This is a genomic window from Devosia sp. LjRoot3 (assembly GCF_964252865.1).
Lineage (GTDB): Bacteria > Pseudomonadota > Alphaproteobacteria > Rhizobiales > Devosiaceae > Devosia.
This window is the reverse complement of record NZ_CAXUPK020000004.1, coordinates 497,371-540,116: the sequence shown is the minus strand read 5'-3', so window position 1 is coordinate 540,116 and position 42,746 is coordinate 497,371. Positions and strand designations below refer to the sequence as shown.

Below are 42,746 nucleotides of genomic sequence, written 5' to 3'. Positions count from 1 at the left end.
ACATCCCACAGCGGGAGAACGTCGTCGAGGCAACCGCCTCATATTTCCAAACCCAACCAGAAGCAGTCCTTACCCGGCCTAAACCGGCGTCCTACCCGCCTTGTCAGATTTTGGCGCCAAGCAGTGGGAACAACTAATGTCGTTCGCGTCGTCAGCGCCGCGGTATCTAAGTGAACCAGAGTTCCTTGTCAACACCGCTTTTCAGAATTTCGGTAGAACCGAATTTCTAGGTCACTTAATTGTCGAATTTTTCGTTCGTTTTCAGTGACTTGCTTCCGTGCCCGCCGCCGTTTGGCGCCGCGCTCTTCAGCGATGAGCGGGTTATAGGGGCGACCCGTTTTCCTGTAAACCCCCCTCCATGACAAAAACGACATTTTCCGATTTTGGCGCCTGCCGCTTTGTGGAAAACACGACTGGATCACCAGAGATTTCAGGCGCCTCCGGCCATTTGCGTTTTCGGCAGATTTTTCAGCGCCTTCTCCCCTTTATGGGGACAAGCATGACCCCGAATGAGCCGACCTCCCAAAACTCCGCGCTTTCGCCGCATTTGCGGAAGATATGACGGCCATTGAAATCATTGGCCTCTCTCCTTAGGCTGCGCCCACGCTAAGCCTATATATAGAGAAGAGGCCGGTCGCTTCGGCCCTTAGGGGGAAGACCCATTCAATATCGAAGGACGGCGCGTTGAACGCTGCGCAACGAAATCGCCACGCTTCCCTGCTGCGCGCCAGCGGGTTTGAAGATGGCCCGGCTCTGACAGTTCAGTCGACCGACGGTGAAATCCCGCAGGGTCGCGAGCTGAGCTTTGCCTGGTTGAGCGGCACGGTGATGACCGGCCTGACCTCCGTGCTGCTGATGGGCGCCGCTCTTTATGTCTCCTTCCAGGGACAGGACACCTTTTCGACAGCCTATAGGGCACTGCAGCTCGCCGCCCCGCGGCTCGAGCAACCGTTCGCCACCGACATCACGGCAAAATCCTCGCGCATCCGTCCGGTTGCCGCGACCCGCTCGGATCTCGAAACCATCGAGGCCTCCATCCGCCAGGTGGTCGATGGCCGCGAGATTCTGCGCAACCAGCCCTTCACCCGCCTTCGCGCGACGCTTGCGACCACGGCCACCTCGCTCTCGGCCGATGCGCCCGCCTATGATCCCGTAGCCATTCTCAATGCGACCCAGCCCCTGCAGGCCGTGTCGCTCGATCTCAATGCCGACGTCTATGGCACCGATGTCGATGGCGAAGTCGCGGTGCGCCAGGCCGAGATGCCGGCAAGCTTTATTCCCGCGCGCGCCATCAGCGATGAAGTTGCCGCCGATTTCGTCCGCGGTTCGGCCGAAGCCACCTTTTATACGGAAGACGCGCCCCCGACCCTTGCTTACGCTGCACTCGGCCCCAGCCTTGATGCGCTCGCCAGGGAAAGCACACCCACTTCTCCCAATGGTATTGCCGAAAATGTGACGGTCGTTCCCAAGACGACGCTTGCCGCCAATAACGGCCCTGGCCGCACCGAGCGCTTTCTGACCGTTCGCGAGATCGGCCCGCTATCGGCGACCCTCGTGCGCAATGGCTTTACTGTGGCCCAGGTCTCCATGGTGGAAAGCACCCTGGCCAATCTCATGCCTTCGGGCGGCCTGCCGGCCGGCATTCGCCTGCGCATTCTTTATGGTCCGCTGACCAGCGATACCAACAGCCTCGTGCCCTATCGCATGTCGATCTATCGCCCCGAAGGCATGCAGGGCGATCCGCATATCGCCACCGTCGCCCTCAGCGACAACGGCCAATATGTCGTCGGCCTGCAGCCCGACTGGGTCGACTTCCCAGAGGAAGACATCGAGCAGATCAATGTGGGCAACCTGCCCACCGTCTATCGCTCGATCTGGGAAACCGGTCGCAAGCACGATCTCGACGACGAGACCATCCAGCGCATCGTCGGCATGTTCGCCTATGATGTCGACATGACCAAGCGCATCTCGGCCGGCGACACCATCGAAATTCTCGAGACCCAGGACACGCCGGACGCCAAGCCCGAACTGCTCTATGTCTCGCTCAATCTTTCGGGCACCAAGCGCCAACTCTACCGTTTCGCTACTGAAGACGGCACCGTCGATTTCTATGACCCCGATGGCGAAACCGGTAAGCGCTTCCTCAATCGCCGTCCGCTCGAAGGCGGCGGCACCCTGCGCTCGCGCTTCGGCTACCGCATCCACCCCATCTTCAAGACGCGAAAACTGCATACCGGCGTCGATCTCGCCGCCCGCTCCGGCACCCCGATCTATGCTGCCGGTGACGGCACGATCCAGTATTATCGCTGGCAGTCCGGCTACGGCAACAAGATCGAGATCCAGCACGTCAACGGCTACGAGACTGCCTATGGCCACCTCTCTCGTTTCGTCGACGGGCTCGGCGTCGGCTCAAAAGTCCGCCAGGGCCAGCTCATCGGCTATGTCGGCTCCACCGGCCAGTCGACCGGCCCGCACCTTCACTTCGAAATCCTCATCAACGGCAATCTCGTCGATCCCCTGAGCGTGAAACTGCCCAAGGACAATGTGCTGGCCCCGCAATATCGCGACGCCTTTGCCCAGGCCATGACCCAGATCGACGACCTGCTCGCACGCGAAGGCGCCCCGACCCAGGTCGCCGCCGCCACGACTCCGTAAGAGCTATTCCGCGCGAGAAACCCAGACGGCAAGCTCATTGCCGCCGGGCTCGCGGAAATGGAAACGCCGCCCGCCGGGAAAATCGAACTGTTCGCGGGTGATCACCCCACCAGCGGCGATCACGCGCTTTTCCGCACCATCGAGGTCTTGTGTCCGCACGATCGCCATGGTCGCCGCAACGCGGCCTTCCGCCTGATCGACGCCGCCGTCAATCCCTGCATTTTCGAGTCCGTCGTAGTCCGGCCCATAGCTGGTGCGGCTCCAGCCAAACGCCGCTTCGAAAAAGGCGCTGCTCTTCGCCCGGTCCGTCGAGGGAAACTCGATGTAGTCGATCTTGTCAGCCATTTTCTCGCGCCTTTCGTTCTTGTTATGTTCTAGTTCGGTCTGGCCAAAAATGCAAGGACCTCACGTCGCCAGATCGGCGCTGATCACAAAACCCGGCAACCCGGCCAGATGCTCGACCAGCACCGCGCGAAAGGCGCGCACATTGGGTGTGTCCTTCAGATGCGCGCGATGCGCGAAGTAAAGCGGCTTTAGCGCCGGCGCGTATCCTGGAAGCACCTCCTCCACCGTACCGGCCTCCAGCCGCTCGCGCATATGAAACAGCGGCGCCTTGGCAAAGCCGATGCCGCTCAGCACCGCATGCAGGGTGAGATCGGGATGCTGGGCGGAAAAGGCCACCGAAACGGGTGCGGATAAAGCTGCCCCGCCATGGACGAGCGCCAAATTATGCTCCTCCGGATCGTCGCGATATTGAATATAGCTCAGGCGCTGCAAATCCTCCGGCCCAGCCGGCCGCCCCACAGAATCGAGATAGGCAGGCGAGGCGACCAGCACGCCCTCCATGGCTCCGATGCGCCGCACGAGCCCCGGCCCATCTCCAGGCCGGCCGCCGCGCACGGCAATATCGACGCCCTCGGCTTCAAGATCGATCACCACGTCGCTGGTGATGACATCGACGCGCAAGCCGGGATGACGCGCCCGCAGCAGGGCAAGCACGGGCCCCATCACAGCCTGCCCGAACAGCATGTTGACGGTGACGCGCAGCTTGCCGGCAACCTGCCCGCGCAGATCCTCCAAGCCCGATTGCATCTCGGCAAGCGAGGCCAGCACACGCAATCCATGCGTATTTACCAGCAGCCCCGCCTCGGTCGGCTGCACGCCATGGCGCGAGCGCACCAACAATTGCTGGCCGAGATCGGCCTCGAGGCCGGCGATTTTCTGGCTGACCGCCGGCTGGCTCACGCCCAGCCGCCGCGCCGCCCCTGTCAGCGATCCGGTTTCAATGGCAAGCGCCAGGCAGCGAAAGGTGAGATCATCCATAATGAACCCTTATGGCAGCTCTAACAGGAGGCCGACTGAATACGCCATTCGCTTATACCCACCTGATGCCCCGTTGTCATCGACACTGGAGGTTCATCATGACGCAACCCGCTCTCTCCCGCCGCAGCCTGCTCGCTTCACTGGCCGCCGCCCCGGTCCTGCTTGCCTTGCCAAGCCTCATCCGCTCGACCGGCGCCGAAGCCGCCGAAGGCGCGCCGGCCAACAAGCAAAGCGCCGTGATCCGCCGCCGTGTCGGCGATATCGAGATTTTTGCCCTGGCCGATGGTTTTGCCACCCTGCCGAGCCAGATCCTGCTCGGCCTTGAGGACGAGGCCGCCCAGGAGGCCGCCCGCATCGCCCACAAGCCACACGACCCGGCGGCGCTCACCATCTCCATCAACACCTATCTGATCCGCTCCGGCGATCGCCTCATCGCCGTTGATACCGGCGCGACATCCGCCATGGCCCCAACCCTCGGCGCCTGGCGCGACAGTCTCGCCGAGGCGGGCATCGCCCCTCAAGAGGTGGACACGCTCTTTCTCACCCATGCCCATGCCGACCATGTCGGCGGCATGACCGATGCGTCGGGCGCGCGCCTATTGCCCAATGCCCAATTGGTGCTCGCCGATGCCGAATGGGCCTTTACCCATGACGACGCGCTCTTTGCTTCGCTCCCGACCGACATTCAGGGCAATTGCCGCTTCTCGCGCGCCCAGCTTGCCCCCTATGCCGAGGGCCGAAAGGAACTGGCCATGGCAAGGGAAACCGAAATCGCCCCCGGCGTCACGGCCCTGCCCATGCCCGGACACACGCCGGGCCATATGGGCCTCCGCCTCGACAGCCAGGGCGAGGTCCTGCTGATCTGGGGCGACGTCGTCCATGCGCCGGCCTATCAGTTCACCCGCCCCGATTGGTCGATCGCCTTCGACGCCGATATCCCCGCCGCCATCGCCACCCGCCAGCGCCTCCTCGATGTGGCAGCGACTGACGATATGATGGTGGCCGGCATGCATCTCGATTTCCCCGCCCTCGGCTTTGTCGAGCGCCACGGCAGTGCCTATCGCTACCTCGCCGCCCCGCCCGATTTCCGCGCCTGAGGCAAACAAAAGGGCGCCGTCACCGGCGCCCTTTCCCAAATCGCTCTTCGCTTATTCGGCGGCTCTGCTTTCGGCATGACCACCGGGCAAAAGCACAATGCCTTCATCGCCGGCATCGACCACCACGCGGTCGCCGTCCGAAACCTTGCCCGACAGAATTTCCTCGGCAAGGCCATCCTGCACTTCGCGCTGGATGACGCGCTTCAGCGGCCGCGCACCATAGGCCGGATCATAGCCCTCATTGGCGAGCCACTCCCGCGCCTTCGGCGTGAGTTCAAGGCTGATGTCGCGATCCCTGAGCAGCTTTTCGAGCCGCCCGAACTGGATGTCGACAATGGACCCCATATGTTCGCGACCCAGGCGATGGAACAGCAGGATCTCGTCGATACGGTTCAAGAATTCCGGCCGGAATGCCGCCTTCACCGCATCGAGCACTTTCCCGCGCACCAGTTCCACCGGCTCGCCATCCTTGAGATCGACCAGGTATTCAGCACCCAGGTTCGAGGTGAGGATGACAACCGTATTGCGGAAATCGACCGTGCGCCCCTGCCCGTCCGTCAGCCGCCCATCATCGAGCACCTGCAAGAGAACATTGAACACATCCGGATGCGCCTTTTCGATCTCGTCGAAAAGCACGACCTGATAGGGCCGACGCCGCACGGCTTCGGTGAGCACGCCGCCTTCGTCATAGCCGACATAGCCCGGAGGCGCGCCGATCAGCCGGGCCACGGAGTGTTTTTCCATGAATTCCGACATATCAAGCCGCACCATGGCGGTTTCATCATCGAAGAGGAACTGCGCCAAAGCCTTGGTCAGCTCGGTCTTGCCCACGCCCGTTGGCCCCAGGAACATGAACGAGCCGATCGGCCGGTTCGGATCCTGCAAGCCGGCGCGCGACCGCCGCACGGCCTTGGCCACCGCCGCCACCGCTTCCGCCTGCCCGATGACCCGAGCGCCAAGCGACGTCTCCATATGAAGGAGCTTTTCGCGCTCACCTTCCATCATCCGGTCGACCGGAATGCCGGTCCAGCGCGACACCACCTGGGCAATGTCGGTCGGTTCCACGGTTTCCTTGGCCATGACCGCGTCGGGCTTGCCGTCGCCATCCGGATCGTCAGCCGCCTTCAGCCGCTTTTCGAGATCGGGAATGACGCCATAGGCCAGCTCACCCGCCTTGGCGAGATCGCCCTGGCGCTGTGCGATTTCGAGCTGGCTGCGTGCCGCATCAAGCTCTTCCTTGAGTTTTGTGGACCCCTGCAGCCTTTCCTTTTCCGCCAGCCATTTTGAAGACAGAACCTGCGCCTGCTCCTCAAGCCCGGAAAGCTCATGCTCCAGCCGGTCTAGCCGAGTCTTCGACCCGTCATCGGTTTCCTTCTTCAGCGCCTCGCGCTCGATCTTCAGCTGCATGATGCGCCGATCAAGCTCGTCCAGCGCCTCAGGTTTTGAATCAACCGCCATGCGCAACCGCGCCGCCGCCTCGTCCATCAGGTCGATGGCCTTGTCGGGCAAAAACCGGTCGGTGATGTAGCGATTGGAAAGCGTCGCCGCACTCACCAGCGCGGAGTCGGCAATGCGAATGCCGTGATGCAGCTCGTACTTTTCCTTCAAGCCACGCAGGATCGAGATCGTGTCTTCCACGGTCGGCTCGGACACAAACACCGGCTGGAAACGCCGCGCCAGCGCCGGGTCCTTTTCGACATGCTTGCGATATTCATCAAGCGTCGTCGCGCCCACGCAGTGCAGCTCACCGCGCGCCAAAGCCGGCTTCAGGAGGTTCGACGCATCCATGGCGCCATCGCTCTTGCCCGCGCCGACCAGCGTGTGCATTTCGTCGATGAACAGAATGATCTGCCCCTCGGCCGAGGTCACTTCGTTGAGCACGCTCTTCAGCCGCTCTTCAAATTCGCCCCGATATTTCGCGCCGGCAATCAGCGCGCCCATATCAAGCGCAAGCAGGCTCTTGTTCTTGAGCGATTCCGGCACGTCGCCATTGACGATGCGAATGGCGAGGCCCTCGGCAATCGCCGTCTTGCCCACACCTGGCTCACCAATAAGCACCGGATTGTTCTTGGTCCGACGGCTCAACACCTGAATGGTACGACGGATTTCCTCGTCGCGCCCGATGACAGGGTCAAGCTTGCCCTCACGCACATCCTGCGTCAGGTCCCGCGCATACTTTTTCAGCGCATCATAGGCATTTTCAGCCGAAGCCGAGTCAGCCGTGCGCCCCTTGCGGATTTCCTCAATGGCCGTATTCAGCCCCTGCGGCGTCACCCCAGCCGAAGCCAGGATCTTGCCCGCATCGGTGTCTTTTTCAACCGTCAGCGCCAGGAGCAGGCGCTCGGCCGTCACATAGCTATCGCCAGCCTTCTGCGCTGCGCTCTCGGCGGTGTCGAAAACACGCGCCAGTTCGCGGCTGAGATAAAGCTGCCCGGCATCGCCAGAAACTTTTGGAATCTTGTTGAGCGCCGCTTCCACGCCGGCCCGCGCCGCCTTGGCGTCGCCACCCGCGCGTTCGATCAGCCCCGAGGCCAGCCCCTGGTCATCATCGAGCAGCACTTTAAGTAGATGGACCGGCGCAAACTGCTGATGGCCCTTGCCCAAAGCTGCCGTCTGCGCGCTCTGGATAAAGCCGCGCGAGCGCTCGGTATATTTTTCGATATTCATTCAACTCTCCTTGTCTCGCTCGCCACCCAGCCCTCGATAGGCACCGGCATGACGACGGAAGCGTCGTGTGCAAAACGCCCGCACCGGGAGTTTGGCAGCAAAAGTGCTGTGCACTTTTGCGGTTCGTCAAACGACCAGCTTAAAGATCGGCGCGCTCCGTCACACGACGATATATGGGGAGGTTTTTGGAACGGGCAATGCCGCGGCGGGGCTAAATCGGATGCGTCCTCCACCAAGCGGATCACTTCTGGTCGTGATCCCGAAAGGCTCCCCACCAGGCGGCGACAACACCTGCGCCCACCATGCCTGGGAGTATGAGCAACCCGACCATTCCGGTTTCCGCTACGACCGTGAGTGGTGAGAATTCTGTCCGATTTGGTTGCAAGAGGAACGACAGAGAGGCCGTGGTGGCGACGGTTATGATCACAGCCTCAAGCACGGAGGCGCGTCGGCGCCACGCGATCAAGAGCGCCGCGACCAATGCCGGGCCAAGACCGATCCAAAAACCAACGAAAAGGTAGAGAAAGAGGAGCGATAGGGCTTCCGGTAGGCCCCCGCTCAGCTGAGCCCCCGGGGAGATGGAGAAGAGAGACGCCCAATAGAGCACAAGCGCCACGGAAGTCGGCCCAGCCAAAGCCGCGGCGACCACAAATCTGCCGCGCCGATAAATGGTTCTCTTGCGCAGTAACCAGTCCATGCGGTGTCCCTCGGCACGAGACTGAGCTTAGTAAATCTGACATTCAGTACAAGGTGTACCGTTCATCACAGGCAATGCTCGTAAAGTTCGTTCCGTGCCTTTTCTAGGCGACCTTCGTCTCCGAAGGCCAGCCAGACCACATAGTCTAGGTTACAGGCAAGATTCATTGGCGACACCGGCGGCACCGACTTCCGGAAGAAGTCCGTGTAACCCTCGCGCCTCCGCTCACACAGGCTATCGTCGCACGAAACGATTATGTCGTCGTTGTCAAAGGACTCAACTGCGTCGTGGTCGTAGCCTGCTTGGATAAGCCGCCCAACGGCCTCTTTCCGGTCTTCACCGAGAGAAAAGACGGCAGGGATCATCGATTGGTTTGGTCCCTCTGCAAAGGTAAAGCGATCGATGGGATTCCAGGCCAACCGAGGCCAAAGCTGGCAATATCCCAAGGCCAAACCCAGAAGCAACACCAGGGTGAGCTTCGTTGCGCCCCTCATTGCGAAAGGCCGCTGGCGCAACGAGTTTTCCAACCCTCTGTCTTCACGTCGAAACCTAATCCCGCAAAAATTCAGTCGCGAACTGAAACACCGCCGGCGCCCCGATGATGTTGTAGTGATTGGTTCCCGGAACCACCGCCAACTGATTGGGAGAGCGCAACGACCCATCGATACCGGCATCCCTCAGTCCCCCGCCGAGCAGTTTATAAAACTCGGCGATATGCTCTGGCCGGACATAGTCAGCATCGGCGAAAACAAGCAGTGTCTGCGCCTTGATACCCTTGATCCCTTCGGACCAATCATGGTCCTGCAAACCGAGCGCGCCGGATTTGCGCATGAGTACCGGCCAATCGACATCCGGATAAAGCTCTGCCAGGGGCGATTGGGCGATGCTGTTGCCGATCGCATCGGCCATGGCAGGCATTTGCTCGAAAGCGGCCCTGACTTCCGGATATTCCCCGCCCCTGGAATATCCGGTCGACACGATCACCAGCTTGTCGAGCATATCGGGATGCCGGATCGCGAATTGCAGCGCGATCTTGCCGCCGAACGAATAGCCCATGACGCTGGCCTTTTCGATGCTGCGATCCCTGAGCACCGCGGCAACATCGTCGGCTGCCTGCTCGATCGACCAGGGCGCGTCACTATCCCGGCTCAGCCCATGCCCACGGGCGTGGATGGCAATCACCTTGAAGGTTTTTGCCATTTCCGCCAGCGGCGCACCAAATACCTGGGAAGGATCCACCCCACCATGCAACATGACCAGGGGTTCGCCCTGTCCATGGATTTCGTAATAGAGCTCGGTTCCCTCAACCGCCGCATATCCGCTCTCGATCGCCTGCGACATGGTATTTTCCCCTCCTGATTGCGCCATGACTTTTGTGGGTGCTGCCAGCAAGACGAGCACCAAAAGCACCCCGATGATTGGTTTGAGCATCGATTCCTCCCTGAGCGCCGAAAACCCCTCGCCAGACCCCGGTTTTAGCCTAGTCCCGTCACTCCTCTATCGCCAGGAAGTCGATGACAGCCTGGGCGAACCGGGGATCGGTATTGATGTTGTAGTGCGTGGCGCTGGGAATGACGGCAAAACGGTTTGGCGTCATGCCTTCGCCGGCCCATCCACCATCAGCCTGGCCACCGCCCAAAAGCTCGAAGAAGTGGGCAGCGTGGCTGATGCGCACGGCGTCATAATCGGCAACGACAACCAGGGTCGGGGTCTTGATCTCCCCGATTTCGGATGACCAGTCATAGTCATTGCCGATAAAGGCGCCCATCTGCTCGAGAAGTTTTGGGAAATTGGCGGGGTCAGGCGCTATCGCCTTATGGGCCTCGTAAAGCGGGGTCTGCATCATGCCCTCGGCCAGATGCGCGCCGATGCCTCGCATGCCTTGGGCATTGTAGTCGTGCCAGCCGGAATAGGCATAAGGCGCCGAGGCGACCACCAGCCGGTCCAGCACTTCGGGATGGTCGATGGCGAGCCGAATGCCGGTGATCCCACCCATGGAATAGCCCACGACATCGGCGCGGTCATGCCCCAGCCATTTGATCAGCTCAGCGACATCGGTCGCGAAAGCTTCAAAACTCATTGGGCGGTCGAAGGGCAAGGTGCGGCCATGCGCCTGGAAATCGACGGCGATCACCTGGTGGTCCCGCGCCAGTTCGGTGAGCACGGGACCGAAATCGTCCATGGTCTGCAGCCCACCATGCAGCAGGACAAGCGGTTCGCCCGCGCCGAAAACGGCATAGGCCAGTTCGATCCCATTGACGGGCGCATAGCCTGACTTGGTCGGGGTGGGCAGGGACATGCCGGCCTCCTGGGCCTGAATGGATGGAATGGCGAAGACGAAGGCTGTCGCCGCAAGAAAACGGGCCAAGGATTTCATCATGGTCATTCCCCTCTGTTGCAGATACCAGGGCGACGAATGACGAGTGGCGTTCTCGACAGCGAAGCCAAACAAACTGTTTCGGCCGGGACGGCCCTCTCGTGCCGCAGCCATGGCCGCATAGATTTAGAGTGGCACGGCGTCCGATTTCGGCGGCATGCCCAAAACGTTGAACGGCAGAACGAGGGGGCCAAGCCGGGCCGGAGCGGCGCGACGCGCTTTGACCGAAGCACCCACCGGCTGTCACCCCGTCGAAGGACGGGAATGTTTGCTTATGCACTTTTCATCTCATCCACCGGGCTGCCCTCGGGCCTGACCCGAGGGCCACTCACCCCCGACACAAGCTAGGCGGCTCCCGCACCGGCCCTCGGATCAAGTCCGGGGGCAGCATTGTGGAGGTGGGGACCTCACAGATGGACCAACCGCTCAAAATACTCTCTCGAAGGACGGGGCCCATGACGGCCCCGGTCCAAAACCGGCAGTGTTCACTTGGAACTTATTCTCGGTGCCGCCCTCGAAAGCCTCACGGCGACACGATGCGTCCAGAGTGCACACGTCCTCTGAAACCGGAGGCAAAACACCCCAAAACAAAAAGGCCGGGCATTTCGCCCGGCCTTTTCTTCAAAATTCTTACTCCGCTGCCGGAGCCGTCCCTGCCGTCAGGAATGCCGGCAATTCGCCGACATCGGGCTGCGGCGCATTGGCCGGATCGACATTGCCTTCCCCGCCAGCCGGACGACGGCGGCGCGGACGACGTTCGCGCGGCTTACGGGCCGGCTGTTCGCCGCCTTCGGCAGCAACCGGCTGGGGCGAGGCTTCGCCACCCTCTGCCGCAACCGGCTCGCCGCTTTCGGCGACCGCGGCCACGACACCGGGCTGTTCATCATTGGCCTCATGGCCATTGTTGACCTGCACCGGCTGGGGCGAGGAGAAGCGCGAGTTCATTTCCGAGACATCGTCATCGAACTCGTTGTCGTCCTGGTTCTGGCCGTCGCGCTGGCCGTTCATGGCCTGCTGGGCGGAAGAGACGATGCGGAAATAGTGTTCTGCGTGCTGGAGATAATTCTCCGCCATCACCGAGTCACCGGACGACTGGGCATCGCGCGCCAGCTGCAGGTATTTTTCGGCGACATGAGCCGCATTGCCACGGACCTTTACGTCCGGACCGTTGCTCTCATAGTTGCGCGACAACGGATTGACGTGCTTGCGTCCACCGTTCCGGCCACGCTGCCGGTTCTTGTTCTGGTTTGGTCTCATCGGGTCGCTTTGTCTAACTCTAGATCGTTAAGCGTCACATCTGGGCGGACCGGACTTTTGGCCGGTCTGGCCCCACATCCCGCGAACTTCGCACAAGGATGGGGTTATACTGGTTTCATGAAGACCGTATGCTTTCGTGCAGCGCCCTCGGAAAAATCCGCCCTTCTCATCCCGCTTCATTCCAAAAGGAACAAGCACGGCCCCTGCCGCAAGATTTGGATATAGGGTGTGGTCGCCGCGGCGCCCATGATGCGCCATTGACAGCAAGATCAAACTAGCGGCTTTCGCCGATCTTGACCAGCACAAAGTATTCTATGCCGGGTTTGTGCTGTTTGACACGCTAGATGTGGTGCGCCGAAACCACACGATCAAGCCCCGCAAGGTCCTTCGTAACGCCGATTCGCGAAAACCCCGCCGCCTCAAAGAGATTCGAGACCACCGCCCCCTGGTCATAACCAATCTCGACCAGCACCTGCCCGCCCGGCTTCAACCAGTGCGCCGCCTCCGCCGCAATGATCCGATAAGGCCCCAACCCATCCGGCCCACCATCGAGTGCCAGCCGCGGATCGAAATCCCTCACCTCAGGCGCAAGCGTTTCTACGATCTCGGACGAAATATAGGGCGGATTGGAAAGGATGAGGTCGAAACCCGACCCATCGGTGCCATCGCCTCCCTCCCCCTTGTGGGGAGGGATCGAGGGTGGGGGTATGAGAGCCCCGAACCAATCGCCTTGCAAAAGGGTAAGTCGATCGCTCACCCCATTCCGCTCAGCATTGCGTCCGGCCATCTCCAGCGCCCGCGGATTGATATCGCTCGCCACCCCGCGCGCATCCGGACGATTGGCCAAAACCGCAATCGGAATGCACCCGGACCCGGTCCCCAGATCAACGAACCGCCCACCCTGAGGCAGCGCCTTCAGCGCAAAGTCGACCAGCAGTTCCGTATCGGGCCGCGGCTCCAGCGTTGCCTCGTTGAGCTCGAATTCGAGCCCATAAAATTCCCTGTGCCCGATGATCCGCGCCACCGATTCACCCGTCAATCGCCTGGTCATCAGCGCGGTGACATCAGATGCTAACAGTCTGCTAACCAACTCGCTCTCGCGCGTCGCCAATTGCAGCGCATCAAAACCGAGCGCATGACCCACCAAGAGCTTCGCGTCCAGCGTCGCCGTCGCAAAGCCACGCTGGCTCAATTCGTCCCGCCAGCGCCGCCAAAGTGCGCCAACGGAAACATCCTCGCTCAGTTGGAACTCTCCATCGCCGCCAGCTGCGCCGCCTGGTTCTCGGTGATCAGCGCCTCGATCAACTCGTCAAGCGCTTCGCCCGCTATCACCTTGTCAAGCTTATATAAAGTCAGGTTGATCCGGTGGTCGGTAACGCGCCCCTGCGGGAAATTATAGGTCCGGATGCGCTCCGAGCGATCCCCCGACCCCACCTGCCCCTTGCGCTCCGCCGAACGGGCACTATCCCGCTCCTCGCGCTGCATTTCATAGAGCCGGGCCCGCAACACCACCATGGCCTGCGCCCGGTTCTGGTGCTGCGACTTCAGCGCCGAGGTGACGACAATCCCGGTCGGCAAATGGGTGATGCGAACCGCCGAGTCGGTGGTGTTGACGTGCTGTCCACCAGCACCCGAAGCACGCATCGTATCGATGCGGATATCTTCGTTTTTGATATCAATATCAATGTCTTCGACCTCGGGCAGCACCGCCACCGTCGCCGCCGAAGTGTGGATGCGCCCTGAGCCCTCGGTCGCCGGCACGCGCTGCACGCGGTGCACGCCGGACTCATATTTCATCCGCGCATAAACGCCCTTGCCCGACACATTGGCGATGACTTCCTTATAGCCACCCATTTCGCCAGGGCTCTCTTCCATCAGCGTGACCTTCCAGCCGCGCAGAGAGGCATAGCGCTCATACATGCGGAAGAGATCGCCCGCGAACAAAGCCGCCTCGTCCCCGCCTGTGCCGCCGCGGATTTCAAGGATGATCGACTTTTCGTCGGCCTCATCCTTGGGCAGCAGCATGACGCGGATCGATTGGGTAAGAAGCTCAATCTTTTCATCGAGTTCTTCGATTTCCGCTGCGGCCATTTCGGCCATGTCCTTGTCCGGCCCCTTGGCGAGAGACTCGGCTTCGGCACGGTCGCGCTGCGCCTTCTGATAGGCATTGATCTCGCCCACGATGGGGCTGAGATCGGAATGCTCCTTGGAGAGTTTTGCCAGCTCGTCCGGGCTCGCGCCGCCGGAAAGGGCAGCTTCGATATATTGGAAACGGGTGGCAAGCGCGTCGAGCTTGTCCTCAGGCAAAGCGGGCATTCTGGGTCTTTCCGGAGCTATCGGGGCTCTGGATAATCGCCATCCCCGCCAATCGCAAGCAGAACTAGGGCTCTTACCATTCGGCCCAGGCCGAGACGAAAACGTCCACTATCGAGAACCGGAGCGCAGCGTACATCAGTACGTGAGCACCGGAAGCGCAGAAAGTGGGCGTTTGCAGGCCGGCATCGGCCGAATGGCGACGGCCCTAGCCCATTGGCAGGTTCTGCTTCTCCACCCATTCCTTGAGGAGATCGCGGATGGCAACGCCATCGGCGCCGACGCTCAGCGCCGCCGCAACCGAATCCTGGATCGGCTTGAGGTCGACATTGAGCACCAATTCCTTGATCGGCCCGATCGAAGCCGGCCCCATGGAAAGCCGCGTCATGCCGATCGCCATCAGCGCCAGCGCCTCCATCGGCTTGCCCGCCAGTTCGCCACACATGGTCACCGGCTTGTTGTGCCGGCGTGCCGCATCAACGACCAGCCGCATGGCGCGCAACCGCGGCAAGGCGATGGCGTCATAATTCTTGGAGACACGCGGATTGGCCCGGTCGGCAGCCGTCAGAAACTGCACGAGATCGTTCGAACCGATGGAAACGAAATCGGCCTCCGGCATGATCTGGTCGAGCTCGAAGAGAAGCGATGGCACTTCCACCATGGCGCCCAGCTCAAGCCGCGACGGCACAGGCTCACCCGCGCGACGCAGGCGTTCCATTTCCTTGGCGACCACGAGCTTGGTCTGACGGAACTCAAAAGTCTCCGTCACCATGGGCACGAGAATCTTGAGCGGCCGTCCCTTGGCCGCCATCAGCAGGGCGCGGACCTGGGTCCGCAACAGGCCCGGCCGGTCTAGGCCAAGACGGATCGAGCGATAGCCCATGGCCGGATTTTCTTCCGCCATGGAGCGCAGGTAAGGCACGACCTTGTCGCCGCCGATGTCGAGCAGGCGAAACACGATGGGGCGTTCACCGGCAATCGCCATGGCTTCGGCGTAAAGATCGACCTGTTCCTGCAATCGCGGCAGCTTGCTCGCTATCATGAACTGCAGCTCGGTTCGGAAAAGCCCAACCCCCTTGGCGCCCGTATCGTCGAGCATGGGCAGGTCAGCCACGAGCCCCGAATTGTGCAGCAGCGTGATGTCGATGCCGTCCTTGGTCACGCTCGGCTTGTTCTTGAGCGCGGCATAATGTGCCCGGCGCTTGGCGGAAACGCGAACCTTGTCGACATAGGTCTGTTCGACATCAGGCGTCGGCCGCAGATGCACCTGCCCCGCGGGACCATCGATGATGATGTCATCACCGCTTTCGCACATCGAGACGATCGAATCGGCCTGCCCCACCGCCACAAGCCCGAGCGAACGGGCAACAATGGCAACGTGCGCCGTCGCCCCGCCCTCTTCGAGCACAAGGCCGCGCAGCTTCTTGCGGTCATATTCGAGCAGTTCCGCCGGCCCCATATTGCGGGCGACGAGAATGGCATTCTCCGGCAATTCGCGATGCGCAGGCTGGCTCGTATTGGTCAGCACGCGCAAGAGACGGTTGGCGAGATCGTCGAGATCATGCAGCCGATCGCGGATATAGGGATCGGTCTGGCGCAGCATGCGGGCCCGGGTATCGTTCTGCACGCGCTCCACCGCCGCCTCGGCCGAAAGCCCATTGTCGATCGCCTCGGTCAGCCGGTTCACCCAGCCCCGGTCATTGGCGAACATGCGATAGGTTTCCAGAATCTCGCGATGGTCGGAACTGGGCTGCATATCGCCATGGTCAAGCATGGCGTCGATCGAGACGCGCATGCTGGCCAGGGCCTTGTCGAGCCGCGCCTTTTCCGCCTCGGTATCGTCGGCGATGAAGTTGACGACCACGACGCGCGGATCGTGCAGCACCACGGTGCCGAGCGCGATGCCGTCGGTAAAGCTAACGCCGTTGAACATGCGGGGACGCCTGAGATCGATATCGGACCCCGGCTTGATCAGATTGTCGAAATCCGAGGTCGCGATCATCTCGGCGAGGATTGTGGCCGTAGTCAGCATGGCCTCGGTTTCATCCTCGCCATAGTGGCGACGCTCGGCATTCTGGACCACCAGAACCCCCAGGGTTTGCCCGGCTCTGAGGACCGGCACGCCGAGGAATGAATTATATTTGTCCTCGCCCGTTTCGGGGCGATAGGCAAAGCCGGGATGGCTTGGTGCGTCGTCGAGGCTGAGGGGTTCGGCCTCCGAGGCGATGAGGCCGACAAGGCCCTCGCCAAGACGCAGCGTGGTCATGTGGACCGATTCGGCCTTGAGGCCTCTGGTGGCGAAAAGTTCGAGCGCGCCGTCATCGCGCAGCACGTAGAACGAGCACACATCGGCCCGCATATTGTCGGCAATCAGGCCCACGATCTTGTCGAGCCGCGCCTGCGAAGCCAGAGGCTCCGCCATGGTTTCGCGCAATTGCCGCAGCAGCACCCGTGGGCCGCCTATGGTCGTGACCATCCCGTTATCGGCGGCCCCGCCGAGCCGCCCCCCTTGATCGGACGCGGCTCCTTTCCCCTCGAAACGAGATCAGGCGTCCTTCTTGTCCAAACCGTAATAGGTGTGCAGCGCGCGAACCGCAAGCTCAGCATATTCTTCATCGATCAGGACCGAGGTCTTGATTTCCGAAGTGGTGATCAGCTGGATATTGATGCCCTTGTCGGCCAGCGCCTTGAACATCGAGCTCGCAACGCCCGCATGGCTTCGCATGCCCACACCCACGACCGAGACCTTCGCCCCGCCCTTGGAGCCGGACAGGCGGGCATATTCGAACTTGCCGCCATTGTTTTCGAGCGCCTTGACCGCCTTGTCATATTCGCTGTCGGGCACGGTAAAGGTGATGTCGGTGGTCGCGCCATCATCGGCAATGTTCTGCACGATCATGTCGACGATGATGCCTTCGTCGGCCAGCTGGCCGAAAATGGCGGCGGCAACGCCGGGCTTGTCCTTGACGTCGCGCAGGGTGATCTTGGCCTCGGCCTTGGCGAGCGTCACGCCCGAAACGATCTGCTTTTCCATGATCTCATCCTCATCGCAAACGAGCGTGCCGGGGACACCGGGCTTTCCATCGGGCGCAATCTGGGGCGCATTGGGGTCATCAAAACTGGAGCGCACCAGGAGGCGCACCTTGTGGGCCATGGCCATCTCAACCGAGCGGATCATCAGCACCTTGGCGCCGAGCGAGGCCATCTCAAGCATTTCCTCGAAGGAAATCTTGGTCATGCGCTGCGCCTTGGGCACGATACGCGGGTCCGTCGTGTAAACGCCGTCCACATCGGTATAGATGTCGCACCGATCAGCGCCCACGGCAGCGGCAACAGCCACGGCCGACGTATCCGAACCACCGCGACCCAGCGTCGTCACCCGGCCATGGGGCGAAATGCCCTGGAAGCCGGTGATGACAGGCACCCAGCCATCCGTGAGGCGCTTGTTGAGTTCGGTCGGATCGATCTCGGTGATGCGCGCCGCGCCATGAGAATCGTCGGTATGGATCGGCACCTGCCAGCCGGCGAACGAGCGCGACTGGATACCCATTTCGCTCAGGACAATCGCCATGAGGCCGGCAGTGACCTGTTCGCCCGAAGCGACCACGGCGTCATATTCGCGCGCGTCGTGGAATTTGCTGGCCTCGTTGACCCAGCCAACCAGTTCATTGGTTTTGCCCGACATGGCGGAAACGACGACGGCGACTTCATTGCCGGCTTCGACTTCGCGCTTCACATGCAGAGCGGAATGGCGGATGCGTTCGATATTGGCCATCGAAGTGCCACCGAACTTGACGACGATACGGGCCACGTTCTTCCCCGACTAGGGCGCTGCCAGCAAAGTGGTCTCACTTTGCGGTCGGCAGCGCGACAATCCAAAGCAGCTTTGCCGAACCCGGCGGTACGCTTCATTAGCGCGGGGAAATGCCACAAAGCCGCGCCGGGATCAACTGGGATCGCACTCAGCGTCACCTGTGATCGCGCCCCTGCGTCACCCCGCGCCTTGAACCGCCCCCGCAAGCTGGGCCATATGAGCATCACAAGGAGCACGCAATGTCCCAGACCACGATCAACGATGCCGAGATCGCCAAATTCACGGCCATGGCCGAGGAATGGTGGGACCCCAAGGGCAAGTTCAAGCCGCTCCACAAATTCAACCCGGTGCGCCTGAGTTACATCCGCGACAATCTGGTTCTGCATTTCGGCCGCGACCCATCGGTCATGCGCCCCCTCGAAGGGCTGAAGATCGTCGATATCGGCTGTGGCGGGGGCCTTCTTTGCGAACCCCTTACCCGGCTTGGCGCCACCGTGACCGGTGTCGATGCTGCCGAGCGCAATATCAGCATCGCCAGGATCCACGCGGATAAGTCGGGGCTCGATATCGATTATCGCGTGACTACCTCCGAGGCGCTGGTCGAGGCAGGCGAAAAATACGATGTCGTGCTCAATATGGAAGTGGTGGAGCATGTCGACAATGTGCCGCTCTATATGAAGAGCTGCGCCGACCTCGTCGCGCCGGGCGGGTTGATGTTCACCGCCACGCTCAACCGCACCGCCCGCGCCTATGCCCTCGCCATTCTCGGGGCCGAATATGTGCTGCGCTGGCTGCCCAGGGGCACGCATGACTGGAAGAAGTTTCTTACGCCCGACGAAATCCGCAGCCTGCTCAGGCGCAATGGGTTGAAAGTGACCGACGGCAAGGGCGTTACTTTCAATCCCATAGCCGACGAATGGCGCCTCTCCTCCGATATGGCAGTCAACTACATGCTGCTCGCGGAGCGCCCCGCCGCCTGATCCTCATTTTCCGCGCTTGAGCCATTCGGCGCGTTCTTCCGCGGAAAAATGCTCGATGGCGTAGCGCAGCGCGACGCGCGGCATGGTGTCGGCATGCCGATCGAGAAAGGCGCGCAATCGCTCCGGCGCCGTGCGCTCGGTTTCGCGCAGCACGCCGCCAACCACCTTGTTGATCAGATCCTGAGGATCGTGAACGAGGATTTCGGCGATGGCAAAGACATCGTCGAGATCGCCCTTTCGGGCAAAGGCCATGGTCGCGAACATGGCCGTGCGCCGCTCCCAGAGATTTTTGGAGCCGGCCAGGGTGTAGAGCACCGAACGATCCCGGTCGCGCAGCCAGACGCCGACGATCTGCGGCGCGCCGAGATCGACCAGGTCCCAATTGTTGATCCGGTCATGACGGCGCAGATAAAGCGCGGCCAATTCGCCGCGCCGCTCCGGCGCGGTTTTCTTGAGGCCAAATTGCTTGGCCATGATCGAAACGGCGCCAGCGCGTGCTTCGTGGATATCGCTTTCGAGCAGCTTTTCGATCTCATCGAGCGGCATCAGCACATGCTCTTTGGCAAGTGTGAAGACGGTGCCCATGCGCACGCCGATAAAGCGGTCGCCTTCGCCGTAGTCGCCTTTGCCGGATTTGAAATAGCGCGCGATCTTGGCCAGTTCATCGTCAGACTGGTTCGCCCAAAGCGCGGCAAGGAATGCCTCGGCGGTCAGCGTGGTTTGCGTCATGGATGCTCCCCCTGAGACTGTTTTAGGCGATGGTGCTCCGAAACAATAGGCACCCACCGCGCCTTCCCTCGCCCCTTGCGGGAGAGGGACTGACTTTTCGCGTCCAGCGAAAAGTCAGGGTGAGGGGTTCTCTCCGCAGAGGAGCCTGTGACGAAGTCCCATACCCCTCTCGACGTCATTGCCGGGCCCGTCCCGGCAATCCATCTCCCCTCCCTCCATCACCGCGTCATTCCCGCGAAAGCGGGAATTTCCCTGCCCCAAAACAGAGATCCCCGCTTTCGCGGGGATGACACCGTGGTTGGAGGTGGACAAAGGTTATCCATCTTATCCCCGTCCCCAATTATGCCCTCATACTGCCCCCATCCAACCTCGCACGGACGGTCTGCAGACGACAGTAGCGAGGGGGCCCGGCAGGGGATCGTCTCCCATGCACGTTCGGGGCTGGCCGCTTGCGACGAGCGATCAAAAGTCGCCGATAGTTCCCGCCCGAAAAGAGGGCACTCCGGAGCGGTATCCGCTTCATCTATCAAAACACTTCGAAGCGAATGCCGCTCCGGGGTCCGTCCATCTTCCCAACGCGATGGCACATCGTCGTCCGGCCTCCCTGCCCATCAACCGTACCGTACGGTACGGTACGGAAAATCCTTGAAGCTGCCCTGGAATGGGTCTAAAGAAAAGGGAACTCCGGCCCCACCGGCGACAACGTATTGAGGAAACCGCCATGCCTGTCTATCGCTCCCGCACAACCACTCATGGCCGCAACATGGCCGGCGCGCGTGGCCTGTGGCGCGCTACCGGCATGAAGGACGGCGATTTCGGCAAGCCCATTATCGCAGTGGTCAACTCCTTCACCCAGTTCGTGCCCGGTCACGTCCATTTGAAGGATCTCGGCCAGCTCGTTGCCCGTGAAATCGAGGCAGCCGGTGGCGTTGCCAAGGAATTCAACACCATCGCTGTGGACGATGGCATCGCCATGGGTCACGACGGCATGCTCTATTCGCTGCCGAGCCGCGACATCATCGCCGACAGCGTCGAATACATGGTCAACGCGCATACCGCCGACGCCATGGTCTGCATTTCCAATTGCGACAAGATCACGCCCGGCATGCTGAACGCTGCCATGCGCCTCAACATCCCGGTGGTCTTCGTTTCCGGCGGCCCGATGGAAGCCGGCAAGGCCATCGTCAAGGGCAAGCTGCAGGCACTCGACCTCGTCGATGCCATGGTGATGGCTGCCGACGACCACTATACCGACGAGGAAGTGCAGGCCGTCGAAGAGGCCGCCTGCCCCACCTGCGGCTCCTGCTCGGGCATGTTCACCGCCAATTCGATGAACTGCCTCACCGAAGCCCTGGGCCTGTCGCTGCCGGGCAATGGCTCAACGCTCGCGACCCACTCGGACCGCAAGCGCCTGTTCCAGGAAGCCGGTCACCTGATCGTCGACCTCGCCCGCCGCTATTATGAGCAGGACGACGAAACCGTCCTGCCGCGCTCCATTGCGACGAAGCAAGCGTTTGAAAACGCCATGGCGCTCGATATCGCCATGGGCGGCTCGACCAATACCGTGCTGCACATTCTGGCTGCCGCTCATGAAGGCGGCGTCGACTTCACTATGGACGATATCGACGCCCTATCCCGTCGCGTTCCCGTGCTCTCAAAGGTCGCGCCGGCCAAGAACGACGTGCACATGGAAGACGTCCACCGCGCCGGCGGCATTTTTGCAATTTTGGGTCAGCTCGATCGCGGCGGCCTGATCAACCGCAAGGAGCCGACGGTTCACGCGGCGACCATGGGCGATGCCATCGACAAGTGGGACATCTCTCGCACCAATTCCGAGAGCGTGCGCAACTTCTACATGGCCGCTCCCGGCGGCGTGCGCACCACGGAAGCCTTCTCCCAGTCCAACCGCTGGACCGATCTCGACACCGACCGCACCAATGGCGTTATCCGCTCGCCGGAAAACCCCTTCTCCAAGGACGGCGGCCTCGCCGTCTTGAAGGGCAATATCGCGCTCGACGGCTGCATCGTGAAGACGGCGGGCGTCGATGAATCGATCCTGAAATTCACCGGCCCGGCCCGCGTGTTCGAAAGCCAGGATTCGACCGTCAAGGCGATCCTCTCCAACGAGATCAAGCCCGGCGACGTGCTGGTCATCCGCTATGAAGGCCCCAAGGGCGGCCCCGGCATGCAGGAAATGCTCTACCCCACGAGCTACCTGAAATCGAAGGGTCTTGGAAAAGCCTGCGCCCTCCTCACCGACGGCCGCTTCTCGGGCGGCACCTCTGGCCTTTCCATCGGCCACGCTTCGCCTGAAGCGGCCGAGGGCGGCGCCATTGGTCTGGTGCGTGAAGGCGACATCATCGAGATCGACATCCCCAACCGCACTGTCAACGTGCTGGTTTCGGACGCCGAAATGGCCAGCCGCCGCGCCGAACAGGACAAGCTCGGCTGGAAGCCGGCCCACCCGCGCAAGCGCAAGGTAACCACCGCCCTCAAGGCCTATGCCGCGCTGGTGACCTCGGCCGCCAAGGGCGCCGTGCGCGACACCAAGGCCATCGACAAGCTCTGGAACTAAGGCGCGAGGCCGATACGACGGCCTGTGAATTTGCGACAAGAGCGTGACAAGCACGAAGAGCGGTGCTAAAGCCCCGCTCAGCCACTCAGCGGTCTGCCAAGACAGCTGAACTGGTCAGGCCCGATAGCGGGGATTCCACCCTCCCTATTGGGCCGACCCTAACCTCCCCCAAAATCACTGACAGGCCTTGCGTCTCTCCGGATAGAGCAGGAATACCGTATCATCGGTTTCGCTGAGATCGATGACGTCGACTGCGCTTTCCGCCCATAGGCCCAGCTGCGCATCGACATCGAGCCGGACGCCATCTCCGCGAGCTGTGACGCTGAAAGCGCCGCCATCCCCCTCGACGCCACACCGGCTATCATTGCAGATGGCAACGCCCTCGTAGTCGCGCCCATTGCGCGTCGAGAAACCGAATTTCAATGTCAGCTCGCCCGCCGGGTCCTGCCAATCGTCGTGATGGCTGAGATAGAAAGTCTCGACCATCTGCCGCGGATGATCGCGCAGATGCGCCTCATCGTACTTTCGCGCATAGCAATCGCCGGGATCGCCGAGATAGGGATCGAGGACACTCGCCGCCTGCAAGGGCGCGGCGGACAATAAAGTCAAAACGGCACCAGTCAGAAGCTTCTTCACACGACCCTCCCACAGGCTCTGTGGCGCCAAGGTTGCCCCGCTGGTGGATCTGGTCAAGCCCGGCGTTTGCACTGGCCGAACGCTGCGTTCGCTGGCGGCGATTGCGGAACACGCATCCGTGTCGTTTCCCAGGCTCAAGGCCATGCTAGCCAAGCGCAAAAGCCCGGAGAGAGCCATGACGATCACCCGCCGCCACCTTCTGCGTCTTGCCGGCGCTGCCACCGCCACGGCGGCCCTCACAGGCGCCCTGCGGGCCGAAGGCGGCAGCTTTTCCATCCTTCCCGAATATGACGGGCTTTTTGCTACTTCGACGCCGCTCCACGTGCGCGACGTGACCCTGCGGGTGCGCGATCCCGAACTGATGACGCGCTTCTATTCGGAGATTTTGGGCCTCTCGGTGCTGGAAAGCACGGCGGAGACGACGCGGCTTGGCGTCGACGGCATTACCCTCGTCACCTTCGAGCACCGCCCCGATGCGCCGGTGGAGCCACCCAGCGAAGCAGGCCTCTATCACACCGCCTTCCTGATGCCATCGCGGGCCGAATTGGCGCGTTGGCTGGTGCATACGGCCATGGCGCAATACCAGTTTTCCGGCTTTGCGGATCATCGCGTCAGCGAAGCTGTCTATCTCGATGATCCCGAGGGCAATGGCATTGAGGTCTATGCGGATCGCGCGCCAGAACTCTGGAGCTGGAACGGCGATACGGTCATCATGGGTACCGAGGCTATCGATTTCGACGGCCTCCTCGCCCTGACCGATACCGAGAATGACACCTTTGCCGGTGCCCCGAGCGGCATGCGCATCGGCCATATCCACCTGCGTGCCGGCAATATCGAGGACGCCCGCGCCTTCTATGCGGCCGCGCTCGGGCTCGAGATCACCAGCGGTCGGGCAGATGCGGTGTTTCTGTCTTCCGGGCGCTACCACCACCATGTCGCGCTCAACACCTGGCAGAGCGCCGGGGCGGGCCAGCGCAATCCGGAAGCCACGGGCCTTGCCGGCTTCAATCTCCTCGCCTCCGACCAATCGGTGCTGGAGGCGGCCAAGGCACGCCTGTCGGCCGCTGGTATCGAGATGAACAAAGGGGCCGAAAACCTCTCAGTTTCCGACCCCTGGGGTACTGGCCTTGGCATCGTGCTGGCCGCTTAGCGGCCGGCGATCCCGTCCAGCGTCGCAAAATCCTCGTCGCTGAGGTTTACCGCCGCAGCGGCGACATTGTCTTCGAGATGTTTCACCTTGCCGGTGCCCGGAATGGGCAGCATGACCGGCGAGCGCTTGAGGAGCCAGGCAAGCGCGATCTGGCTGCCCGAGGCATTGTGCTTCTGGAGGATCGCCTTGGCGTCGTCATGGCCTTCGACGAGATCGCCGCCGGCCAGCGGGAACCACGGAATGAAGCCGATGCCGTTCTGCTCGCAATAGTCGAGCACGGCTTCGCTCTTGCGATTGGCAAAATTGTAGAGGTTCTGGACGGTAGCGACCTTGAAGTATTTTTGGGCTTCCTCGATGTCGGCGACGCTGACTTCGGAAAGGCCGACGTGACGAACAAGGCCCTCCTTCTGCATGGCGGCGATGACTTCGAACTGATCGGCGCGCGGCGTCTTGGCGTCGATGCGGTGCAACTGCCAGAGATCGAGGCGTTCGAGCTTCAGGCGGCGAAGGCTGGTCATCACGCCCTGGCGCAGGAATTCGGGACGGCCAACCTGATGCCATTCATCGGGACCGGTGCGAGTGAGGCCGCTCTTGGTGGCGACGATCGTGCCCTGCGAATAGGGCGCCAGGGCCTCGGCGATGAGATCTTCGCTGATATAGGGACCGTAGCTTTCGGCGGTGTCAATGAAATCGACATTGAGTTCCGGCAGCCGCTTCAGCACGCGGATGGCTTCTTCGTGATCTTCCGGCGGCCCCCAGATGCCCTTGCCGGTGATGCGCATAGCACCAAAGCCGAGGCGGTTGACCTTGAGGTCTCCGCCGATAGCAAAGCTGCCCGACAGGCTTGCGTCGAGTTTGGTCATCTCAATCACTCCATAGATGGGTGCAAAAGGCAGCGGCCTGCATACAGGCGACGACCCCACACATAGGATTTTGAATTTCAGCCCTCGAGGATACCGAGCTCTGCCCGCAATTTCTTGGTCAGCCCCTTGGCCACCAGAGCATGCGAGCGCCCGATATAGGCGAGAAGATCACCGGCACTGAGGGGCGAGCCCACAGTCACCGAAACCCATTGGCGCTTGGCGAAATAGGCAGCCTGCTCGACGCCTTCAAGGGCTGTCAGGATATCAAAGCTGTCTTCGCCGCATTTAAACACCAAACGCAGCGGCGCTGCGTCGGAAAGGAGACAAAAAACCTTGCCGCCGACCTTGGCGACACGCGCATCCCACTGATCGACAAGGGTTATGCCCGGAAGGGCGGCCAAAGCCTTGTCGTATTGGGAGCGGTCGTAGAGGTTCAATTATGTTCCTCGGGAACATCGGGCAGCGGCAGGAAATCGACGCCGTCGTCGAGGAGCGCCGCAACTTCGTCGCGCGTCGCTTCGCCATAAATGCCGCGCGCTTCGACTTCCTCGAAATGGATTTTCCGCGCCTCTTCGGCAAAGCGGTCGCCGACATAGTCGGCCTCGGTCGTCACCTTGTTCCGGTATTCGCGCAGCATCTCGCGAAACTTCTTGGCGTCGGGATGGGCGGCGGAGAGGGGCACGCGGTCGTTGTCGGTGCGCGCCACGGCGGGGGCCATCGGTGCCTTTTCGACATGGGCTTCGCCGCAGACGGCGCAGGTGACAATGCCGCGGGCCTGCTGCTCGTCATAGGCGGCAGCGCTTTTGAACCAGGCGTCGTAGCGATGCCCGTTCGAACACTGGAGTGCGTACTGGATCACGTTTTTGTCGTTTCTTGTCCGGCGCTAAGAAGCGCGCCTTTCTCCTAGCATATAGGAGCCGGGCTCATCCGTGCAAACCGGGCTTGGCGAAATCGCGCGCATTGGCCAGCGCCGGAATGCGCTGCCGCGCTTCCACGACCGCCTGCGGATCAATTTCGGCCACCAGCACGCCCGGCTCGTCGTGGTCGAGCTCGGCAATGACCTTGCCCCATGGATCAATGATGAGCGAGTGGCCATAGGTCGACCGCCCATTGGCATGGGTGCCACCCTGTGCTGCGGCGATGACATAGGAGCCGGTTTCGATAGCCCGGGCGCGCAGCAGAACGTGCCAATGCGCCTGGCCCGTCGGCACGGTGAATGCCGCCGGCACGGCGATCAGGTTGGCGCCGGCATTGGCAAGTGTGTTGTAGAGTTTTGGAAAACGCATGTCGTAGCAGATGGAAAAACCCAGGGTGAATGGGCCTAGCGGCGCGGTGACAGCGTCTTCGCCTCCCTTATAGGTCGCGCTTTCGCGATAGGCATTGAGCCCGGCAATGTCGGCATCGAAGAGATGGATCTTGTCATAGGTCGCGATCCTCTCGCCCGTCGGCGCGAACAGCACCGAGCGATTGGCAAAACGCCCGTCTTCGAGCGGGATGGGCAGCGAGCCGATATGGACGTGAATGCCCAGCCGCTTTGCCAGCTCAGCCACCTTGGCAAGCTGAGGGTGCCCTTCGAAAGGGGCGGCCACCGAGCGCAGCTGATCCCGGTTTTCCGGAAAGATCATCGTCACTTCCGGGGTGAGGGCATAATCGACGCCCTGCGCCGCCGCCTCGGTAAGGAGCGGTTCGAGCGCAGCAAGATTGGCTTCCGGATCAAGGCCCGAACGCATCTGGATGGCGGCGATTTTCATTCTTTGGAACCTGGAAGGATTTTACTGAGCCAGCAGGGGATCGAGTCCGCCGGCGCGGTCGAGAGCCGACATGTCGTCATAGCCGCCGACATGGGTTTCGCCGATAAAAATCTGCGGCACGGTGCGGCGGCCATTGGCGCGGTGCGTCATGGCCTCGCGCAGTGCCGGATCGAGCACGGTGATTTCGGTGAAATCGACGCCCTTGTCCTCGAGCAGTGCCTTGGCGGCGTGGCAATAGGGGCAGGTCGGGGTCGTGTAGATTTCAACTATGGCCATGGATCTGGGGCTCCAAAAATCAGGTTCGGTCTTATATGGGCACTTCTTCGCCGCTGACAACGCGGGCGAAGGTCAGAACTTCAACTTCGCTCGCCCCACTGCGCAATAAGACACGCGTGACGGCCTTTGCGGTCGCTCCGGTCGTAAAGACGTCGTCCACCAGCACCACGCGCCGCCCCCGAATGCGTACTAGGGCGTCGGGATGAGCCGAGAATGCGCCCTGCACGTTGCGGGCGCGGCCATCGCCCGAGAGCCCGATTTGCGAACGGGTCTTTTTGTGCCGTCTTACGAGGGACGGATCGACATCGAGACCGAGTTGGCGGCCGAGCGCCTTTGCGAGGAGGTAAGACTGGTTGTAGCGGCGAAAACGCAACCGGCTCGGGTGCAGCGGTACGGGCACGAGCAGCGGCCGCGCGCTCCAGAAGTCGTGGCCGGCGCCCGCCATCAACCGAGCGCAAAACTGGGCCAGTTCGATCCGGTCGCCATATTTGAGCCGTGTCACCAGCGCCTGCGCCACCTCGCCATAGCGCACGGCGGCACGCGCACGGGCAAAGGGCGGCGGATCGGCCAAAGCCTCCGCACTGAGCGCGTCAGGGCCCAGCGGCACCTCGAAGGGCAGGCCGAGCACCGGGCAAAGCGGCGCCGTGATCGGCACAAGCCCGGCAAAGCACTTGGAGCAAAGGCCAACACCCTCGGCGATGGGTGTGCCACAGGCGGCGCAGGCGGGCGGGTAGAGTTGGTCAAGCAGCGCCAGGGCAAGGCGCAGCGGGCCCTGCAGCAGAAGGCCCCCAAAACCCCCGCCTTTGACTTCGCGCGCCCCGCTCTCCATAAGGACCATAGTGCTTCAAGGCCGCTGCATCGGCCAGTTCTTTTGAGAAGTTTCGGTTTTGTCCCAGCCGCCCCGCCTGTTTGATCCCACCCAGCTCGCCAGCAATCTGAGGCGACGCCCATCGCGCGAGAATTTCGTGCGCGATCTGGTGTTTGACGATCTCGCAGACAGGCTTGGCGCACACATGCGCAATTTCGCCGACGCAGTGCTGATTGCCCCCGATGTCGACCTGTTGCCCCAAGAGGTTGCCACCGCATCGGGCACGGTCAGCTTCCACAAGGTGGAAGCCTTTGCCGGCGACGACGACTTTCCGGACCTGCCTGACGGCGATTTCGATCTCATCGTCTCCCTGCTCCATCTCCAGGCCGTGAATGACGTGCCCGGCCATATGGCCCGCCTGCGCGCCCGGCTGCGACCCGATGGCCTGTTGCTGGTCGCGATGATCGGCGGCGAAAGCCTTTCGGAACTGCGGGAGGCCTTTTTGGCCGCCGATCTTGCCGTTGCCGGCGGCGCCTCCGCTCGCGTCGCACCCATGGCGCAGGTACGCGATGCGGGAGCCCTGCTGCAGCGCGCCGGCTTTGCCCTGCCGGTGGCCGATGTCGAAACCCATCGCGTCCGCTATGCCAATGCCTTTGCGCTGATGGCGGAGTTGAAAGCCCTCGGAGCGGCCAATCCCCTGACCGACCGGCCCCGGCGCTTTGCGACCAAGAACCTGCTCACGCAGGCGGCGGCGGCCTACCAGGAAGCCTCTGCCGATGACGATGGTCGCGTGCGGGCGACGCTGGAAGTGATCTGGCTCGCCGGCTGGGTGCCGCATGAGAGTCAACAGAAACCATTGCGACCGGGCAGCGCCAAGGTCAGCCTCGGCGATGTTCTGAAGAAGGGCTAAGTATGCTCGATCTTGCCGGCCATATCGCCATTATTTCGGGATCGCCCGGCTCGGGCAAAACCACTGTCGCCGACGCCCTGGCGCATCTGCCGGGCGTGCCAAAAGTGCATGTCCACTCAGACGATTTTTGGGGCAATATCAAGCACGGCCATATCCCGCCGTGGTTGCCCGAATCGGACGATCAGAACCGCATGGTCATGCAGATCGCCGCCGATGTCTCCGGCAGCTATGCGCGCCACGGCTATCTTGTTGCGCTTGATGGCGTTGTGCGCCCCTGGTGGCTGCCGGCCTTCGAGGCGCTCGGCCTGCCGCTCCACTACCTGGTCCTGCGTCCGCCGGTCGAAGAAGCCATTGCCCGCTGTACGGCGCGGGGTGGTGATAGCCTCACCGACCCCGCCGTAGTTACCGATCTCCACGGCCAGTTCGCCGATCTCGGCGCCTATGCCGACCATGTGCTCGACACCTCCGGGCTCGACCGCGCCGAGACCCTCCACGCTGTCATTGCCGCGCTCGAAAGCGGAGCCTATCGTCTCAACTGAAAGGGAGGGACGAAAATGAAAGAATGCAAAGTTATCCGGGGCAGCCTGAGCTTTCACGGCAAGCAGGGCATGGACTATTTTTCCGGCATTTCGGCCGAGAGCGCCGGCTCGACCGGCATTTGCCTGCACATGCTGGTGCTGCCGCCCGGCGGCAAGGCCAAGCCGCATTTTCACGAGAACCACGAAACGGCGATCTACCAGCTCGAAGGCTCGACCTCGTTCTATCACGGGCCCAATCTCGAATTTCTGGATGAGGTCCACCAGGGCGACTATGTCTATATCCCGGCCGGCGTACCGCATCAGCCGTTCAACCCGACGGACAGTATCGCCCGCGCCCTGATCGCACGCACCGATCCCAATGAGCAGGAAAGCGTTGTGCTGCTGCCCGAAAGCGTCAGCCGGCTTTGAGGTGATGTCTGCGCCCGCGTACCGGCAGAACCGGCGCAGCATGGGCCGCTTACGGAAAATTATCCAAGATTGGGTATTGGGAAAACCAAGGCCCGAAGGGCTTTTGGGGGGAGATGTGTTTCACTCGGGTCCGCAGGAGCGGACACAGGAGCCCTATGTCCCTCAAGCATATGCCCATTCTCCAGAAATTCCTGCTCACCATCGTGGTCATGGCCGCTGCTGCCGTGATTCTCGGCACGGTGAGCTGGCGCGAGATCACCAGTCTCAAGGACACCATGCTGACCGTCGGCGCCAAGGAAGAGGCGGCGCGCGAGGCCATGGACCTGCGCATGGACATCATCGCCATTTCGCGCATGACCTATCAGTTGGCCATGGCGCCGGAACGCTCGGCAGACTTTGTCGCTGAAGCTGCCCGCCGCAGCGAAGAAATGCTCGGCCGCTTCCCCAAGATTGAAGCCGCGGCCGACGCCGAAGAGCGCCGCCTGCTCGAAGAAATCAAACCGGTCATGACTGAATATTTTGGCAAGATCGATGCCATGCTGGCAGTGACCCCGAGCGGCGATATCATCCGCATTCGTGCAGCGCTCGATGAAGCGCTGGCAGCCCAGAAGGTCGTGACCGACACCGTAAAACTCTACAGCACCTATTCGGGTGAACTGATGGGGTCCATGCGCGCCGAGGCGGAAGCCCGCGCCAACACCGCGCTCGTCGTCGTCGTGGCGACCGCTGCGGCGGGCATTCTGCTTGGCCTCGTCCTCTCCATCCTGATCGGCCGTCGCGCCATCGTTGCGCCAGTCCGCGCCCTCACTGACAAGATGGCCCTCCTCGCTGACGGCCAGCTCGACATCAGCATCGAGGAAGCCGGCCGCCGCGACGAAATCGGCAATATGGGTCGCGCCGTCGAAATCTTCCGCGAAAATGCCCGCCAGATCGCTGCGCTCAGCGCCGAGGAAACCGAGCGCGCCCGCGCCCTCGTCACCCGCGCCGAAGTCATGGATCGCATGGCGACCGAAGTGCACACGGTGGTGGAAGCCGCCAGCCGCGGCGACTTCACCTACCGCGTCTCCGGCAATTTCGGCGACGAAGGCCTCAATGCCATCGCATCGAGCCTCAATGGCCTCGTGGAAACCGTCGATCGCGGCCTCAATGAGAGTGGCGAAGTGCTGTCGGCTCTCGCCGATGCAAACCTCAACAAGCGCGTTGAGGGCCACTATCAAGGCGCCTTCGCCCGCCTCAAGACCAATACCAATGCCGTGGGTGATCGCCTGACCGAAATCGTCGGCCGCCTGCGCAACACCTCGCGGGCTCTGAAAACCGCGACGGGCGAAATCCTCTCCGGCACCAATGATCTTGCCGAGCGCACCACCCGCCAGGCCGCGACGATCGAAGAGACATCGGCTGCCATGGAGCAGCTTGCCTCGACGGTGCAGCAGAATGCCGAACGCGCCCATGAGGCCAGCAAGGCTTCCGGCGCCCTGACCACTGCCGCCGAAGAGGGTGGCGCGGTGATGAGCGACACCACGGCTGCGATGGAACGCATCTCGGCCTCTTCGGCCAGCATTTCCAACATCATTGGGCTGATTGACGATATCGCCTTCCAGACCAACCTTCTCGCGCTCAACGCCTCGGTGGAGGCCGCACGTGCCGGGGAAGCCGGCAAGGGTTTTGCCGTGGTCGCCGTCGAGGTCCGCCGCCTCGCCCAGTCGACCGCCGAAGCCTCGCGTGACGTCAAACAACTGGTCGAGCAGAGCGGCCGGGAAGTCGCCAGCGGTTCGCAGCTCGTCATCGAAGCGGCCAAGAAGCTCAACATGATGCTCGACATGGCCCGCTCCAGCAATTCGCTGATGGACGGCATTGCCCGCGACAGCCGCGAACAGGCTTCCGCCATCGACGAAGTCGCTGTCGCCGTGCGGCAGATGGACGAGATGACCCAACATAATGCTGCATTGGTGGAAGAGACCAATGCGGCCATCGAGCAGACCGAAGGCCAGGCCAGCGAACTCGACAGCGTGGTTGAGATTTTCAGGCTCGATGGAGGGTCTGTGGCAAAGCCGGCTGCGCGTGCCAAGCCGGTCGCCGCCAAGCCGATCGCAACCCGCTACCTATCGCAGGGCAATGCGGCGATTTCGGAAGATTGGAGCGAGTTTTAGGACCCCCAAAGGCCCCCTCACCCGCCGGCTATGCCGTCGACCTCTCCCCCCAGGGAGAGGTGGGAGCGTGCCAATGTCGCGGAGCGACACCTCTCCCTTTGGGGGAGAGGTCGGCCCGCAGGGCCGGGTGAGGGGGCCTTCCACAAACCGCACCCCAAAAACAAAAAAGGCCGGCATTGCTGCCGGCCTTTTGCATTCACGCTGGAAAAAACCGCTTACGCAGCTTCCTCGTCGCTTTCCGATTCAGCGGCATCCGCCTTGGTGCGCTTCGGGCTCTTGGCGAGCTGCTTTTCGATCAGCTGCACTGCCTCGGTCAGCGTCAGCTTGTTGACGGCGCTGATTTCGCGGCTCATGCGGTCCATGGCCTGCTCGAAGAGCTGGCGTTCGGAATAGGACTGCTCGGGCTGATCGTCGGAGCGGTAGAGATCGCGCACGACTTCGGAAATGGCGATCAGGTCGCCCGAGTTGATCTTTGCTTCATATTCCTGGGCGCGGCGCGACCACATGGTGCGCTTGACGCGAGCACGGCCCGTAACGGTTTCGAGGGCCTTCTTGACTTCGTCTTCTTCGGCCAGCTTGCGCATGCCGACGGACTTGATCTTGGCAACGGGAACGCGAAGGGTCAGCTTGTCTTGCTCGAAGCTGATCACGAACAGTTCGAGAGTGAGGCCTGCGACCTCCTGCTCTTCGATGTTGACGATCAGACCGACGCCATGGGCCGGATAGACGACGTACTCACCCGTCTTGAAACCGAGCCGCTGCTGAGACTTCTTGGCTACCATATGCTGGAACTCCTTGTTGACGCCCCAGAATGGCCAGTTCCTTGCGGGAAGGACTGTCCATCCAAACTACTTCGCCCGCTTCAACGGGCCCTTTTACAGTACGAACACCCACGGTCTTCGGTTCCGCTTTGTTCCGAAGCGCCATGCAACAGGGAATGTTGTGTCAAAAAAATCGTGCCTTGCGGCACGGTCTGGGTGAAGGGCTGAACTGCATTTACAAAGACCATAGCACAAAAATTCAGCAAAATCAAAAGGAACGAATCGCCTCCGCGACTCGTCCCTTCCACGTCCTCGTCTGCCCGTGACAGAGCGATGACAAATCCTTGCTAATGCTTAACTTCTCGGCACCAGTAGAAGCGCCGGAGCCATCAGTCACCTTCGCCGGGCTCTTCGGAGAAGTACTTTTCGAGCTTGCCGGTCTCGCCATCACGCTCTTTTGCCTCAGGCAGGGCATCGCGGCGCTCGGTCAGATTGGGCCATGCGGCAGCATATTTGCGGTTGAGTTCGAGCCAGTTGTCGAGACCGCTCTCGGTGTCGGGCCGGATGGCCTCGGCCGGACATTCCGGCTCGCAGACGCCGCAATCGATGCATTCATCGGGATGAATGACCAACATGTTCTCGCCTTCGTAGAAACAGTCCACCGGACAGACTTCCACGCAGTCCGTATATTTGCAGGCGATGCAATTATCAGTGACGATATAGGTCATAGAGAGGGCAGTCCTTGGCGTGCGCCGCGGCTTGGGGGCTGGCGCGGCGGCAGTCTCAACGCGTTTGGTGCTAAACTCTTTTCAGTTTTCGGGCAAGGCGGTAGCGCGGGACGGATTGGCGCAGAATCAGGCTGTGCTGAAATTGTGTGCCTGCCGAACGGCACAACGGTTTCGGAACAAGGGCCGACGCCCTAGTCGTCCTCGCCCCTCAGCGCATCTGTTTCCCGCCGCTCCTTCTTCGTCGGCCTGCCGGCGCCGGCAGAGCGCTCGGCAATGGCCGCCTCATAGGGCGAACGCGCGGCCTTGGGCAGAGCAGGCGGCGAAATGTCTTCGTAAAGCCCCTGAGCTTCGCTGGCGGGCCCGCGCCGCGTCCCAGCATCAAGGATGCGCCAGACCAGGATCCGGCCATGCAGCGACATGGTCAGCACGTCGCCCGCGCCCACCTTGTGGTCTGTACGGTCCGTCCGTTCGGAATTGACCCTGATGGCACCGGTTTCGATGAGTTTTTGCGCCAGGGTGCGCGATTTGACGGCGCGCGAGAAGAACAGGAACCGGTCGAGCCGCTCTTTGCGAAGCGTTTCGCCCGGCCCTGTCAAATCCTACTCCGTCTTGCCGCGCAGGGCGGCAAGGGCAGCGAAGGGGCTATCGGGATCGAAGGCCACCTTGCGTTCTTCACGCGGCGGACGGCGATCGCCACGGTCCGGACGCTCGTTCTTGTGGTCCGGACGCGGACGGTCCTCATTGCGCGGCCGCGTATTGGCCGGCCGGCCATTGCCAGCGGGACGCGCGGCGGCGGCTTCACCTTCGGGACGGCGTGGTCCCTTGGGACGCGAGCGATCCGGACGGGCACGGCCTTCGGTCTTGGCTTCGCCACCCTCGGCATTGTCGCGACGGCGATTTTCCGAACGGCGGTTTCCGTGGTGATTGTTCTCGTTGTGGCGACGACCACCCGGGAACCAGATTTCGTCGAATTCCGGCTCGGCTGGCGCTGCAGGCTCGGCAGCCTTGGCCTCATCGACAACACCCTCGGCGGCAACCGGGGCTTCCGTTACGACGGCCGCTTCGGCAACGGCGTCGATGGCCGGTGCGTCTTCGGCCGGAGCATCGACCTCTGCAGGACTGTCAGCCAGGACCGTATCGAGTGCCGGCGCTTCCGCGCTGGCTTCCGCGGCGGGGGCCGCCACCTTGGGCGTGCGACGCACGCGATAGCCAAGGGAGGAAAGAATCGAGGCGAAATCTTCGCCCGAGCAACCAAGCAGACTCGTCATTTCCACGGTAACGCGGAAGCCATTGCCCTCGGCGGCACCGGCCGGCGGCTCACCCTGGAAACGGGTGGGGTCGATGGCGATCAGCGGGCGGATAATGTCGGCGAGGCGTTCCAAAATATCGACGCGGACGGCACGCTTGCCGGCGACCTTGAAGCCGGCGATCTCATAAAGACGCGGATCGACTTCCGGATCGACGAGGAACGAGGTGCGGCCCGAGAGCACGATATGCGGAATATCGGTCACGCCCGGCTGGCGAATGCCGCCATTGCGGAGCGCAAACAGAATAAGCGCCAGTTCGCGCGGCGCGGGCTTCAGGGAAAGCGGCAGATAGATGTGATAGGCGCCGAACTTGATGCCCAGCTTGCGCATCTTGCCGCGCACGTCCTGGTCGAGGTTCTTGACCTCGTCCGAAACCTGGCCGCGTGGCAGAAGGCCCAGATGTTCAAACAGCTGGAAGGCGATGCCGCGAGCGGGCCCCTCGACATCAGCCGGGGCTTCGAGCGCCATGACCTGTTCGAGCGTCGTATTGATGTGGTGGCGCAGCCAGAGCGCCAGACGATCCTGCACGCGTTCGAGATCGACGCCGGTCAGCGATTCGTCGGCGAGGATGATGATGCGCGGCCGATAGAGGCTGTCGCCTTCGGCAAGTTCGGCAACCACATCGCCGCGCCAACGCAGACGACCATCGGTTGCGAGAACAAATTCCTCATTGGGCGCGCCGGCAAGGCGATCGGCGCGATTGCGGATCTCCGGCGCCACGACCTGGTCCGCTGCAGTGCGGGTGCCCTTGGCGTCTAGCTCTCCATCGGAGCGCGCCAGGGTGAAGCGGAAGCCTTCGAGCGTGCCGAGAAGGTGGCCTTCCAGCCTTACTTCGCCGCGCTCATTGATCTCGGGAGATACCATACGTTTGTCTTTCAGGTGGCGGAGCAGCACGCTGGTGCGCCGGTCGACGAATCTCTGGGTGAGACGCTCATGGAGGGCATCACTCAGGCGATCTTCAATCTCACGGGTCTTTTCGCGCCAATAGTGTGGGTCTGCAAGCCAGTTTTTGCGGTTGGCGACGAAGGTCCAGGTCCGGATCTGACGGATCCGGTGACTGAGCGTTTCAATGTCACCTTCGGCATTGTCGCAAAAGCGAACCTGCTCGGCAATCCAATCAGCGTTGACCGATACATTTTGCCTCAAATCCGAAAAGATCCGGGTGACGATCTCGCCATGCGCCGCCGGCGATATCCCCTGGTAGTCGGGAATCTGGCAGCATTCCCAGAGCAGTTTGACCGCTTCGTGGCCGCGCGCCATGCCCGCCGCCTCATTTCGCGATAAAAATTCGAGCGCCAATTGGTCGGTCGCAATGGGCACCCGGGTCAAAGTCCTGTCTTCGGGCGACTTTTCAAGGCTCGAGCGCAGCCGGTCGATGGACGAAAAATCCAGCACGGAATTGCGCCACTGCAACACTTTGACCGGCTCGAAATCGTGCGTTTCGAGCTGCACAACGAGTTCTTCGTCAAAGCCCTCTGTGCCGCCGGTGACCCCAAAGCTGCCATTACGCTTGTGCCGCCCGGCGCGTCCGGCGATCTGGCCGATCTCGGCGGGGGTCAGTGGCCGGCTCTGGTGACCATCAAATTTGGTGTCGTCGGCAAAGGCGACGTGATGAATATCGAGATTGAGCCCCATGCCGATGGCATCGGTGGCAACGAGAAAATCGACATCGCCATTCTGGTAGAGTTCGACCTGCGCATTGCGGGTGCGGGGCGAAAGCGCGCCCATGACCACGGCCGCCCCGCCGCGCTCGCGCCGGATCAGTTCGGCAATGGCGTAAACCTGCCGGGCCGAGAAGGCGACGATGGCACTGCGACTCGGCTGCCGCGAAATCTTCTTCGAGCCGGCATAGGTGAGCTGGGAAAAGCGCGGCCGCTCGATGATCTCGGCATGGGGCAAAAGTTTGCGGATGACATTGGCCATCGTGCCCGAGCCGAGCAGCAGGGTTTCGTGAAAACCGCGGGCTTTCAGAATGCGATCAGTAAACACATGCCCGCGGTCGAAATCGGTCGCGGTCTGGATCTCGTCGACCGCCACGCAATCGACATGGATATCCATGGGCATGGCTTCCACCGTCGCCACCCAATAACGCGGCTTTGGCGGCACGATGCGCTCTTCGCCCGTCACCAGCGCCACGGCCTGCTCGCCGACGCGCTCGACGACGCGCGCATAGACTTCGCGCGCCAAAAGCCGAAGCGGCAGGCCAATCATCCCCGTAGGATGGGCCAGCATGCGCTCGATGGCGTAATGGGTCTTGCCGGTATTGGTCGGCCCCAAAATGGCCTTGACCGACTGGGAGGAGAAAGAAGTCATCGCCCCTCTATTTAGGGTGCCGAGCCTGCCATGGCGAGGGGCGAGAACATTTGTCCCATGAAAGCACGCCTTTTTGTGACACTGCCCGCTCCTCTTAAGATTTGGAACGGAAAAAGAACGAACAGGGACAGAATCGGTTGCGACTCATGAATCCCGGTTTGTTCTCATCCACATGTCGTGGGTGCGAGCTCGCTCAACACACAAGACGACTGAAGGCTTTGCGAGACCGGCCAGTTTTGGTCTGTTCTCCCGTTCACATTGCTTACCAAGCCGCTAATTTCTTGAAGAATCAGCTCTTTTTGAAGGAGTGCCTAACGCGGAGTGGCGCAAGATTTCCGCCGCATTAATTTCTTGCTGCCCGGTTTGGCGGGGTTTGGCGATGCAAAATTATCAATTCTCTCGTTGACGTGCCGGACTGGTACGAAGGCTCGGCGAAAAAACTGCGATTTTGCTGAGACAGACAGCCCAGCACCAGAGAATACCGCTTTGAAACAGTTTTGGTGACCTGGGGACCGCCGGATTAACCTCTGGCCCAAAACCGGAACGAACAGGGTGGGAATCACGACCGCCCCCTAAATCCTGCTTTGTTCTCCACGATAGATAGGCATCCCGACCCCACGCCCGCACTAGGCGGTCGCGGATCGTCCCAAATCGGCTGAAAACGCATTCACAAGCATAAACAAGGGCTTAAAAACCACGTCCAACGCGGCTTTCCTGCCGACCTGTTACCGAAACAAAAAAGGACGCCGCAGCGCCCTTAATTTCGAAATCCCGGAAATCCGGGACATAAAAATGCAAAGTTGAGAAAAAAGCCTTTGACCGTATCGGCTTGGGACAGCGGGTCAGAACTCGGCTTTGGTCAGCACCATGGAGAGATCGCCCATGGAAGTGCCAAGAAGCACGCGATAGGGAATGAAGTAGCCACTGTCGCCCAGCGGCATATACCAGACGAGGATGCGGCTCTCGTCGGCGAGGTAATTGGTGATCTCGTTGTTTTCGTAGTGACCGGAAATCGGCTCGTAAGCAATCGAGCAGAGAACAACCGGCCCCTGATAGCCGGTGCGCGGCGAGGTGGCGTTGTCGTCGCTGACAAAGCTCATATCGAGGTTGAAGCGCTCGACGCCGGTGAAGATGCGCATGCGGCGATCGCACAGGCCCTTGTCGAGCGCATTGCCCTTGAGGACGAATGCCGAGACGAAGTCGCCCACCCCTGCGAGATGGCTGCGCTCGATCGGTATGCGGTCGTAATCGCTGACCGGCGGCTCGACCTTGAAGGATGAGACATTCTGGCCGGCATAGCCGACGTCGACGGTAAAACGCTCGCCATTGGCCCTGGTTTCGAGCGCAAAGCTTTCCGAACGGAGCGTCCCGCCTGATGATCTGCCCTTGGCGGTGACATTGGCCGTGCCGCTGGCCACCACCGCTCCCAGCCCGGCCACATTGGCCTTGACGCCCAGCGTATAGGAACTGCCGTCGTCATCGAGGTCGATATGCATCATGGCGACATTGATGCCGCCGAGTGTGAGCACATAGCTGGCTGTCGCATCGACCGGCGCGGCTTGCGCCTGGGAGAGGCCAAGAAGAAGGGCGGAGGCAGCAAGGCTGGTTCGGATCAAGATAGTGTCTCGTCTCGTGCGGCATAGGCCCCAAAGGGGCGCGCTCGCGAATCACCGATAAAGGTTCAAGGTGCCGCCCTCTTATGGTACTGGCAAGGCACTCGCGGGTGTTTGAGGCCCGCGCAGCTTGACGGATGGGGCCGTTTTCTCTAAGACGCCCGCAGATTTCATCACAATCGAGGCCCGTAGCGGGATTTCCCGCCACGCAGGACCTTTACACAAATAGGATATCTACTATGGCACGTCGCTGCGAACTGACCGGTAAGGGCGTTTTGGTGGGCAACACCGTTTCGCACGCTCTCAACCGTCACCGTCGTCGTTTTCTCCCGAACCTGATCAACGTTACCCTGATCTCCGACGCTCTGCAGCGTCCGATCAAGCTGCGCATTTCTGCTGCAGCTCTGCGTTCGGTCGAGCACCGCGGCGGCCTCGATGCCTTCCTGATCAAGCAGGATGATGCCGACCTGTCCCCAGTCGCCCTGGGCATCAAGAAGGAAGTGCGCGCCGCCCTCGCCGGCTAATCGCGCTTCTGCTAGAATTTGAGCCGCGCGTGCCCATGGCCGCGCGGCTTTTGCTTTTTATGTAAGTCTCATTCCCGCACCGGTCTCCTGCCGGCCAGCGGACAAAAGAGGTGCATTCTGATGCTGTCTCGTTTCCTGGCGGCCGTGGCCGCCATGGTCGTGGTCGTTGCCGCGTCCAATATCCTGGTGCTCTATCCCTTTCAGGTTCAGCTCGGCTCGGTCAATCTCGCCGACCTCCTGACCTGGGGCGCCTTCACCTTCCCCTTCGCCTTCCTCATCACCGACCTCACCAATCGCTACGATGGCCCGCGCAATGCGCGCCGCGTCGTGCTGGTCGGCTTTCTGGTCGGTTTGGCGGTGTCGTTCTACCTCAGCTTCAATCCCCTGCCCTGGAATGCCGGTGGCACACCTGCAACGACCCAGCGCATCGCGCTTGCCTCGGCGGCAGCCTTCGTCACCGGCCAATTGCTCGATATCAGCATCTTCTCGCGCCTGCGTGCATCGCGAGCCTGGTTCCTACCGCCGCTGCTGGCCTCGCTCTTTGGCTCCATGATCGACACGGCGATTTTCTTCTCCGTGGCCTTCGCGCCCGCCCTGGCCGGCATTGATGCGCTCTTCGGCCTTCAGGACGGCTCCCTGGCCTTCCCGGCACCGTTCCTCGGCGTTGGCCCGGAAGTCCCGCTTTGGACCTCGCTTGCCGCCGGTGATTTCCTCGTAAAATTCCTGGCCGCTTTGGTGCTGCTGGCGCCGTACCGCGCGCTGATGGGCAAGTTCAAGCCGCTGCCGCCACTGAGAAGCACGACGCTTGCCTAGCAGGTGACGCGGATCTCGGCAAAACCGGTGGTGGCTTCGTCACCGCCGGAGGTGACCGCGATCATGCAGGCCGTTCCCGGCAATGGCACGGTTCCGCCCGAGGGGACGGTGGTGCCGTCGGTCAGCGAAATATAGCCATTGTTGACATTCATCACTTCGATTGTCGTCTCGGTGCCGCACACGGGGTAGGAATCCCCCGCGGCAACGAGCAGCCGCATGCCCGAGGGCAGGCAATCGCCATCGCTCTCGCTCGAAACGGCTGGACCGGCGAGCGAAGGCGTCGTTTGCGGTGCTGTTTCGGCCGCCGCCGCAACACCACGCCAGTTCTGTTCGAGAATCGCGAGGCGGCTTTCGAGTGCCGAAAGGGCTTCCGTATTCGGCGCTTCGGTGGAAGTGGCCGCGGCCGGCGTGGCAGCCGCGCTCCGCTGAACATAGAGATCAAGGCTCAGGCGCAACTGGGCAATCTCGGTCGATACCCGCACCATTTCCCGGCGCATGTCCGTATAGATCCAGGCACTGGCCGCGAGCGAACCGAGACCAATGATCGAGGCGCAGACGCTGAAGATCAGGCTTTTCTTGAGGCGGCGCCGCCGGGGCCGCCGGCGCGCGGTGAGAACGGAAGACTCGATATCTCCCACCAGGACGTCGGGGGCTTCCCCAACGCTCTTGCTCTCCGGCGACGGCTTTTCGCTCGGCTTTTCGTCCACGCCGCTTAGCTCCTCGTTCACTCGGATTCCGCTCCGAGGTCACATCAAACTGGGGCCGAACTAAGGACCAGTACTATTGCGCAGGCGTTGCAGCGACGGCCGCGGCCTGCTGCTGATTGCCCGTAATCATATTGCCGATGCCCGAAAAGAAGCCCGACACAGCCTCGCTTCGTTCCTTGAGCACCGCTTCATTGGCCGCCTGACGCTCGATCCCGGCGGCTACGTCGGAGAGCGCCTTGGCGTCGGCAACCTTGCGGGCTTCGACTTCGGCATTCTGGTAGGTCGCAGGGCACGGCCCCATGGCATCAAGGCCCGACGAAGTCGGATTGAAGATATAGCGCTGCTCGCACACATCCCAGGCCGGCGGCGTCTTGGTCAGATCAAAATAGTCATAACCTTCCTTGATGTTCTTCCAGAAGTCGATGTGCTGGTTCTGCGCGTTCTGCACCAGGCTCGACGTGGTCATACGGAAGGGGAAGATCTGGACCTGGAAGCTGGGATTGCCGCCCTTGAAACTTTCGCGGGCAAGGGCATAGATCTCGGCAATGCCGGCATCGGTCATGGCATAGCAGCCGACCGACTTGCAGTCGCCATGCACCATCAGGTTCGAACCCGAGCGCCCATGGGCACGGTCGAACTTGTTCGGAAAGCCCGTATTGAAGGCGAGGTAATAATTCGACTTCGGGTTCATCAGGCCTGGCGTGATCGTATAAAACCCTTCCGGGCTCTGATAATCGCCTTCCCTGAATTTCGGGCCGAGATCGCCGGAATAGGAGCAGATCTCGTAGGTCTTGAACATCTTGTACTGGCCCGAGCTCGTACGCTTCCACACCTCGAGCTGCTCTTCGCGCTTGAAGATGCGCACGACCATGCCCTCGGCCGGCGAAGACCCCATGTCATGGAGCGCCTTCACCGTGGCCGCAGCCAGGGGGATGTTGTGCCTGTTATCGCCGCCCTTGACGAAATTAGAACAGGCGGCGAGCCCGAACCCCAGCCACAGGATGATGACGACAGCTGCGATGCGATGAAAGAGATTGGCAGTCACGTACAGGGCCCGAAAAATCCGCCCCGGGGGGCAATGGTTAGCGCAGCATGACTAGGCTGGGTGAAGGAAGCCTTATCACGCCGCCCACAGAGCCGAAAAGCTCCCCACTTTCACGCAATAGTGTGGATGCCGGAAGCTGGCATTGACCCGATGACAGATGCCGTCAAACCGGCTAGAAAACCCGCAGTGGCCGGAAGGCGGCCCGCAGCTCGCGCCTGATTTCAGGCATGGTAAACGCCTTCCTCTTGCGACACGCGCTTTCCCTTTCCTTTCGGGCGACGCCGTCGGCAATGCGAGCGCTGACCCGACGTTTCGCCCTTGTGGAGACGGAACCATGCGCGATTTTCGCGATGCAAAAGCCATGGCCAAGGCACTAAAGCTGGCCCTCGAACAGGACGGCACCGAGATTGCCCATACACGGGCGCTCGAGATCGTGGCCAGCCAGTTCGATTTTCCGAGCTGGAACGTGCTCTCAAGCAAGATCGAGAAAGCCGAAGGGACGCCCGCCATTGCCTTCGAACAGGCCGTGCCGATCGTGCGCATCTTCGACCTCGCCAAAACCCAGGAATTCTATTTCGACTTCTTGGGCTTCTCGCTCGACTGGGAGCACCGCTATGGCGAGAATTTTCCGGTCTATATGCAGGTCTCCCGGGCCGGACTGCGGCTGCACCTTTCCGAACATGCCGGCGACGCGACGCCCGGCGGCAATATGTGCGTCTACATGAAAGGCATCCGCGCCTTCCATGCCGAGCTGATCGGCAAGAACTATCGCTACATGAAGCCGGGACTGGAGAAGAGCGATGACCGGCTGGAAGTGACCGTTACCGATCCCTTCAACAACCATATCCGCTTCATGGAAATCGTGGGGTACTAATCCCAGGAGAAGTATCCACCGTCATGGCGGGAACCATGACGGTGGATGAGAGCTTCAGGTGCTCGCTGCCTTGGCATTGGCCTCAG

39 protein-coding genes (1 of these 39 running past the window's edge) are annotated in these 42,746 nt (G+C 61.7%); 12 read left to right on the top strand and 27 right to left on the bottom strand.

The window, feature by feature from the left end:
• The first annotated feature begins 684 nt into the window (after nucleotides 1-684).
• Nucleotides 685-2,655, top strand: coding sequence for a M23 family metallopeptidase (locus tag ACSQ2A_RS17270; protein WP_436073218.1), 1,971 nt, complete (start codon nucleotides 685-687; stop codon nucleotides 2,653-2,655).
• 3 nt (nucleotides 2,656-2,658) lie between these two features.
• Here ACSQ2A_RS17270 and ACSQ2A_RS17265 read toward each other — a convergent pair whose 3' ends face one another.
• Entirely contained in the window at nucleotides 2,659-3,000 is a 342-nt protein-coding gene (locus ACSQ2A_RS17265; protein ID WP_436073217.1) for a VOC family protein, read from the bottom strand.
• Nucleotides 3,001-3,060: 60 nt separating this feature from the next.
• On the bottom strand, nucleotides 3,061-3,978 hold the full coding sequence (locus ACSQ2A_RS17260) for a LysR family transcriptional regulator (RefSeq protein WP_436073216.1): 918 nt from the start codon (nucleotides 3,976-3,978) through the stop codon (nucleotides 3,061-3,063).
• Nucleotides 3,979-4,076: 98 nt separating this feature from the next.
• Between ACSQ2A_RS17260 and ACSQ2A_RS17255 the strand changes: the two genes are divergently transcribed.
• Nucleotides 4,077-5,075 (top strand): MBL fold metallo-hydrolase, encoded by a 999-nt coding sequence (locus ACSQ2A_RS17255; protein WP_436073215.1) that lies wholly within the window; start codon nucleotides 4,077-4,079, stop codon nucleotides 5,073-5,075.
• 51 nt (nucleotides 5,076-5,126) lie between these two features.
• Here the strand turns inward: ACSQ2A_RS17255 and clpB are convergent, their stop codons facing one another.
• From clpB to ACSQ2A_RS17210, 9 genes are all read right to left on the bottom strand, one after another.
• Nucleotides 5,127-7,742 (bottom strand): ATP-dependent chaperone ClpB, encoded by a 2,616-nt coding sequence (gene clpB / locus ACSQ2A_RS17250; RefSeq protein ID WP_295412620.1) that lies wholly within the window; start codon nucleotides 7,740-7,742, stop codon nucleotides 5,127-5,129.
• A gap of 762 nt (nucleotides 7,743-8,504) precedes the next feature.
• Nucleotides 8,505-8,954: a hypothetical protein gene (locus ACSQ2A_RS17245; RefSeq protein WP_436073214.1), complete on the bottom strand. Its 450-nt coding sequence runs from the start codon at nucleotides 8,952-8,954 to the stop codon at nucleotides 8,505-8,507.
• 34 nt (nucleotides 8,955-8,988) lie between these two features.
• Entirely contained in the window at nucleotides 8,989-9,831 is an 843-nt protein-coding gene (locus tag ACSQ2A_RS17240) for an alpha/beta fold hydrolase (protein WP_436073213.1), read from the bottom strand.
• 97 nt (nucleotides 9,832-9,928) lie between these two features.
• The gene (locus ACSQ2A_RS17235; RefSeq protein WP_436073212.1) at nucleotides 9,929-10,819 is read right to left on the bottom strand and encodes an alpha/beta fold hydrolase; all 891 of its coding nucleotides are present in this window, start codon (nucleotides 10,817-10,819) and stop codon (nucleotides 9,929-9,931) included.
• A gap of 627 nt (nucleotides 10,820-11,446) precedes the next feature.
• Entirely contained in the window at nucleotides 11,447-12,073 is a 627-nt protein-coding gene (locus ACSQ2A_RS17230) for a DUF4167 domain-containing protein (RefSeq protein ID WP_295412627.1), read from the bottom strand.
• Nucleotides 12,074-12,413: 340 nt separating this feature from the next.
• Nucleotides 12,414-13,316, bottom strand: coding sequence for a peptide chain release factor N(5)-glutamine methyltransferase (gene prmC, locus ACSQ2A_RS17225; protein WP_436073232.1), 903 nt, complete (start codon nucleotides 13,314-13,316; stop codon nucleotides 12,414-12,416).
• Nucleotides 13,313-14,389, bottom strand: a complete 1,077-nt coding sequence (prfA, locus tag ACSQ2A_RS17220; protein WP_436073211.1) for a peptide chain release factor 1 — start codon at nucleotides 14,387-14,389, stop codon at nucleotides 13,313-13,315. The genes prmC and prfA overlap by 4 nt, the downstream gene beginning before the upstream one ends.
• A gap of 205 nt (nucleotides 14,390-14,594) precedes the next feature.
• Nucleotides 14,595-16,862: a phosphoenolpyruvate--protein phosphotransferase gene (gene ptsP, locus ACSQ2A_RS17215; protein WP_295412632.1), complete on the bottom strand. Its 2,268-nt coding sequence runs from the start codon at nucleotides 16,860-16,862 to the stop codon at nucleotides 14,595-14,597.
• 69 nt (nucleotides 16,863-16,931) lie between these two features.
• Complete coding sequence (locus ACSQ2A_RS17210; protein WP_295412633.1) at nucleotides 16,932-18,197, bottom strand: aspartate kinase; 1,266 nt, start codon at nucleotides 18,195-18,197, stop codon at nucleotides 16,932-16,934.
• Between the two features lie 242 nt (nucleotides 18,198-18,439).
• On the opposite strand from ACSQ2A_RS17210, the gene ubiG reads away from it, so the two are divergent.
• Nucleotides 18,440-19,180, top strand: coding sequence for a bifunctional 2-polyprenyl-6-hydroxyphenol methylase/3-demethylubiquinol 3-O-methyltransferase UbiG (gene ubiG / locus ACSQ2A_RS17205; protein WP_295412634.1), 741 nt, complete (start codon nucleotides 18,440-18,442; stop codon nucleotides 19,178-19,180).
• 3 nt (nucleotides 19,181-19,183) lie between these two features.
• On the opposite strand, the gene ACSQ2A_RS17200 is transcribed toward ubiG, so the two are convergent.
• A complete protein-coding gene (locus tag ACSQ2A_RS17200) occupies nucleotides 19,184-19,909 on the bottom strand; it encodes a DNA alkylation repair protein (protein WP_436073210.1) in 726 nt (241 codons plus the stop codon).
• Nucleotides 19,910-20,630: 721 nt separating this feature from the next.
• Between ACSQ2A_RS17200 and ilvD the strand changes: the two genes are divergently transcribed.
• Nucleotides 20,631-22,484 carry a dihydroxy-acid dehydratase gene (ilvD, locus tag ACSQ2A_RS17195; RefSeq protein WP_436073209.1) on the top strand — a complete coding sequence of 618 codons (1,854 nt, stop codon included), beginning with the start codon at nucleotides 20,631-20,633 and terminating at the stop codon, nucleotides 22,482-22,484.
• Between the two features lie 174 nt (nucleotides 22,485-22,658).
• Here the strand turns inward: ilvD and ACSQ2A_RS17190 are convergent, their stop codons facing one another.
• Nucleotides 22,659-23,120, bottom strand: coding sequence for a hypothetical protein (locus ACSQ2A_RS17190; RefSeq protein ID WP_436073208.1), 462 nt, complete (start codon nucleotides 23,118-23,120; stop codon nucleotides 22,659-22,661).
• Between the two features lie 175 nt (nucleotides 23,121-23,295).
• On the opposite strand from ACSQ2A_RS17190, the gene ACSQ2A_RS17185 reads away from it, so the two are divergent.
• The gene (locus ACSQ2A_RS17185) at nucleotides 23,296-24,270 is read left to right on the top strand and encodes a VOC family protein (RefSeq protein ID WP_436073207.1); all 975 of its coding nucleotides are present in this window, start codon (nucleotides 23,296-23,298) and stop codon (nucleotides 24,268-24,270) included.
• Here ACSQ2A_RS17185 and ACSQ2A_RS17180 read toward each other — a convergent pair.
• The 6 genes from ACSQ2A_RS17180 to ACSQ2A_RS17155 all read right to left on the bottom strand — a co-directional run bounded on the left by ACSQ2A_RS17180 (nucleotide 24,267) and on the right by ACSQ2A_RS17155 (nucleotide 27,998).
• Nucleotides 24,267-25,133 carry an aldo/keto reductase gene (locus ACSQ2A_RS17180; protein ID WP_436073206.1) on the bottom strand — a complete coding sequence of 289 codons (867 nt, stop codon included), beginning with the start codon at nucleotides 25,131-25,133 and terminating at the stop codon, nucleotides 24,267-24,269. The genes ACSQ2A_RS17185 and ACSQ2A_RS17180 overlap by 4 nt on opposite strands.
• Before the next feature lie 77 nt (nucleotides 25,134-25,210).
• Entirely contained in the window at nucleotides 25,211-25,570 is a 360-nt protein-coding gene (locus ACSQ2A_RS17175) for an MmcQ/YjbR family DNA-binding protein (protein ID WP_436073205.1), read from the bottom strand.
• A complete protein-coding gene (locus ACSQ2A_RS17170) occupies nucleotides 25,567-25,992 on the bottom strand; it encodes a DUF1178 family protein (protein WP_436073204.1) in 426 nt (141 codons plus the stop codon). The genes ACSQ2A_RS17175 and ACSQ2A_RS17170 overlap by 4 nt, the downstream gene beginning before the upstream one ends.
• 64 nt (nucleotides 25,993-26,056) lie before the next feature.
• Nucleotides 26,057-26,884 carry a carbon-nitrogen hydrolase family protein gene (locus ACSQ2A_RS17165; protein WP_436073203.1) on the bottom strand — a complete coding sequence of 276 codons (828 nt, stop codon included), beginning with the start codon at nucleotides 26,882-26,884 and terminating at the stop codon, nucleotides 26,057-26,059.
• Nucleotides 26,885-26,905: 21 nt separating this feature from the next.
• Nucleotides 26,906-27,160 carry a glutaredoxin 3 gene (gene grxC, locus ACSQ2A_RS17160; protein ID WP_295412651.1) on the bottom strand — a complete coding sequence of 85 codons (255 nt, stop codon included), beginning with the start codon at nucleotides 27,158-27,160 and terminating at the stop codon, nucleotides 26,906-26,908.
• Between the two features lie 31 nt (nucleotides 27,161-27,191).
• A complete protein-coding gene (locus ACSQ2A_RS17155) occupies nucleotides 27,192-27,998 on the bottom strand; it encodes a ComF family protein (RefSeq protein WP_436073202.1) in 807 nt (268 codons plus the stop codon).
• Nucleotides 27,999-28,047: 49 nt separating this feature from the next.
• Here ACSQ2A_RS17155 and ACSQ2A_RS17150 point away from each other — a divergent pair, with 49 nt between their 5' ends.
• The 4 genes from ACSQ2A_RS17150 to ACSQ2A_RS17135 all read left to right on the top strand — a co-directional run bounded on the left by ACSQ2A_RS17150 (nucleotide 28,048) and on the right by ACSQ2A_RS17135 (nucleotide 31,975).
• On the top strand, nucleotides 28,048-28,878 hold the full coding sequence (locus tag ACSQ2A_RS17150; RefSeq protein ID WP_436073201.1) for a methyltransferase domain-containing protein: 831 nt from the start codon (nucleotides 28,048-28,050) through the stop codon (nucleotides 28,876-28,878).
• 2 nt (nucleotides 28,879-28,880) lie between these two features.
• The gene (locus tag ACSQ2A_RS17145; protein WP_436073200.1) at nucleotides 28,881-29,417 is read left to right on the top strand and encodes an AAA family ATPase; all 537 of its coding nucleotides are present in this window, start codon (nucleotides 28,881-28,883) and stop codon (nucleotides 29,415-29,417) included.
• Nucleotides 29,418-29,432: 15 nt separating this feature from the next.
• The gene (locus ACSQ2A_RS17140) at nucleotides 29,433-29,825 is read left to right on the top strand and encodes a cupin domain-containing protein (RefSeq protein WP_436073199.1); all 393 of its coding nucleotides are present in this window, start codon (nucleotides 29,433-29,435) and stop codon (nucleotides 29,823-29,825) included.
• A 155-nt stretch (nucleotides 29,826-29,980) separates the two neighbouring features.
• The gene (locus ACSQ2A_RS17135; RefSeq protein WP_436073198.1) at nucleotides 29,981-31,975 is read left to right on the top strand and encodes a methyl-accepting chemotaxis protein; all 1,995 of its coding nucleotides are present in this window, start codon (nucleotides 29,981-29,983) and stop codon (nucleotides 31,973-31,975) included.
• Between the two features lie 215 nt (nucleotides 31,976-32,190).
• Here ACSQ2A_RS17135 and ACSQ2A_RS17130 read toward each other — a convergent pair whose 3' ends face one another.
• From ACSQ2A_RS17130 to ACSQ2A_RS17110, 5 genes are all read right to left on the bottom strand, one after another.
• Nucleotides 32,191-32,757, bottom strand: a complete 567-nt coding sequence (locus tag ACSQ2A_RS17130; RefSeq protein ID WP_035085351.1) for a CarD family transcriptional regulator — start codon at nucleotides 32,755-32,757, stop codon at nucleotides 32,191-32,193.
• A gap of 368 nt (nucleotides 32,758-33,125) precedes the next feature.
• A complete protein-coding gene (gene fdxA, locus ACSQ2A_RS17125) occupies nucleotides 33,126-33,464 on the bottom strand; it encodes a ferredoxin FdxA (protein WP_295412660.1) in 339 nt (112 codons plus the stop codon).
• Between the two features lie 191 nt (nucleotides 33,465-33,655).
• Complete coding sequence (locus ACSQ2A_RS17120) at nucleotides 33,656-34,060, bottom strand: RNA-binding S4 domain-containing protein (protein WP_436073197.1); 405 nt, start codon at nucleotides 34,058-34,060, stop codon at nucleotides 33,656-33,658.
• 3 nt (nucleotides 34,061-34,063) lie between these two features.
• A complete protein-coding gene (locus ACSQ2A_RS17115) occupies nucleotides 34,064-37,084 on the bottom strand; it encodes a helicase-related protein (RefSeq protein WP_436073196.1) in 3,021 nt (1,006 codons plus the stop codon).
• A gap of 842 nt (nucleotides 37,085-37,926) precedes the next feature.
• Nucleotides 37,927-38,700 (bottom strand): DUF3108 domain-containing protein, encoded by a 774-nt coding sequence (locus ACSQ2A_RS17110; RefSeq protein WP_436073195.1) that lies wholly within the window; start codon nucleotides 38,698-38,700, stop codon nucleotides 37,927-37,929.
• 236 nt (nucleotides 38,701-38,936) lie between these two features.
• Between ACSQ2A_RS17110 and rpmB the strand changes: the two genes are divergently transcribed.
• Both rpmB and ACSQ2A_RS17100 read left to right on the top strand, forming a co-directional pair.
• Nucleotides 38,937-39,221 (top strand): 50S ribosomal protein L28, encoded by a 285-nt coding sequence (gene rpmB / locus ACSQ2A_RS17105; RefSeq protein ID WP_291421575.1) that lies wholly within the window; start codon nucleotides 38,937-38,939, stop codon nucleotides 39,219-39,221.
• A 120-nt stretch (nucleotides 39,222-39,341) separates the two neighbouring features.
• Nucleotides 39,342-40,034, top strand: a complete 693-nt coding sequence (locus ACSQ2A_RS17100) for a queuosine precursor transporter (RefSeq protein ID WP_436073194.1) — start codon at nucleotides 39,342-39,344, stop codon at nucleotides 40,032-40,034.
• Here the strand turns inward: ACSQ2A_RS17100 and ACSQ2A_RS17095 are convergent.
• The gene (locus tag ACSQ2A_RS17095; RefSeq protein WP_436073193.1) at nucleotides 40,031-40,762 is read right to left on the bottom strand and encodes a hypothetical protein; all 732 of its coding nucleotides are present in this window, start codon (nucleotides 40,760-40,762) and stop codon (nucleotides 40,031-40,033) included. The two genes, ACSQ2A_RS17100 and ACSQ2A_RS17095, sit on opposite strands and share 4 nt — an antisense overlap.
• Before the next feature lie 52 nt (nucleotides 40,763-40,814).
• Nucleotides 40,815-41,786 (bottom strand): L,D-transpeptidase family protein, encoded by a 972-nt coding sequence (locus ACSQ2A_RS17090; protein ID WP_436073192.1) that lies wholly within the window; start codon nucleotides 41,784-41,786, stop codon nucleotides 40,815-40,817.
• A gap of 334 nt (nucleotides 41,787-42,120) precedes the next feature.
• On the opposite strand from ACSQ2A_RS17090, the gene ACSQ2A_RS17085 reads away from it, so the two are divergent.
• Nucleotides 42,121-42,660 carry a glyoxalase superfamily protein gene (locus ACSQ2A_RS17085; RefSeq protein WP_436073191.1) on the top strand — a complete coding sequence of 180 codons (540 nt, stop codon included), beginning with the start codon at nucleotides 42,121-42,123 and terminating at the stop codon, nucleotides 42,658-42,660.
• A 54-nt stretch (nucleotides 42,661-42,714) separates the two neighbouring features.
• On the opposite strand, the gene ACSQ2A_RS17080 is transcribed toward ACSQ2A_RS17085, so the two are convergent.
• Nucleotides 42,715-42,746: the end of an ABC transporter ATP-binding protein gene (locus tag ACSQ2A_RS17080; protein ID WP_295412675.1), read on the bottom strand. It continues 1,867 nt past the right edge of the window; only the last 32 of its 1,899 coding nucleotides appear in the window; the start codon falls outside the window, past its right edge — the gene reads right to left on this strand; the stop codon is at nucleotides 42,715-42,717.

Bases quoted from the DNA above. Each gene is read 5' to 3' on its own strand.
- clpB (WP_295412620.1), bottom strand. From the start codon at position 7,742: ATGAATATCGAAAAATATACCGAGCGCTCGCGCGGCTTTATCCAGAGC.
- ACSQ2A_RS17130 (WP_035085351.1), bottom strand. From the start codon at position 32,757: ATGGTAGCCAAGAAGTCTCAGCAGCGGCTCGGTTTCAAGACGGGTGAG.
- ACSQ2A_RS17200 (WP_436073210.1), bottom strand. From the start codon at position 19,909: ATGACGCAAACCACGCTGACCGCCGAGGCATTCCTTGCCGCGCTTTGG.
- fdxA (WP_295412660.1), bottom strand. From the start codon at position 33,464: ATGACCTATATCGTCACTGATAATTGCATCGCCTGCAAATATACGGAC.
- ACSQ2A_RS17145 (WP_436073200.1), top strand. From the start codon at position 28,881: ATGCTCGATCTTGCCGGCCATATCGCCATTATTTCGGGATCGCCCGGC.
- ACSQ2A_RS17230 (WP_295412627.1), bottom strand. From the start codon at position 12,073: ATGAGACCAAACCAGAACAAGAACCGGCAGCGTGGCCGGAACGGTGGA.
- ACSQ2A_RS17135 (WP_436073198.1), top strand. From the start codon at position 29,981: ATGTCCCTCAAGCATATGCCCATTCTCCAGAAATTCCTGCTCACCATC.
- ACSQ2A_RS17140 (WP_436073199.1), top strand. From the start codon at position 29,433: ATGAAAGAATGCAAAGTTATCCGGGGCAGCCTGAGCTTTCACGGCAAG.
- ACSQ2A_RS17115 (WP_436073196.1), bottom strand. From the start codon at position 37,084: ATGACTTCTTTCTCCTCCCAGTCGGTCAAGGCCATTTTGGGGCCGACC.
- ptsP (WP_295412632.1), bottom strand. From the start codon at position 16,862: ATGGTCACGACCATAGGCGGCCCACGGGTGCTGCTGCGGCAATTGCGC.
- grxC (WP_295412651.1), bottom strand. From the start codon at position 27,160: ATGGCCATAGTTGAAATCTACACGACCCCGACCTGCCCCTATTGCCAC.
- rpmB (WP_291421575.1), top strand. From the start codon at position 38,937: ATGGCACGTCGCTGCGAACTGACCGGTAAGGGCGTTTTGGTGGGCAAC.
- ACSQ2A_RS17165 (WP_436073203.1), bottom strand. From the start codon at position 26,884: ATGAAAATCGCCGCCATCCAGATGCGTTCGGGCCTTGATCCGGAAGCC.
- prfA (WP_436073211.1), bottom strand. From the start codon at position 14,389: ATGCCCGCTTTGCCTGAGGACAAGCTCGACGCGCTTGCCACCCGTTTC.
- ACSQ2A_RS17255 (WP_436073215.1), top strand. From the start codon at position 4,077: ATGACGCAACCCGCTCTCTCCCGCCGCAGCCTGCTCGCTTCACTGGCC.
- ACSQ2A_RS17180 (WP_436073206.1), bottom strand. From the start codon at position 25,133: ATGACCAAACTCGACGCAAGCCTGTCGGGCAGCTTTGCTATCGGCGGA.
- ubiG (WP_295412634.1), top strand. From the start codon at position 18,440: ATGTCCCAGACCACGATCAACGATGCCGAGATCGCCAAATTCACGGCC.
- ACSQ2A_RS17155 (WP_436073202.1), bottom strand. From the start codon at position 27,998: ATGGTCCTTATGGAGAGCGGGGCGCGCGAAGTCAAAGGCGGGGGTTTT.
- ACSQ2A_RS17085 (WP_436073191.1), top strand. From the start codon at position 42,121: ATGCGCGATTTTCGCGATGCAAAAGCCATGGCCAAGGCACTAAAGCTG.
- ACSQ2A_RS17185 (WP_436073207.1), top strand. From the start codon at position 23,296: ATGACGATCACCCGCCGCCACCTTCTGCGTCTTGCCGGCGCTGCCACC.
- ACSQ2A_RS17100 (WP_436073194.1), top strand. From the start codon at position 39,342: ATGCTGTCTCGTTTCCTGGCGGCCGTGGCCGCCATGGTCGTGGTCGTT.
- ilvD (WP_436073209.1), top strand. From the start codon at position 20,631: ATGCCTGTCTATCGCTCCCGCACAACCACTCATGGCCGCAACATGGCC.
- ACSQ2A_RS17260 (WP_436073216.1), bottom strand. From the start codon at position 3,978: ATGGATGATCTCACCTTTCGCTGCCTGGCGCTTGCCATTGAAACCGGA.
- ACSQ2A_RS17235 (WP_436073212.1), bottom strand. From the start codon at position 10,819: ATGATGAAATCCTTGGCCCGTTTTCTTGCGGCGACAGCCTTCGTCTTC.
- ACSQ2A_RS17265 (WP_436073217.1), bottom strand. From the start codon at position 3,000: ATGGCTGACAAGATCGACTACATCGAGTTTCCCTCGACGGACCGGGCG.